At 69.7% G+C, this 55,800-nt stretch carries 54 protein-coding genes (2 of these 54 running past the window's edge); 32 read left to right on the top strand and 22 right to left on the bottom strand.

The features are described 5' to 3' along the window. Nucleotides 1-246, bottom strand: the start of a protein-coding gene (locus D7X30_RS14045; RefSeq protein WP_120563427.1) for a hypothetical protein. The gene continues 339 nt to the left of window position 1, outside the view; 246 of the gene's 585 nt are visible here — the first part of the coding sequence; it begins with the start codon at nt 244-246; its stop codon lies beyond the left edge, outside the window. A gap of 280 nt (nt 247-526) precedes the next feature. On the opposite strand from D7X30_RS14045, the gene D7X30_RS14040 reads away from it, so the two are divergent. The 23 genes from D7X30_RS14040 (at nt 527) to D7X30_RS13930 (ending at nt 18,058) form a co-directional block, all read left to right on the top strand. Beyond that, nucleotides 527-811 (top strand): hypothetical protein, encoded by a 285-nt coding sequence (locus D7X30_RS14040; protein WP_120563426.1) that lies wholly within the window; start codon nt 527-529, stop codon nt 809-811. A gap of 141 nt (nt 812-952) precedes the next feature. Then, on the top strand, nt 953-1,513 hold the full coding sequence (locus D7X30_RS14035; RefSeq protein WP_120563425.1) for a hypothetical protein: 561 nt from the start codon (nt 953-955) through the stop codon (nt 1,511-1,513). Nucleotides 1,514-1,608: 95 nt separating this feature from the next. Further along, nucleotides 1,609-2,043: a lipopolysaccharide assembly protein LapB gene (locus tag D7X30_RS14030; protein ID WP_120530743.1), complete on the top strand. Its 435-nt coding sequence runs from the start codon at nt 1,609-1,611 to the stop codon at nt 2,041-2,043. Between the two features lie 23 nt (nt 2,044-2,066). Then, a complete protein-coding gene (locus tag D7X30_RS14025; protein ID WP_120563424.1) occupies nt 2,067-2,462 on the top strand; it encodes a hypothetical protein in 396 nt (131 codons plus the stop codon). A gap of 9 nt (nt 2,463-2,471) precedes the next feature. Next, complete coding sequence (locus D7X30_RS14020; protein ID WP_120563423.1) at nt 2,472-3,311, top strand: sigma-70 family RNA polymerase sigma factor; 840 nt, start codon at nt 2,472-2,474, stop codon at nt 3,309-3,311. Between the two features lie 22 nt (nt 3,312-3,333). Continuing rightward, the gene (locus D7X30_RS14015) at nt 3,334-3,753 is read left to right on the top strand and encodes an ATP-dependent helicase HrpB (protein WP_120563422.1); all 420 of its coding nucleotides are present in this window, start codon (nt 3,334-3,336) and stop codon (nt 3,751-3,753) included. A 109-nt stretch (nt 3,754-3,862) separates the two neighbouring features. Then, nucleotides 3,863-4,684, top strand: coding sequence for a type III secretion protein (locus tag D7X30_RS14010; RefSeq protein WP_120563421.1), 822 nt, complete (start codon nt 3,863-3,865; stop codon nt 4,682-4,684). 113 nt (nt 4,685-4,797) lie between these two features. Then, nucleotides 4,798-6,888 (top strand): hypothetical protein, encoded by a 2,091-nt coding sequence (locus D7X30_RS14005; protein ID WP_120563420.1) that lies wholly within the window; start codon nt 4,798-4,800, stop codon nt 6,886-6,888. Between the two features lie 24 nt (nt 6,889-6,912). Next, on the top strand, nt 6,913-7,590 hold the full coding sequence (locus D7X30_RS14000) for a FliH/SctL family protein (protein WP_120563419.1): 678 nt from the start codon (nt 6,913-6,915) through the stop codon (nt 7,588-7,590). 44 nt (nt 7,591-7,634) lie between these two features. After that, nucleotides 7,635-8,948 carry a type III secretion system ATPase SctN gene (gene sctN, locus D7X30_RS13995; RefSeq protein ID WP_120563418.1) on the top strand — a complete coding sequence of 438 codons (1,314 nt, stop codon included), beginning with the start codon at nt 7,635-7,637 and terminating at the stop codon, nt 8,946-8,948. A gap of 53 nt (nt 8,949-9,001) precedes the next feature. Continuing rightward, nucleotides 9,002-9,490, top strand: coding sequence for a flagellar assembly protein FliH (locus D7X30_RS13990; RefSeq protein ID WP_120563417.1), 489 nt, complete (start codon nt 9,002-9,004; stop codon nt 9,488-9,490). A gap of 36 nt (nt 9,491-9,526) precedes the next feature. Next, nucleotides 9,527-10,432 (top strand): flagellar hook-length control protein FliK, encoded by a 906-nt coding sequence (locus D7X30_RS13985; RefSeq protein ID WP_120563416.1) that lies wholly within the window; start codon nt 9,527-9,529, stop codon nt 10,430-10,432. Further along, entirely contained in the window at nt 10,429-11,796 is a 1,368-nt protein-coding gene (gene sctQ / locus D7X30_RS13980; RefSeq protein WP_120563415.1) for a type III secretion system cytoplasmic ring protein SctQ, read from the top strand. Before D7X30_RS13985 ends, sctQ begins: the two co-directional genes overlap by 4 nt. 102 nt (nt 11,797-11,898) lie before the next feature. Next, the gene (locus D7X30_RS13975; RefSeq protein WP_120563414.1) at nt 11,899-12,573 is read left to right on the top strand and encodes a flagellar biosynthetic protein FliO; all 675 of its coding nucleotides are present in this window, start codon (nt 11,899-11,901) and stop codon (nt 12,571-12,573) included. Nucleotides 12,574-12,583: 10 nt separating this feature from the next. Beyond that, the gene (gene sctR / locus D7X30_RS13970) at nt 12,584-13,408 is read left to right on the top strand and encodes a type III secretion system export apparatus subunit SctR (RefSeq protein WP_120563413.1); all 825 of its coding nucleotides are present in this window, start codon (nt 12,584-12,586) and stop codon (nt 13,406-13,408) included. A 16-nt stretch (nt 13,409-13,424) separates the two neighbouring features. Further along, a complete protein-coding gene (gene fliQ / locus D7X30_RS13965; RefSeq protein ID WP_014398418.1) occupies nt 13,425-13,691 on the top strand; it encodes a flagellar biosynthesis protein FliQ in 267 nt (88 codons plus the stop codon). Continuing rightward, nucleotides 13,688-14,506, top strand: coding sequence for a flagellar biosynthetic protein FliR (locus tag D7X30_RS13960; RefSeq protein WP_120563412.1), 819 nt, complete (start codon nt 13,688-13,690; stop codon nt 14,504-14,506). Before fliQ ends, D7X30_RS13960 begins: the two co-directional genes overlap by 4 nt. An 18-nt stretch (nt 14,507-14,524) precedes the next feature. After that, nucleotides 14,525-15,607: a type III secretion system export apparatus subunit SctU gene (gene sctU / locus D7X30_RS13955; RefSeq protein WP_120563411.1), complete on the top strand. Its 1,083-nt coding sequence runs from the start codon at nt 14,525-14,527 to the stop codon at nt 15,605-15,607. A gap of 10 nt (nt 15,608-15,617) precedes the next feature. Next, a complete protein-coding gene (locus tag D7X30_RS13950; RefSeq protein WP_120563410.1) occupies nt 15,618-15,899 on the top strand; it encodes an EscU/YscU/HrcU family type III secretion system export apparatus switch protein in 282 nt (93 codons plus the stop codon). 46 nt (nt 15,900-15,945) lie between these two features. Beyond that, nucleotides 15,946-16,428 (top strand): hypothetical protein, encoded by a 483-nt coding sequence (locus tag D7X30_RS13945; RefSeq protein WP_120528179.1) that lies wholly within the window; start codon nt 15,946-15,948, stop codon nt 16,426-16,428. A gap of 3 nt (nt 16,429-16,431) precedes the next feature. Further along, nucleotides 16,432-16,908, top strand: a complete 477-nt coding sequence (locus tag D7X30_RS13940; RefSeq protein WP_120563409.1) for a SycD/LcrH family type III secretion system chaperone — start codon at nt 16,432-16,434, stop codon at nt 16,906-16,908. A gap of 130 nt (nt 16,909-17,038) precedes the next feature. Further along, nucleotides 17,039-17,599 (top strand): hypothetical protein, encoded by a 561-nt coding sequence (locus D7X30_RS13935; protein WP_120563408.1) that lies wholly within the window; start codon nt 17,039-17,041, stop codon nt 17,597-17,599. Between the two features lie 132 nt (nt 17,600-17,731). After that, on the top strand, nt 17,732-18,058 hold the full coding sequence (locus D7X30_RS13930) for a hypothetical protein (RefSeq protein ID WP_120563407.1): 327 nt from the start codon (nt 17,732-17,734) through the stop codon (nt 18,056-18,058). A 272-nt stretch (nt 18,059-18,330) separates the two neighbouring features. Here the strand turns inward: D7X30_RS13930 and D7X30_RS13925 are convergent, their stop codons facing one another. The 3 genes from D7X30_RS13925 to D7X30_RS13915 form a co-directional block, all read right to left on the bottom strand. Continuing rightward, nucleotides 18,331-18,564 (bottom strand): hypothetical protein, encoded by a 234-nt coding sequence (locus tag D7X30_RS13925; protein WP_014398410.1) that lies wholly within the window; start codon nt 18,562-18,564, stop codon nt 18,331-18,333. Nucleotides 18,565-18,833: 269 nt separating this feature from the next. Further along, nucleotides 18,834-19,067 (bottom strand): hypothetical protein, encoded by a 234-nt coding sequence (locus D7X30_RS13920; protein WP_014398410.1) that lies wholly within the window; start codon nt 19,065-19,067, stop codon nt 18,834-18,836. Nucleotides 19,068-19,336: 269 nt separating this feature from the next. Beyond that, nucleotides 19,337-19,570 carry a hypothetical protein gene (locus D7X30_RS13915; protein ID WP_014398410.1) on the bottom strand — a complete coding sequence of 78 codons (234 nt, stop codon included), beginning with the start codon at nt 19,568-19,570 and terminating at the stop codon, nt 19,337-19,339. Nucleotides 19,571-19,823: 253 nt separating this feature from the next. Between D7X30_RS13915 and D7X30_RS13910 the strand changes: the two genes are divergently transcribed. Beyond that, the gene (locus D7X30_RS13910; RefSeq protein ID WP_120563406.1) at nt 19,824-20,291 is read left to right on the top strand and encodes a tetratricopeptide repeat protein; all 468 of its coding nucleotides are present in this window, start codon (nt 19,824-19,826) and stop codon (nt 20,289-20,291) included. A gap of 86 nt (nt 20,292-20,377) precedes the next feature. Next, complete coding sequence (sctV, locus tag D7X30_RS13905; protein ID WP_120563405.1) at nt 20,378-22,504, top strand: type III secretion system export apparatus subunit SctV; 2,127 nt, start codon at nt 20,378-20,380, stop codon at nt 22,502-22,504. Nucleotides 22,505-22,616: 112 nt separating this feature from the next. On the opposite strand, the gene D7X30_RS13900 is transcribed toward sctV, so the two are convergent. Continuing rightward, complete coding sequence (locus D7X30_RS13900) at nt 22,617-23,672, bottom strand: FHA domain-containing protein (RefSeq protein WP_120563404.1); 1,056 nt, start codon at nt 23,670-23,672, stop codon at nt 22,617-22,619. Nucleotides 23,673-23,699: 27 nt separating this feature from the next. Next, nucleotides 23,700-24,758: a lipopolysaccharide assembly protein LapB gene (locus D7X30_RS13895; RefSeq protein WP_199724299.1), complete on the bottom strand. Its 1,059-nt coding sequence runs from the start codon at nt 24,756-24,758 to the stop codon at nt 23,700-23,702. A 103-nt stretch (nt 24,759-24,861) separates the two neighbouring features. Here D7X30_RS13895 and D7X30_RS13890 point away from each other — a divergent pair, with 103 nt between their 5' ends. Then, nucleotides 24,862-25,380 (top strand): hypothetical protein, encoded by a 519-nt coding sequence (locus D7X30_RS13890; RefSeq protein ID WP_120563403.1) that lies wholly within the window; start codon nt 24,862-24,864, stop codon nt 25,378-25,380. Here the strand turns inward: D7X30_RS13890 and D7X30_RS13885 are convergent. Continuing rightward, nucleotides 25,322-26,170: an RDD family protein gene (locus D7X30_RS13885; protein ID WP_120563402.1), complete on the bottom strand. Its 849-nt coding sequence runs from the start codon at nt 26,168-26,170 to the stop codon at nt 25,322-25,324. The two genes, D7X30_RS13890 and D7X30_RS13885, sit on opposite strands and share 59 nt — an antisense overlap. Nucleotides 26,171-26,381: 211 nt before the next feature. Here D7X30_RS13885 and D7X30_RS13880 point away from each other — a divergent pair, with 211 nt between their 5' ends. Further along, complete coding sequence (locus D7X30_RS13880) at nt 26,382-29,486, top strand: cyclic nucleotide-binding domain-containing protein (RefSeq protein ID WP_120563401.1); 3,105 nt, start codon at nt 26,382-26,384, stop codon at nt 29,484-29,486. Between the two features lies 1 nt (nt 29,487). On the opposite strand, the gene D7X30_RS13875 is transcribed toward D7X30_RS13880, so the two are convergent. Continuing rightward, nucleotides 29,488-31,020 carry a hypothetical protein gene (locus tag D7X30_RS13875; protein ID WP_147443185.1) on the bottom strand — a complete coding sequence of 511 codons (1,533 nt, stop codon included), beginning with the start codon at nt 31,018-31,020 and terminating at the stop codon, nt 29,488-29,490. Between the two features lie 303 nt (nt 31,021-31,323). Here D7X30_RS13875 and D7X30_RS13870 point away from each other — a divergent pair, with 303 nt between their 5' ends. From D7X30_RS13870 to D7X30_RS13860, 3 genes are all read left to right on the top strand, one after another. Next, entirely contained in the window at nt 31,324-32,640 is a 1,317-nt protein-coding gene (locus D7X30_RS13870) for a bifunctional UDP-sugar hydrolase/5'-nucleotidase (protein ID WP_370051387.1), read from the top strand. A 100-nt stretch (nt 32,641-32,740) separates the two neighbouring features. Continuing rightward, on the top strand, nt 32,741-33,754 hold the full coding sequence (locus tag D7X30_RS13865; RefSeq protein ID WP_120563398.1) for a stage II sporulation protein M: 1,014 nt from the start codon (nt 32,741-32,743) through the stop codon (nt 33,752-33,754). Next, nucleotides 33,751-34,194 (top strand): inorganic diphosphatase, encoded by a 444-nt coding sequence (locus tag D7X30_RS13860; RefSeq protein ID WP_199724285.1) that lies wholly within the window; start codon nt 33,751-33,753, stop codon nt 34,192-34,194. Before D7X30_RS13865 ends, D7X30_RS13860 begins: the two co-directional genes overlap by 4 nt. Here D7X30_RS13860 and D7X30_RS13855 read toward each other — a convergent pair. From D7X30_RS13855 to D7X30_RS13795, 13 genes are all read right to left on the bottom strand, one after another. Then, nucleotides 34,191-34,715, bottom strand: a complete 525-nt coding sequence (locus D7X30_RS13855; protein WP_120563397.1) for a GNAT family N-acetyltransferase — start codon at nt 34,713-34,715, stop codon at nt 34,191-34,193. The two genes, D7X30_RS13860 and D7X30_RS13855, sit on opposite strands and share 4 nt — an antisense overlap. Before the next feature lie 9 nt (nt 34,716-34,724). Next, on the bottom strand, nt 34,725-36,032 hold the full coding sequence (locus D7X30_RS13850) for a DUF58 domain-containing protein (RefSeq protein WP_120563396.1): 1,308 nt from the start codon (nt 36,030-36,032) through the stop codon (nt 34,725-34,727). Continuing rightward, the gene (locus D7X30_RS13845) at nt 36,029-37,030 is read right to left on the bottom strand and encodes a MoxR family ATPase (protein ID WP_120563395.1); all 1,002 of its coding nucleotides are present in this window, start codon (nt 37,028-37,030) and stop codon (nt 36,029-36,031) included. Before D7X30_RS13845 ends, D7X30_RS13850 begins: the two co-directional genes overlap by 4 nt. Beyond that, nucleotides 37,027-38,304 (bottom strand): DUF4350 domain-containing protein, encoded by a 1,278-nt coding sequence (locus D7X30_RS13840; protein WP_120563394.1) that lies wholly within the window; start codon nt 38,302-38,304, stop codon nt 37,027-37,029. Before D7X30_RS13840 ends, D7X30_RS13845 begins: the two co-directional genes overlap by 4 nt. Further along, the gene (locus D7X30_RS13835; RefSeq protein ID WP_120563393.1) at nt 38,297-40,189 is read right to left on the bottom strand and encodes a DUF4129 domain-containing protein; all 1,893 of its coding nucleotides are present in this window, start codon (nt 40,187-40,189) and stop codon (nt 38,297-38,299) included. The genes D7X30_RS13840 and D7X30_RS13835 overlap by 8 nt, the downstream gene beginning before the upstream one ends. 4 nt (nt 40,190-40,193) lie before the next feature. Further along, a complete protein-coding gene (locus tag D7X30_RS13830) occupies nt 40,194-40,460 on the bottom strand; it encodes a hypothetical protein (protein WP_014398393.1) in 267 nt (88 codons plus the stop codon). A 58-nt stretch (nt 40,461-40,518) separates the two neighbouring features. Next, nucleotides 40,519-42,117, bottom strand: coding sequence for a transcription termination factor Rho (gene rho, locus D7X30_RS13825; RefSeq protein WP_120563392.1), 1,599 nt, complete (start codon nt 42,115-42,117; stop codon nt 40,519-40,521). Between the two features lie 259 nt (nt 42,118-42,376). Beyond that, nucleotides 42,377-44,863 carry a signal peptide peptidase SppA gene (sppA, locus tag D7X30_RS13820; protein ID WP_120563391.1) on the bottom strand — a complete coding sequence of 829 codons (2,487 nt, stop codon included), beginning with the start codon at nt 44,861-44,863 and terminating at the stop codon, nt 42,377-42,379. 48 nt (nt 44,864-44,911) lie between these two features. After that, nucleotides 44,912-46,120 carry a PEGA domain-containing protein gene (locus D7X30_RS13815; RefSeq protein ID WP_120563390.1) on the bottom strand — a complete coding sequence of 403 codons (1,209 nt, stop codon included), beginning with the start codon at nt 46,118-46,120 and terminating at the stop codon, nt 44,912-44,914. A 28-nt stretch (nt 46,121-46,148) separates the two neighbouring features. Further along, a complete protein-coding gene (locus tag D7X30_RS13810; protein WP_120563389.1) occupies nt 46,149-47,612 on the bottom strand; it encodes a PEGA domain-containing protein in 1,464 nt (487 codons plus the stop codon). Between the two features lie 94 nt (nt 47,613-47,706). Then, entirely contained in the window at nt 47,707-49,638 is a 1,932-nt protein-coding gene (locus tag D7X30_RS13805) for a type IIA DNA topoisomerase subunit B (protein WP_120563388.1), read from the bottom strand. 10 nt (nt 49,639-49,648) lie between these two features. Beyond that, nucleotides 49,649-52,030, bottom strand: a complete 2,382-nt coding sequence (locus D7X30_RS13800; protein ID WP_199724282.1) for a DNA topoisomerase (ATP-hydrolyzing) subunit A — start codon at nt 52,028-52,030, stop codon at nt 49,649-49,651. A gap of 283 nt (nt 52,031-52,313) precedes the next feature. Next, a complete protein-coding gene (locus tag D7X30_RS13795) occupies nt 52,314-53,027 on the bottom strand; it encodes a hypothetical protein (RefSeq protein ID WP_120563386.1) in 714 nt (237 codons plus the stop codon). Between the two features lie 106 nt (nt 53,028-53,133). On the opposite strand from D7X30_RS13795, the gene D7X30_RS13790 reads away from it, so the two are divergent. Both D7X30_RS13790 and D7X30_RS13785 read left to right on the top strand, forming a co-directional pair. Then, the gene (locus D7X30_RS13790) at nt 53,134-53,793 is read left to right on the top strand and encodes an MBL fold metallo-hydrolase (RefSeq protein WP_120563385.1); all 660 of its coding nucleotides are present in this window, start codon (nt 53,134-53,136) and stop codon (nt 53,791-53,793) included. A gap of 129 nt (nt 53,794-53,922) precedes the next feature. After that, nucleotides 53,923-55,200 carry a hypothetical protein gene (locus D7X30_RS13785; RefSeq protein WP_120563384.1) on the top strand — a complete coding sequence of 426 codons (1,278 nt, stop codon included), beginning with the start codon at nt 53,923-53,925 and terminating at the stop codon, nt 55,198-55,200. A 13-nt stretch (nt 55,201-55,213) separates the two neighbouring features. Here D7X30_RS13785 and D7X30_RS13780 read toward each other — a convergent pair whose 3' ends face one another. Beyond that, nucleotides 55,214-55,800, bottom strand: the 3' portion of a protein-coding gene (locus tag D7X30_RS13780) for a M50 family metallopeptidase (protein WP_120563383.1). 151 nt of this gene lie beyond the right edge of the window; the window shows 587 of its 738 coding nt (coding positions 152-738); its start codon lies beyond the right edge, outside the window; the stop codon is at nt 55,214-55,216.

Here is a 55,800-nt window from a genome sequence, read left to right as displayed (position 1 = left end):
GATGTAGACCTTCTTGCTGTCGCTCTTGACGACCTTGCCCGTCAGCTCGTTCGAGCCCGTCATGCTCGACGAACCCATCGTGTGCGCCGAGGACGACCCCGAGCCGCCCGTGCTCTCGGAGGAGCCCTGCATGCTGCCGGACGACGTCGACGGCTGCTGCGAGCCCTGCGTCGCGCTTTCCTGGGCAAAGGCCACACCCGAACCCAGCAGCGCCACGGATGCGAAAACCCCAATGAGCTTCTTCATGGAATCTCTCCCGGATGATGTGTGAGTGGGACGGGGTGGCCCCTCGGGCCCCCCGCTGGGAAAAAGCTAGGGGTGGTGGGCGTGGAGGACAGGCCGGAGGGGGAAGACCGCGTGCGTGCCCGTTCGGTCCCCGGCCCGTGGGGCGTGGTCCGCGCCCGACAACCGGCGCTCCGGCCGCCGGGAGGGGTGCTTGAAGCCGATTCCGGATTCACCTAGCGTGCTGGGGAAAGAGCGGAGGCTGGCCGCATGGCCTGCTCCCCGCCAGGAGACCGTGACCTCGATGCCCCCGCCCGCCAGGCCCTCTGCGCCGCAGCCCCAGCCCCAGGAATTGCCTGTCCCGTCCTATCCCGCCGTCGAGACCTTCATCGAGAAGGCCTCCGCCAGCGACGTCCAGGCGCTCTTCGCGCCCGTCAAGCAGGGGCTCGCCGAACTCAAGGGCCCCCGCGCGGAGATCGGCAAGAAGGCCCAGGCTGCGATCGCGCGGTCCGAGGAGCTGCTCGGCATGCTCGTGGACGTCCGCGAGAAGCTCGTCGCCGAGTCGAAGCAGTCCAAGGGCCGGAAATAACGGGCTTTTCGGGAGCCCGGACGATTTCTTGTCACCAGCAGGCAACCGGCGGCTGGCTCCCCCGATAATCCATTGAAAGAGCCGAGGGATGATCCCGGGCTCCCCTTTTGAATCAACGCTGGCACCAGCGCGGAGGCTGAAATGAGCAAGATCGACAGCGGCATGATGGGTCCGAACCTGCGCATGAACACCCAGATGACCACGGCTCGGCAGACGCCGAACACGAGCTTCGGTGCGCGCGTGCAGAACGGCCTGAACAGCACCGTCGGCGCCGTGGGCGCGGGCGTGGGCGCGGTGGCGGGCTTCGTTCCCGGCGCGGGCATCGTCTCCGCCGCCGTCTCCTCCGCGCAGACCTTCTCCGGCGCCTCCGGCTCCGGCATGCAGGGCGGCCCGTACGTGGGCGTGATGAACACGGGCGCGGGCGCGGTGCCCTCCACCAACCTGCCCGGCGTGGGCGGCTCCGGCCTGCCCTCCACGGGCGGCTCCACCTCGCTGGGCACCAGCGTTGGCACCAGCTCGGGCGGCAGCGTGGGCGACCAGCTCAACACCAACGGCTCGCTCAAGTCGATGATGGACGACAACGTCAAGCTGCTGAACATGCAGTCCGCCATGCAGCACGAGTCGCAGCTCTTCACGGCGGTTTCCAACGTGATGAAGTCGCGGCACGATACGACCAAGAACTCCATCGGCAACATCCGCTAGTCTTCACGGACAGCGGAATCTGACCGGTGCAAGGAAGGCGGCCCTCGACGGCCGCCTTCAGTGCTTCCGGCGACAGGAAAGGCAGCGCGACGTCCATGGCGGAGACCCCTTCGGAGATTGCCAACAGCCTCGTGCCCCTGGCGCGCCAGCCGGCCATGGTCCTGCTGGAGTCCGGCTACCTGTGGTTGGACATGGGTCACTTCGACAAGGCCAAGGAGGTCTTCGTCGGTGCCGCCGCGCTCATGCCCAAGAGCGAGGTGCCCCAGATTGGCCTGGGCGCCGTGGAGTTCGCGCAGGGCAAGCACGACAAGGCCCTGGCGGCCTACCGGGTCGCCCAGCGGCTCGCGCCCCTGTCGTCGCTGCCCCGGGCACACGCTGGGGAGGCCCTGCTGTTCATGGGCAAGGTGCCGGAGGCCCTCAAGGAACTGAAGGCCGCCATCGACCTGGAGCCCGAAAGCGACGGAGCGAAGCTGGCCCAGGCGCTCATCCAGGCGAAGGAAGCGGGGGCCCTGCCTCCGCCGAAGAAGTAGTCGCGGAAGAAGGAGGTACGTCGATGGCTGTCGGTGGAGTCGGACGTGGGGGTGGGAAGGGCCGCGCGGGCGGCGTGAAGGGGGCGTCCGGTCCGTCGGGTGCCGCCGGCGCGTCCTTTGGCGGCAAGGTGGACCGCACGGAATCGCTCGTCGGGCCTTCGGGTCTGGTAGGCTCCAGCAACATCCAGGGCCCCCAGGCAACGGATCCGATCGCGGCGCAGGCCCTCGCCATCGCCAAGCGGCTGAAGAACGGGGGCTTCAAGAGCAAGGAAGAGGCGACGAAGGCGCTCGTTTCCGAAGTGCTCCAGGAGAAGTTGAACATGAAGTCCGCTGCCCTCACGGGCCGCATCGCCGGGGCCCTGCAGGATGATCCCCGGCTGAACCAGGTTCTCGAGCGGCTGTGGTCCAAGGCCGAGTGAGCGCGCCGCTTGCCTCTGGGTGAAGACAGGAAGGTCATCCTGGAGAAGTACGGCCCGTACGTGCGGTCGCTCGCGGCCACCGTGCGCAAGCAGTTCAATGCCCAGCTGGAGCTGGATGAACTGCTGGCCTATGGGCAAATCGGTCTGCTGGAAGCCGCTGAGCGCTTCGACCCCAAGGTCGGCGCCAACTTCCTCACCTTTGCCCACTACCGCATCAAGGGCGCCATCTTCGACGGCTTGAGGAAGATGGGGGTCTTGCGGGGCGCGGACGCCCGCACCGCCTATCAGGGCGAGCGCGCGACGGCGTATCTGGGAAATCTGGCGGACCGCGAGCAGGGCTCAAGCAACCGCGGGTCGTCATTCGACGATGATATTGGAGACATCTCGGATGCCGTGGCGGGCCTCGCGGCGGTTTTCGCGGCGGGGGCGGAAGGGGCGGAGGCGGCGGGCTACGTGGATGAATCCCTCCCGGCGGATCAGCGCCTGGAGATGGAGCAGCTGAAGAACCGGGTGCGCTCGGCCATCGAGAAGCTTCCGGAGAAAGAGCGCAAGCTCCTGCAGGGCTATTACTTCCAGGGACGTACGCTGGAAGAGGCAGGAGCGGAGATCGGGCAGTCGAAGAGCTGGGCGTCGCGGCTTCATGCGCGGGCCATTGATCGGCTCAAGGAACTCTTGAACGAGGAGGAGGAACTCCCTCCCCCCTCGACGGATGCAAGGAGGGTGTCACATGGCGGCTCCGATGAGCGGCATCTCCGCGGGACAGGTAGCGCAGCAAAAGCTGCAGGACCAGGGCGCGCAGCAGACTCAGCAGAAGACGGGCGCGTCGAAGTTCGACGGAGTTCTCGCTGACAAGGCGCAGGGCGCCGGCCAGGTGGACGCCGCCCAGAACGTCAACAAGGCCCAGGCCGCGCAGGCCACCCAGAAGGTGGACAACGTCCGCCAGGTGGAGACCGTCAACAAGGCGGAGAAGGCCAACCTGAACAAGGTGAGCGGCGCCGCCCAGCAGCCCGCCACGGCCAAGGGCGCCGAGCCCGTGGACGCGAAGGCCGAAGCCTCCAAGACGACCAAGTCGGGCGGCATGGTGTCCGACCTCGTCTCCGGCCTGGAGAAGGGTCAGGTCAGCATGGACAAGCTGATCAAGGAGGCCTCCTCCGGCAAGAACATGTCCAACGCCGAGCTGCTTGGTCTCCAGGCGTCCATGTACAAGTACTCGCAGGAGCTCGACCTCACGTCGAAGGTCGTCGAGAAGGCCACCAGCGGCCTGAAGGACGTCGTCAAGACGCAGGTCTGAAGTCCCCACCCCGCCGGGCCATGGCGGCATGCGAAGGGCGGTCCCTCCCAAAGTCGGGAGGGGGCGCCCTTCCGCGTTTTGCAAGGGCCCTGTTAAGCTACGCGCGCCCATGACTCGCCGAACGCCCGTCTTCGCCGCCCCGCTCCTCGCCCTGCTGTTCCTCACCGGCTGCTCCATCGAGCTGCAGCACGAGCTGACGGAAGCGGACGCGAATGAAATCTACGTCCTGCTCAGCAAGAACGGCATCAACTCCAAGAAGGAGAAGGCGGAGGGCGGCAACGAAGTGCGCTTCACCATCGTCGTCCCCAAGGGCGACGCCGCGCAGGCCGCGGAGCTCTTGAAGCGCAACTCGCTGCCGCGCCCGGTGGAGAAGGGCCTGTCCCACTTCGCCAAGGGCAGCATGGTGCCCACCGCCACGGAGGAGCGCGCCATGCTCCTCAAGGCCATGGCGGGTGAGGTCTCCAACGCGCTCAACCAGATCGACGGTGTGCTGGAGGCGCGCGCCATCGTGATGGTGCCGGAGAACAACGACCTGTCGCAGCCGGAGAACAGGCCGATGCCGTCGGCCTCCGTGTTCATCAAGTACCGCACGGTGGAGGGCGGCAAGCCCCCCGTCACGATGGACGCGGTGAAGCAGTTCGTCGCCAGCTCCGTAGCGGAGCTCAAGCCGGAGGCCGTCACCGTGCTGATGACGGAGGCCATGGCCCCCACGGCGGAGACCACGGAGACCAACCGCCTGCAGGACGTGCTCGGCGTGCGCATGACGGCCGCCAGCGCGAGCACCTTCAAGGTGATCCTCGGCGGCGCGTTCGCGCTCATCCTGGCGATGATGGGCCTCACCGCGTGGACCTTCATGCGCGGCGGCTCGGGCGGCGCTGCCCCCGCGGCGGCGGCGCGTCCCGCGCGTGCGCGCGGCGGTCGCGAGGGCTAGAGCTGCACGTCGCTTCCCGCGGCCCTCCTGGGGTGGTTCGCGGGATGTGTCCTCCAGGCCGGGGACACGACTTCTATCTTCAGCGGGCCACCTGGGGGCCCGCGAGGTGACCGTTGGATTCCTTCTTCACCTCGCTCAGCAAACGCCAGACGATGATGCTGCTCACCGCGGTCACCTTCGGTGGCCAGGAGAGCATGGCGGCGCTGGAGCACCTGCCGGACGAGGAGGGCGCGCTCTTGCGCCACCGCGCGCAGGAGATCCTCCAGATTCCGCGCGAGAAGCGCCTGCCCGCGGTGGTGCAGGAACTCAAGCGCCTGATGAAGGACCGGCGCGGCCAGCTGTGGACCGCGGATCCGGAGCGGCTGGCGGCGCTGCTCCAGCGCGAGCGCGGCGCCCTGGTGGAAGTCACGCTGCGCGCGCTGCCTGGCAACATGGCCGAGGCCGTGCGCGGCCACCTGCCTCCCTCGCGCGTGAAGCTCACCCGCGAGGTGCGGCCGCAGGTCCTGGACATCATCCGCTGGAAGCTGGAGGAGGCGCTGTCGCGCGAGGTCGCGGGTCAGTCCGCGGGCTTCAAGTTCGCGGACGTGCTCAACCTCCAGACGCGTGAGCTGCTCACGGTGAGTGACCGCCTGGGCGCGCGCGTGTTGGGTCCGGCACTGGCGGGGCTTCCCGAGGAAGAACTGAACGGCCTCCTGGAGTCGCTGCCTCCGGACCTGCTCCAACTCGCGAGCAAGTCCGTGGCGGCCAATGCGCCGCGCAAGCTCCCGGAAGAGGACGCGCGCGCGCAGATCAACCTGCACGATGGCTTCACCCGGTTGGCGGGCGCCATCCGCAGCGCGGGCGTGCAGCGGCTGGCGCGCGCGTGCGTGGCGCAGTCCCCGGAGTTCGCCGCGCGCATGCTGGAGAAGCACCGCGGTGAGTTCGGCCACCTGGTGGCGAAGTGGGTGCGCGAAGAGCGCTCGCGGCCGACGGCTCGTGGCGATGGCGGACGCACCGACATCGTCATGGACCTGGAGCGGCTGGCCGTGCGCGGCCTCATCGAGCGCCCCGTGCGGCTGACCGCGCCGCCGCCGCGCCCCTCCGCCGTGCTGCCTCCACCGCCGGGGGCCCGGAAGCCCGCGCCGGCGGCCCCGGGAGCCCGTCCCGAAGCCCCGGGAGCGCGCCCCGCGGCTCCGGGAGCCCGTCCGGGGGCGCCCGCGCCGCGCGAGGGCCTGCGCACCACCGCGCCGGATCCGTCGCGTCCACCCGCGCTCCGGGCTCCCAAGGCCCTGCGGGGAGGTCCCCCCGACGCGGAGTCCGCGGATGCGGGTGCCAAGCGCGACTTCATGGCCGAGCGCGCGGCCCGTCGCGCGGGTGCGGCGTCCAGCCGTGACGCGGGCCCGGGCGCGGCCCCCGCCGGACGTCCGCGTCCGGCTCCAGGGGAGGAGCGGGGCTCGTCGGTGGGGCCCGCGCCCCGCGCTTCCATGGCCTCGCGGGAAGGGGACGCGAACGGCTCCCAGATGCGCCGCATGCCAGTGGAGCGCGAGCGTGGGCCCGCGCCCCGTGCCTCCATGGGGGCTCCGCCGGAAGGTGAGGCGGGCGGTTCGCAGATCCGCCGGATGCCGGTGGAGCGCGAGCGTGCGCCCGCGCCCCGCGCGTCCATGGTGGCCCCGGAAGGCGATGCGAACGGCTCCCAGATGCGCCGGATGCCGGTGGACCGGGGCTCGTCGGTGGGGCCCGCGCCCCGCGCGTCCACCGGGGCCGTTCCCAGCCGCCGTGATCCGGAGGGACCCCGGCCCGCGCGTCCCGGCCGGCCGGATCCAGACGGCGCCCGCATTGGCCCGCCGCCCTCGCGGCTGGGTGCACGCGGTGCGTCACGCCCGCCGGAACCGGATGCGCCGGAAGGCCGCTCCGTCCGGGCCGAGCGCCCCGCGCGGCCTCCCGCAGACGCGGAGGAGCGCGCTCCCCGTCGCCCGGAACCCTCGAGGGAAGCCGCTGACGGGGCCCGCGTGCTGCGCTCGCGCACGGGCAGCCGTCCCGCGGTGCGTCCCGAACCGGGGGGCGAGCCGGAGCGTCCCCCGCGCGTGCTCTCCAGCCAGGCATCCGCGCCCCGGTCCTCGGAGGGAACGCAGGTGGGCCGCCGGCGCCCCCCTCCCACCGACCGGCCGGGCCCGGATGACGCGGGGGGCCCGGGAGGGCGTGGACCGCGCGGCGGAACGCGCTAGCATCCGGTCTCCAAGGAGCGGCCCATGGCGATCGGCAAGGTAATCAAGGGGGACGGGTTGGCGGAGTCGGTGGTCGTCGCCACCTCCGAGCGGCCGGCGCTGCGTCCGCCGCGCGCGGGCGTGATGAACGCCGAGGTCTTCGAGGCGCGCCAGGGCGCCCAGGGCATCATCGAGGAGGCCCAGCGCGAGCGTGAGCGCATCCTCGCCGAGGCCCAGCGCGAGAAGGAGGAGCTCTTCGCCAAGGCGAAGGACCTGGGCCGTCAGGAGGGCATCGCCCAGGCGACGGAGCTGCTCCTGCGCGCGAAGATACAGGCCGGGGAGATGCTCAACTCCCAGGAGCAGGACATCATCGCGCTGGCGCTGAAGATGGCGGAGAAGATCCTCGGCCGCGACCTGGAGCGCGAGCCTGAGCTGCTGGTGGACATGTGCGCCGCGGCCATCGACAACCTGCGCAACGCGCGCGCCATGGTGCTGCGCGTGCACCCGAAGACGGCCACGGTGCTGCGCGCCAAGCGCCCGGCGCTGATGGAGCTCATCGGCCGCACGGTGGACCTGGCCATCAAGGAGGACCCGGAGGTCGCTCCCGTGGGCTGCATCGTCCAGACGGAGTTCGGCACCGTGGACGCGCAGCTGCCCACGCAGCTGGAGATGCTCCAGAACCTCCTGCAGCCGGACACCGCGCGCAAGAGCGGCCCTCCCTGAGCCTGCTGGCCCCAGCCGCGCCCTAGAGCCTCCAGGAATCCGCCATGGCCATCGACCTTTCGCGCTACTACGACCTCATCAAGGAAGCGTCCCTCGTCCGGGTGCGCGGCCGCGTCACGGAGCTGACGGGCCTCGTCATCAAGGCGAGCGTGCCCAACGTGCGCATCGGCGAGCTGGTGCTCGTCAAGAACCGCCAGCGCGGCCTGATGAAGTCGGAGGTCGTGGGCTTCGTGGGCGATGAGGTGATGCTCATGCCCCTGGGCGAGCTGTACGGCATCGGTCCGGACAGCGAGTGCATCCCCACCGGCCGTCCGCTCACCATCAAGTGTGGCGACGGGCTCCTGGGCCGCGTGCTCAACGGCATCGGCGAGCCCATGGACGGCAGGCCCCTGGATGGGGAGAACCTGATCGACTGGCCCGTGGACCGCGACTGCCCGGACCCCTTCACCCGCCAGCGCATCGAGCGGCCGCTGCCCCTGGGCGTGCGCTGCATCGACGGGCTTCTCACCGTGGGCGAGGGCCAGCGCGTGGGCCTCTTCGCCGGCTCCGGCGTCGGCAAGTCCACGCTGATGGGTCAGATTGCCCGCAACACGCAAGCAGACCTCAGCGTCGTGGCGCTCATCGGCGAGCGTGGTCGCGAGGTTCGCGAGTTCATCGAGGACGCCATGGGCGAGGAGGGCATGAAGCGCGCCGTGCTGGTGTGCGCCACGTCCGACCAGCCCGCCCTCGTGCGTCTGCGCGCCGCCTACGTCGCCACTGCCGTCGCGGAGTATTTCCGTGAGCGCGGCGGCAATGTGCTGTTCATGCTCGACACGGTGACGCGTCTGGCGCGCTCCCAGCGCGACATCGGCCTCGCCATCGGCGAGCCCCCGGCGCGTCAGGGCTACCCGCCCAGCGTCTTCTCCATGCTGCCGCGCATCCTCGAGCGCACGGGCAACTCGGCGAAGGGCAAGTGCACCGCCATCTACACCTGCCTCGTGGCCGGCGGTGACATGGAAGACCCCATCGCCGACGAGGTCCGCGGTATTCTCGACGGCCACTTCATCCTCAACCGTGAACTGGGCGCGCGAAACCAGTGGCCGGCCATGGACGTGCTCCAGAGCCTCAGCCGTGTGATGAGCGGCATCGTCAGCAAGGAGCACAAGAAGGCCGCCGGCAAGCTGCGCGAGACGCTCTCCACCTACGAGAAGCAGCGCGACCTCATCCTGCTGGGCGCCTACCAGGCTGGCGCGGACCCCAGGACGGACTACGCCATCGAGAAGTACGACTCCATCATCGACTTCCTCAAGCAGGACACCCACTCCAACTCTCCGTACGAGGAGACCGTGGAGCAGCTCATCGCCCTCTTCGAGGACTGATGCCTCCGGGGGAGGCGCGTGGACGGGCCGTTTCCGGGTAGGATGGCCCGACCATGCCCCCGTACCGGTTGCAGGTGTTGCTGGACATGCGTGAGAAGGCGAAGGAGGAGGCCGAACAGGCCTTCTCGGACGCCGTCAAGGCGCTGGCGAAGGAAGAGCAGGAGCAGAAGCGCCTGGAGGCGGAACTCGAGCGCCGCCGCAAGGAGCGCAAGGCCAAGGTCCAGGAGTACTTCCAGCAGATCATGGCCAAGGGCGCCGGCATCAACGGCATGAACATGATGGGCCGCTTCGAGGAGCGTCTGAAGGACGACGAAGCCCAGGTCGCCCTCCAGATCGAGCACCAGAAGGAGGTCGTCAGGACGGCCGCCCGCTTGGTGGAGCAGCGCCGCATGCTGATGGCCGAGGCCGCCAAGGAGCTCAAGGCCATCGAGAAGAACAAGGAGAAGTTCGTCAAGCAGGTGAAAAAGGAACGCGAGGATCGGGAGGAGTTGGGCCAGGAGGAGATCGGCAGCGCCTTGTTCCTGGCCCGCCAGCGCAAGTAACCTCCCGCCGCCTTCCGCTGAGTCTGGAGAGACGCCATGAGCCGAGTTGATGATGATCGCGATGCCGCGCGCTTGGCGGAGCGGATGATCCAGGAGCGCAAGCTCGCGGAGGCGAAGACCCAGAAGCGCCTGCAGGGCGAGTCCGTCTTCTCCAAGCTGGTCCAGCAGGGCCAGGCTGAACAGGCCCAGCCCAAGCAGGCGCAGGAGCTGAAGCAGCCCCTGGGCAAGCAGGTCCTGGCGCGCCTGGCGCAGGGGCAGGGCAAGACCTTCGACGAGAAGCTGGCCCAGAAGGAGACCGCCTTCGCGAAGCCCGGCGAGTCCACCCAGGGCGCCCAGCAGTCCCAGCGCAACGCCGAGTCGCAGAGCCTGTCCAAGGGAGGAGAGGCCCGCAAGTCGGAGGTCGTGGAGGAGAAGCGCTCCACGGACGTCCGCGAAGGCGACATGAACAAGGCCGAAGGTCAGGCCAGCCGGCTGAGCCAGGAGAAGGGCGAGCTGAAGATCGACGTCAACGCTGGCGGCGGCAAGGGCGCGGGCGGTGGGGGCAGCAAGGAGAAGGACGACAAGGGCGCGCAGATGGCCGGCCCGGGCTTCCGCTTCAACCCCGCGCTGATGGCGCCGGTTCCGGTGGCCAAGCCCAAGGACACCGCGGGCTCCGAGCGGCTGCGCGCCATGGCGAACGAGATCGCCCAGAAGATCGTCGAGCGCGTGCGCGTGGGCACCAACGCCGCGGGCAACGCGGAGTTCCAGATCGAACTGCGCGGCGACGTGCTCAACGGCCTGTCCATCAAGGTCAGCGCGAAGAACGGGAAGATTTCGGCCGTCTTCAGCGGCAACGACCGCGGCACCTTGAAGATGCTGGAAGAGCAGAGCGACGGCCTGCGCAGCGCCCTGGGTGGCCGGGGACTGGCGCTTGAAAATCTGAGGTTCGAGGCGAAGACATGAGCCTGGAGCCGGACGACGAGCCCGGAGTCTTCGAGCGCACCATGTTGGTCGACACCCGGAAGCTGGGACCTCCCTCGAAGCCCGCGCAAGCGCCGGCCCCGGCTCCCGCGCCGGCGGTGTCGCCGTGGCGGCCGTTCGCGTTCACGAACCTGGAGAAGGTGTCGCGCACGCAGGGCCAGCTGGCGGAGCGGCTGCGCTGGCTGACGCCCAACGCGGGCACGCTGGAGACGGTCTGCGCGCGCCTCAAGGCCCTCTTCGACGTGGACGTGCGCCTGTCGGTGGAGTCCGCCCAGGCGCGCCCCATGACGGAGCTGCGCCGCTTCCTGGGCGACCCGTCCTTCCTTGCGGTGCTGGCCCCCGGCGCGCTCAAGGGCCGGGCCATCCTCGAAATCGAGCTGTCGCTGGCGCACTCGGCGGTGGACCTGCTCCTGGGCGGCGCCGGTGAGACGGTGGGCCTGCGCCCCCTGACGGACATCGAGGAGGGCGTGATGGGCTACGTCGTCCTGGAGGCCCTGAAGGAGCTGGTGCCCGGGCTGCAGCCGGGCGTTCCCCGGCCCCGGCTGGACGGCGTGGCGCGCGGCGTGGATGAGGTCTCCGCCCGCCTGGGCGAGGACGGCCCGATGCTGGCGGTGCACCTGAACGCGGTGCTGGGCTCGCACCGCGGCATCGTGCGCCTGGTGGTTCCGTCGGCGGTGCTGGAGGCGGCCGAACCCGCGGTGGAGAGCGCCCAGCGGCGCGAGCACCGGCGTCAGGACATGAAGGCGAACGGCCGGCGCCTGTCCGCGCTGCGCGACTGGCTGCGCGCGGAGATTGGCGTGGCGGAGCTGTCCGCCCAGGACCTGGCGTCGCTGCGCGTCAAGGACGTGCTGCTCCTGGACATGCTGTCAGCGCGGCCGGACAGGGGCGAGCCCGGCACGGCGCAGCTGCGGCTGGGCCTGGGGCGCACCGGCCACCTCCTGGCGGACGTGTCCGTGGAGCACGGCCGCTACCGGGCGCGCATCACGGACATCATCCCCGGTGAGCCGGGCAACCCGCAGGGTGGGGAGTCCGGGGGCGGGTCGGAAGAGAACGAGGACTTCACCAACCCGGAGCTGGGCGTTCCTCCGGAACTCGAAGGGGCGGCATTGGACGACAAGGACGGAAGCGATCTGCTCAGCGACCTGCCCCTGCAGGTGGCGGTGGAGCTGGCGCGTGTGCCCATCACGGCCGAACAGGTGGTGGGCCTGCGCACAGGCCAGGTCATCGACCTGCGCCGTGGGGCGGGTGAGCCCGTGGACCTGTCGGTGAACGGCAAGGTGGTGGCCCGGGGCGAGCTCGTGGAGCTGGAGGGTCAGCTCGGGGTGCGCATCATCCACCTGAGCTGAAGCGTTTGCGCCCGTGCGTCACAAGGCAGGCGGGCAGGGGGGCGTGCTCGTGCCCGGGCCCGTGGCGGTCCTGACTCGGGTGCACTAGGCTCGCGCCCATCCATGGCGGTCTTCGGTCTCTCTTCCTCGCGCCTGTTGCTCGGCGCCGCGCTGCTCTTCGCGTCGCCCGCCGTCCTGGCGCAGGCGCCCGCGGCCTCCACTCCTGATGCCTCCGTGGCCGCACCGGCCCCCGAGGCCTCGGCGACCGCGAAGGACGCGGCCGCCGTACAGGCTCCGGTACAGGCTCCGGCATCGTCCCCGGCCGTCGCGGATGACAGCGCGGACCGCGCGAAGCGCCACGCGGACGAACTGGACCGCGAGCTGGGCGTCCCCGAGTCCGAAGGCGGAGAAGAGCAGGAGAGCCTGGGCTGGGTGGTGGTGCGCACGGTGGCGCTCCTGGGCGCGGTGCTCGCGGCCATCTACCTCACGCTCAACGTGGGCCTGCGCCGGCTGATGGGCCTGCAGGGCGTGCCCGTGGGCAAGGCGTCGGTCGTGTCGGTGATGGAGCGCATCCCGTTGGATCAACGGCGCACGCTCTTCGTCCTGAAGGCCGCGGACGAGTACCTGCTGGTGGGTGGCGGCGAGGGTGGCGTGCAACTGGTTTCGAAGCTGGACCGCGACGCCGTGGAGCGCATCCGCGCCGCGCGTCCGCCGTCGTCGCCGGTGTCCCTGAGTCCTTTCCTCCAGAAGCTCCTCTCCCGCCGGACCGGTGGCACCACGCCGCCGCCGGGCGTCTGAAGGCCGTCACGTGAACCGTTCGTCTCCCGCTCGCCCGCTGCTGTTCCGCGCTCCGCCCTGGCTCTTCGCGGCCCTCGTGTCGCTGCACCCCTTCGTCGCGTCCGCGGCGAAGAAGGGCGGCGACTCGGTGCCGGATGCAATGGTCAAGGAGGCGGTGAGCTCCGAAACCTTCACCTCCCGTCCGCTGATCCTCATCCTCGCGCTCGCGGCCATGTCCCTGGTCCCGTTCGCGCTGATGATGGTGACCAGCTTCGTGAAGATTTCGGTGGTGCTCTCCATCGTCCGCTCGGCGCTGGGCACCCAGCAGATTCCCCCCACCCAGGTCATCACCGGCCTGGCCATCATCCTCACCGTCTACATCATGGCCCCCGTGGGCCAGGAGATGTACCGGGCGGGCGGCATCGACATCTGGTCCCGGGGAACGTCGGTGTTCTCCTCGGAGACGGTGGGCACGATGCTGGGGGCCGCGGACAAGTCCAAGGAACCCCTGCGCGAGTTCCTGATGAAGAAGGTCACCAACAAGGACCGCACGCTCTTCTACAGCCTGGCGAAGAAGATGCGGAAGGAGGAGGACCGCAAGGACATTGGCCCGAACGACTTCATGGTCATCGTCCCGGCCTTCGTCGTGTCCGAATTGAAGGAGGCCTTCCAGATTGGCTTCCTGCTGTTCGTGCCCTTCATCGTCATCGACATGGTGGTCGCCAACATCCTCCTGGCGCTGGGCATGCACATGCTGTCGCCCACGACCATCTCCATGCCCTTCAAGCTCTTGTTGTTCGTGCTCGTGGACGGCTGGTACCTCATCGCCAAGGGCCTGGTCATCGGCTACCTGTAAGGAGCCCCGTACTTCCATGAATCAGCTCACGTTCATCACCCAGGAGGCGCTGTTCCTGGTGCTCGTGGTCTCCGCGCCGCCGGTGCTCATGAGCCTCCTGGTGGGCTTCCTCATCTCGCTGTTCCAGGCCACCACGCAGATTCAAGAGCAGACGCTCACGTTCGCGCCCAAGGTCGTCCTCGTCTTCGGCGTGCTGGCCATGACGGGCCCGTGGATTGGCGGTCAGCTGCTGCGCTTCACCTTCCACGTCTTCGACCGGTTTCCGGCGCTCATCGGCAGATGAACATCGGCGAAGTCATGGCCGAGCTGGGTGCTCGGGTCAACCTGTCGGTCACCATCTTCACGATGGCACTCATCATGTGCCGCGTGATGCCCATCCTCATCTTCAGCCCGTTCCTGGGCGGCGAGGTCGTTCCCTCGGAGATGAAGCTGGGACTGGGCCTGCTGGTGTCCCTGGTGATCTTCCCGTCCGTCGCGGACCGGATGGACAGGATTCCCCTGAGCGCGCTCCCGTACATCGGGCTCCTGCTCAAGGAGATCTTCATTGGCATGGCGCTGTCGTACATCGTCAACATGGTGTTCGACGCGGCCCGCGTGGCCGGCACGCTGATGGACACCATGTCGGGCAGCAACAACGCCCAGCTCTACGTGCCGCAGCTGGGCACGCAGGTGTCGCTCTTCTCCAGCCTCAAGGTGCAGCTGTGCGTGGTGCTGTTCCTGTCGCTGGACGGGCACCACATCATCATCAAGGCGCTCGCGGACAGCCTCGCCATCGTGCCGCTGGAGGGCTTCCCGCGCTTCAGCCGCGGCGTGTGGCCCTTCTTCGACCTGATGATCCGCTCCTTCGCGGACCTCTTGAAGATCAGCCTGGCGCTGGCCGGTCCCGGCATGGTGGCCGCCTTCGTCACCGACCTGGCCCTGGGCTCCATCAACCGTGTGGCGCCGCAGATCCAGGTGTTCTTCATCTCCATGTCGCTCAAGCCGCTGGTGGGCGTGTTGATCATGTTCATCGCCATCCATGTCGTGATTGGCCGCATGCAGCAGGAGCTGGCCAACATGCTCCGCATGGTCCAGCACGCCATCCAGCTGCTGGCCTGAGCCCCCCGGGATTCCTCCATGTCGGACGAGAGTGGCGACAAAACAGAAGAACCGTCGCAGAAGAAGCTCGACGACTCGCGCAAGAAGGGTCAGACCTGGAAGAGCAAGGACCTGACGGGCGTGGCCGTGCTCATCGCCGGCCTGGGCATCGTCAAGGGCACCTGGGACACCGTGGAGCGGGAGATCGCCACGCTGTTCCGCTTCAGCTTCGACGCCATCGCCCACTCGGATGACCTGGCCCTGGCGACGACGCAGTTGCTGATGATGGGCCTGCGCACGATGCTGCTCCTGACGGTGCCGGTGGTGGCCGGCGCGGCGGTGCTGGGCGGGCTGATGGACTTCCTCCAGGTGGGGTCGCTCTTCACCATCGACCCGCTCATCCCGAAGTTCGACAAGCTCAACCCCATCGCGGGGTTGAAGAACATGTTCACGAAGAAGGCCTTCGTGGAGCTCTTGAAGAACCTCATCAAGATCACCGTCGCCGCCTTCGTCGTCTATGGCGTGGTGCGCGACTCCATGCCCCTGGTCATCGAAACGGTGCGGCAGGACACGCACGGCATCATGGCCATCCTGGGAGAGATCATCTCCCGGGTGGCCGTGCGCATCGTGATGCTCTTCGTCGTCTTCGGCGTGTTCGACGTGTGGTGGCAGCGCAAGTCGTACATGAAGGACATGATGATGACGAAGGAGGAGGTGAAGAAGGAGTACAAGCAGAGCGAAGGCGACCCGCACCACAAGGCCAAGCGCAAGGAGCTCCACCACGAGATCATGGAGGGAGCCCAGATGGAGGCGGTGAAGGACGCGAGCGTCATCGTCACCAACCCGGATCACGTCGCGGTGGCGCTGCAGTACGACCAGAACAAGGACGGAGCGCCACGGGTGCTGGTGAAGGGCATGGACGCCAAGGCGGAGCGCATCAAGGCGCTGGCTCGCGAGGCGGACATCCCCCTGTTGCGCAACGTCCCGCTGGCGCACGCGCTCCTGCGCGTGGAGGTGGGCGAGGAAGTCCCGGAGGAGCTCTACGACGCGGTCGCCGAGGTGCTGAACTTCGTCTACGGGCTCAAGCAACAGCAGAACGCGGCGCCGTCAGCGCGCGCCTGAGGAGGAGGCCATGGCCAGCGACGAAGAGGCGGACATCGCCATCGCCATCAAGTACGACACCAAGGCGGACGGCGCGCCTCGCGTGGTGGCGAAGGGGATGCGCCTCAAGGCGGAGAAGATCCGGGAGATCGCCAAGCAGTACGGCATCCCGGTGATGCGCAACGTGTCCCTGGCTCACGCCCTGTACCGGGTGGACGTGGGGCAGGAGGTCCCGGAGGAGCTCTACGACGCGGTCGCCGAGGTGCTGAACTTCGTCTACGCGCTGCAGCGGGAGCAGACGGGCGGGCGCTGAAGGGGGCTGGACGCGGGGCCCCCACCTGTATTGAAGTCGGGCCACCATGGCCAGAATCAACAATCAGCCCCCCAGCACCGCGCTTTGGCCCTGGGGAGGTCCCCGTAGCGTCCGCGAGCGGCTGGTGGACCCGTCCCAACTGGACCGGGCGAAGAAGCTGCGCAAAGCGGGCAACATCAAGAACCCGTCGCTGCCCTCCGCGGCGCTCCTGGACTTCATCGGTCCGGCGCACTCGTCGGAAGAGCTCCGGCTGCCCCTGCCGCCCCACCCGGGCGGTCACGACGCGGACCTGGAGGGCTTCAGTGACCGGCCGCACCTGGCCAGCGTCGCCGGCCGGGGGGATGACGGGCAGCGCCGCATGCTGGAGCGTGGCCTGTCCAAGGTGAACGCGCCGCCGGAGCGCCTGGAGCGCCTCAAGGCCCTGTTGCAGCGCGAGTCCGCGATGCTGGGGCTGGTGGATCAGGTGAGCGCGGAGTCGCAGGAGATCATCCGCCGCATGTGGGAAGAGCAGAAGGACGAGGGCTACTGACCCATGGCGGCGCTGGACCCGGAAGATCCGCAGGACGAGGCGAAGCTCACCGCGCTCCTGCAGCGTTGGGCGGAGGGCAAGGCCACGCTCCGCGAGGTGCGCGGCTATTCCAACGACGAGCTGTACGCCATCGCCAAGACGGCCTACTTCTTCTTCTACCAGGGCCGGCTGGCGGAGGCGCGCACGCTCTTCCAGGGCCTCTACGCCATCAACCCCACGGACGTGTACTTCGCCAAGGCGCTCGGGGTGGTGGAGATGGCCGCGGGCAACGGGCAGGGCGCGCTGGCCGCCTTCGACGTGGCCGCCAAGCTGGCCCCCCAGGACCCTTCCGTCTACGTGGGCCGCGCGGAGGTGAAGCTGGCCCTGGGCCAGAAGCCCCAGGCGTTGGAGGATCTGCGCCGCGCCGCGGCGATGCCCCCCGCCGAGGACCCGGTGGTGCGCAAGGCCGCCGCGATGGTCAGCGCCCTCACCCGTCGCTGATCCACGGCCCGCCCCGGTCACCAGCTGGGTTTCACATGATTTCCGTGGTTCATTAGGACTTTCGGGAGGGGACGGGCTATCTGCTAGGCTAGTCCCCGACCCCTGCCTTCCACATCCGGAGGATCATTCCATGTCGAACAAGAAGTCGACGGCTCCCGCTGAGATGCCGCCTGAGGCTCCCGCCGAACTCCACGCGAAGCGCGACAGCCTGCTGCCCGAACTGGAGAAGGCCGCCAAGGATACGAAGGGCACCGAGCAGCAGGTGCTGCGCAACCTCATCAAGCTGATGACCAACACCAAGTCTGGTGCGGCCATCGACTGGCAGACCTTCCAGGACGTGAAGGACTCCTTCACGCGCTACAGCAAGGACACCACCACGGGCAAGCCGCCGGACTGCCTCGAGGGCGCCCTGGAGTGGCTGTCGGCCTACCTGAACGCGCGTGGCTTCGGTGGCACGGAGTCGGCGGCCCCGGCTACGGCGGGCAAGCCGCCGGCGGCGCAGGCGGGTGCGCGTCCCTCCACGGGCGCCAAGGACGGCTTCGAGTCCGGCAACTCCAACCGGGCCGCGGCCCTGGGCGACGTGCCCCCGCCCCCGGGCGCGGTCACTCCGGACGTGAAGGGCGAGCAGCAGCAGCTGGATTCCTTCAAGGCCTGGATGAAGAACCCCAGCCTGGGCAAGCTCAAGGGCTGATCCTGCCCCGCGCGCTCCCGGCCCCGGGGGCGCGCACGGAGGATCGCGGGGAGACGCAACCTTGCGGCTCCACCCGCGATAATGGTTTCAGAGGCAGTTTTCGCGGGTTTCCAAATCTCGGAGGACCTCCCCATGACCAAGATCAACGGCAGCGCTCCCAGCTCCGCTTCGCGTACCAGCCAGTCCAACTCCTCGAACACGGCCTGGCAGGGCCAGATGAACGAGAAGATGAAGGGCACCGGCCTGGACAAGTCCCGCAACGAGGCCCTGCAGAAGAAGGTCTCGTCCCACATGGAGGAGTTCGCGAAGAACCACTCCCCCGCGGAGACCGAGGCGGAGTTCAAGAAGACCTGGAACAAGGAGCTCGGCACGCAGATCTCCGACAAGATCAGCACCGACAACTTCCTCCGGCGTCTGACGAACCGCCGCAAGGAGCTGATGTCGGACCTCTGGGAGTAGTCCTTCCCCCGCTGTCGAAGGTGTCATGACCCCGGCCGTCCGAGCCCGCGCAAGCGGAAGACTCGGGCGGCCGAAGTCTTTGCGGGGCACGCCATGCGCCCGCCGCCATGCGCCCGCCGCCACGCGTCCTGGGGACAGCCCCGGGGCCTTCCCAGCGGCATTCCCAGGGGCCTCCAGTGGGAGCTCGCAGCCCGCAAAAGCAACCGGCTCCGCACCAGGCCCAGAGGGCCGGAGCGAAGCCGGAGGGTACAGCCAGGTGCGTCAACCAGCGACTAGCGCAGGTTGCCGATGGTGGCCATCGCGATTTCGTTCTTCTTCTTCATCATGTTGGAGATGAAGGAGACCGTCTCCTGGAGCTTCTGGAGGAGCAGCTGCGCCTCGGCGCGCTTGTACTCGGGGCTGCCCTTGTCCAGGCCGGACAGCGACTGCTGCTCGAGGGCGCTCAGGCCGCCCGAGGTGCTCAGGGCGCTGTTCAGGGAGTTGTTGGCGGCGGCGGTGATCGTCATGGCGATATCCTCCAGAAAGTCTGCAGTGGTTGGGCTGCGGTGCGGCTTACAAAAGGATTATCCGGGGCGGGGCCAGGGAGTTTCCTCCTGCCTATTTTCTCCTGATTTTTCCCCGGTGATCCAGAGGGGGCCAGGATCAGGAATGACGGCCGGCCGGAGTCGCCCCAGGCAGGGCGGGGGTGCGCAGCCCGCAAAAGCAACCGGCTCCGCACCAGGCCCAGGGGGCCGGAGCGAAGCCGGAGGGTACAGCCAGGTGCGTCAACCAGCGACTAGCGCAGGTTGCCGATGGTGGCCATCGCGATTTCGTTCTTCTTCTTCATCATGTTGGAGATGAAGGAGACCGTCTCCTGGAGCTTCTGGAGGAGCAGCTGCGCCTCGGCGCGCTTGTACTCGGGGCTGCCCTTGTCCAGGCCGGACAGCGACTGCTGCTCGAGGGCGCTCAGGCCACCCGAGGTGCTCAGGGCGCTGTTCAGGGAGTTGTTGGCGGCGGCGGTGATCGTCATGGCGATATCCTCCAGAAAGTCTGCAGTGGTTGGGCTGCGGTGCGGCTTACAAAAGGATTATCCGGGGCAGGGCCAGGGAGTTTCCTCCTGCCTATTTTCTCCTGATTTTTCCCCGGTGCTCCAGAGGGGGCCAGGATCAGGAATGACGGCCGGCCGGAGTCGCCCCAGGCAGGGCGGGGGTGCGCAGCCCGCAAAAGCAACCGGCTCCGCACCAGGCCCAGAGGGCCGGAGCGAAGCCGGAAGGTACAGCCAGGTGCGTCAACCAGCGACTAGCGCAGGTTGCCGATGGTGGCCATCGCGATTTCGTTCTTCTTCTTCATCATGTTGGAGATGAAGGAGACCGTCTCCTGGAGCTTCTGGAGGAGCAGCTGCGCCTCGGCGCGCTTGTACTCGGGGCTGCCCTTGTCCAGGCCGGACAGCGACTGCTGCTCGAGGGCGCTCAGGCCACCCGAGGTGCTCAGGGCGCTGTTCAGGGAGTTGTTGGCGGCGGCGGTAATCGTCATGGCGATATCCTCCAGAAAGTCTGCAGTGGTTGGGCTGCGGTGCGGCTTACAAAAGGATTATCCGGGGTAGGGCCCAGGAGTTTCCTGCTCCCATTTTCCTCCGTTTATTTTTTACGGGGAGGCTCCGGAGCGCGCACCCTCTTTGGTGGTTGTGCCGATAACAGTCTAAACTGCCGGCGCCCGGAGCCCGCCCGAGCCTCACGAGGCGGGTCCTCGCGCCTGTCCTCCTGCCTTCTGTAAGGGTGCTGCGCAGATGACGACTGATTCCAAGGCCTCCGTGTCGACCGACAACGCGAAGCCCCTGTCCGGACCGGAGATGCTCGAGCGGGCCACGGAGGGTTTCAACCTCTTCCAGGACGGGAACTTCAACGAGTCGCTGGCCATCTTCGAGAAGCTCTCGGCCATGGACTCGAGTGAGGCCTACTTCCAGACCGCGCTGGGCGCCTGCCATCTGGCGCTGGAGGACCTGGACACCGCCGTGACGTGCTTCAACCGCGCCATCGAGCTGGACCCCACGGACATCACCCCCTTCGTCAACCGGGGCGAGGCGTTCCTGCGCCAGGGCCGGACGACGGAAGCGGCCCGCGACTTCCAGCATGCCGTGTCGCTGGATCCCGAGGACAAGGACCCCTTGAGCCGTCGTGCGCGCATGTTGGCCGCCGCGGCCCTGGAGAGCTCGGACGAGGCTTCGGAATCCGAAGCCCCCGAGGACCGCTCGTAGGCTGTCTGCAGGCTCCCTCGCCGGACAGGTGAGGGAAGGCCCCCCCTTGGGCTCGGGGGCGCGCACGGATTAGGATGGCCCCGCCGATGGCCAACGCCGATCCGAACAGCTTCCTGAACAAGTACTCCGACATCGTCCTGGCGGTGGTCGTCGTGGCCATCGTCGCGATGATGATCGTCCCGCTGCCGACGATCATCCTGGACGTGTTGCTGACGCTGAACATCAGCATCTCGGTGGTACTGCTCCTCATCTCCCTCTACGTGCCCAGCGCGCTGTACCTGTCGTCGTTCCCGACGATCCTGCTGATCACGACGATGTTCCGCCTGTCGCTGACCATCTCCACCACGCGACTCATCCTGCTCACCGGCGACCCGGGTGAAGTGGTGGTGGCGTTCGGTAACTTCGTGGTGCAGGGCAACTTCGTCGTCGGCGCCATCCTCTTCCTCATCCTGGTGGTGGTGAACTTCATCGTCATCTCCAAGGGCTCGGAGCGCGTCGCGGAAGTGGCCGCGCGCTTCACCCTGGACGCCATGCCCGGCAAGCAGATGTCCATCGACGCGGACCTGCGCGCGGGCGTGATTGATCAGGATCAGATGAAGAAGAAGCGCCGCGACCTGGAGCGTGAGAGCCAGCTCTTCGGCGCCATGGACGGCGCGATGAAGTTCGTGAAGGGCGACGCCATCGCGTCCATCATCATCACGGTCATCAACATCGTGGGTGGCCTCATCATCGGTGTCACGCAGAAGGGCATGGCCGCCGGTGACGCCGCGCAGAAGTACACGCTGCTCACCATCGGTGACGGTCTGGTCGGCATGATCCCCGCCATCCTCATCTCCACCTGCGCCGGTATCCTGGTGACACGCGTGGGCGGCGAGGAGGAGGGCGCGCACCTGGGCAAGGACGTGGGCACGCAGCTCACCGCCTTCCCGAAGGCCATCGCCATCGCGGCGGCCATGCTCGTGGGCCTGGGCCTCATCCCCGGCCTCCCCAAGATTCCCTTCTTCCTGCTGGGCGCGGGCGCGGGCTTCGGCGCCTGGTCGATGATGCGCAAGCGCGACGAGGCGCTGGCCGCCGAGGAAGCCGGCCCCGCGATGGAGTCCAGCTTCGGCACGCCCGTGTCCGCCGAGCCTCCGCCCAAGGAGCAGCTCAACCCGGACTCGGAGCTGTTCATCCCCGTCGTCACGCCCATCGTGCTGGAGGTGTCCGACGCGCTGGTGCCCTTCGTGGACTCGCGGCAGGACGGCGGCAAGTTCCTCTTCGAGCTCATCCCGTTCATGCGCGACGGCCTCTTCGTGGAGCTGGGCGTGCGCTTCCCCGGCGTGCGCGCGCGCGGCAACGGCGGCCTGCCTCCCGGGGCCTACCAGATTCAAATCAACGAAGTGCCCGTCGTCACCGGCCAGGCCACCCTGGGCCACATCCTGGTGAACGACACGGTGGAGCGCCTCAAGCTGATGAACATCCCCGGCTTCGAGGCCATCAACCCCGCGACGCGCCAGCCGGCCGCGTGGGTGCCCGAGCAGTTCCGGGAGATGCTCGAGTCCGCGGGCCTCACCACCTGGGACGTGCCCGGCTACATCATCCTGCACACCGCCGCCGTGCTCCGGAAGAACGCGCGCGAGTTCGTGGGCGTGCAGGAGACGCAGACGATGCTGGAGCAGTTGGAGAAGGCGTTCCCGGCCATCGTCAAGGAAGTGGTCCCGAAGATCGTCAACGTGCTGAAGCTGACGGACATCCTCGGGCGCCTGGTGGAGGAGGAGCTCTCCATCCGCGACCTGCGCGGCATCCTCCAGGCCCTGTCCGAGTACGGCCAGGTGGAGGCGGACAACGTCATGCTCACCGAGCATGTCCGCGCCTCGCTGCGCCGCTACATCTCCCACAAGTACGCGCGCGGCACCGGCACGCTGGTGGTGTACCTGCTCGACCCGAACATCGAGGAGGCCATCCGCAGCTCCATCAAGCGCACCTCCGCGGGCGCGCACCTGGCGCTGGAGCCGGAGATCGCCCAGGAGATTGTCGGCGCGGTGCGCTCGGAATGTGGCCACCTGCCGCCCAGCGCCCAGCGCCCCGTCATCCTCACGGCGATGGACATCCGCCGCTACGTGCGCAAGCTGCTGGAGTACGAGTTCAACCCCTCGTTCTCCATCCTCAGCTACCAGGAGCTGTCCCCGGACCTGAACATCCAGCCGGTGGCGCGCATCTCCTCCGGCCGGTAGCGGCGAGGGCGCGTGTGAAGGACCCGGGGCCTCCGCTTCTTTGAGCGGGGGCCCTTGTCGTTTTTCGCGGGGAGGAAGGGAAGGGCGGCGCCGTGGCGCGCAAGGGCGCGGCTCAGGCGCCCGCGAGCACGGCGATCATCAGCACCAGGAAGCTCAGCCCCACCACGCCCATCACGATGAGCGGGACGAGCTTCTTCTTGTCCGCCAGCGCGGACACGGCCGCCGGCTCCGGCTCCGGCGGGGGCATCTCCTCGCCACCGTCGGGCTGCGGCTCCTCGGAGGAGGACGCGGAGCCATCCTCGGAGGCGGGCTGCTCCTCCGGCGGCGCCGGTTCGGGCTCGGGCTGCGGCTCGGGTTCGGGCTCCGGCGGGGGCGGCTCCTCGCGCTTGGGCGGGGAGGGGCGCGGCGGCGAGGGGGCCGGAACGACGGCGGAGCTCTCCGAGGAGAGGCTCACCGCGGGCTCGTCGGGGGGCTCGGCGGGGTCCACGTAGACGAAGCGGGTGGAGCCAATCTCCAGCTCGTCGCCGTCCTTGAGCGCCTTGCGGTTCACCCGCTTCTTGTTGACCTTGATGCCGTTGCGGCTGCCCAGGTCCTCCACGTGCGTGCCGGACCAGTCGCGGCGCACCTTGGCGTGCTTTCGGGAGACGAGGTCGTCCTTGAGGATGACGTCGGCTTCCTTCTCGTCGCGGCCGAAGACGTGCTCCTGGGCCTCGGAGATTTCGATGCGCTGGCCCTCGCGCGGGCCGTTCATGTAGCGCAGGAAGCGCTCCTCGCCGCCGGCGAGCCCGCGCATCGCGTCCTTCAAGGCGCCGCGCGCGAGGAAGGACGTCTTGTCGCTGACGTCCGGAGCGATTTCGACGACCTTGTCGAAGCGGACGTCGTACTGCGCGATGGCGATGACGTCGCCGTTGCGCAGCAGTTCCTTCTCTCCCTTGGGGAGCGCCTTGCCGTTGATCTTCGTGCCGTAGGCGCTGCCCAGGTCCTCCAGGAAGTAGAGGGTGCCCTCCTGGATGATGCGCGCGTGGTTGCGCGACACCGCCTGCTGCGGGAGCACCACCTGGCAGGTCTTGTCCCGCCCCAGGGTGATGACGGAGTCGTCGAGGACGACCTCTTTGCCCGAGGCGCCTCCGGCCTCGCTGCGCTGTGTGACGGTCAGACGGACGCTCATCGCGTGTGTCGCTACCCGAAGGGACGGCTAGAACGAGTCGTTGGCGAGGAATCTCTCACACGTCGTGTACTCGGTGGGGAATTCCTCGGAGGTTCCAAACTTCATGAAGTTCTTGCACGCCGTCTGAGCGTGGTTCTGCTTGTGGGCCTCGTTGAAGATCTGGAAGAGGCCGAAGTGGCAGGGCGCGAACTTGGCGTCCAGCTTCACGCACTTGCGGTAGGCGTTCTCCTCCTCCGTGAGCAGGCCCTTCTCGCGGTACTGGCGCGCGAGCAGGTACATGGCCGGGGCGCTGTTCTCCGCCGTCTGGGTGTCCTTCAGCTCCTTGAGGGCGGAGTCGGTGAGGGCCACCTTGCGCTGGGCGACGGCGAGGCTGTTGAGGCAGCTGGAGTTCTTCTCATCCAGGCGGGCACAGTTGCCGAAGGCCTCGCGGGCCTCCGCGAAGCGGCTCTGCTCCATCAGCACCGTGCCCAGGTCGTGCCACACCTCCGCGGAGTCCGGGGTGAGCTGGGCGGACTGGGAGATGTGCTCGAAGGCGGACTCCAGGTCCTTGTCCTCGTAGGCCATGATGCCGAGGTTGTGGTGGGCGTTGGCCACGTTGGGGTTGACCGCGAGCAGCGTGTCGAACTCCTTCTTGGCCTCCTTCTTCTTGCCCATCTTCATGAAGGTGAGGCCCAGGTCGTAGCGCGACTCCAGGTTGTCCGGGTTCACCTGCAGGGCGCGCTTGAAGTTGTCGTGGGCCTTACCGTAGGCGCCTTCCTCCAGGTAGAGGACGCCCAGGTTCTGGTAGGCCTGCAGGTGCTCCTGGTTGAAGCGCAGGGCCTTGATGAAGAACTCCTTCGCCTTGCCCTTGTTGCCCGAGTACATGGCGATGAGGCCCTTGTTGGCCCACAGGTCCGCGTACTGGGGGGAGAACTCCAGGCCCAGGTTGCAGTAGGTCTCCGCCTTCTGCAGGTCCCCGTTGGCCATCTCCTGCGCGCACAGCTCGTTGTTGATGAGCGCCCGTTCGTGGGGGGGCGGCGTGCTGAGGCAGGCGGTGGTGGTGAGGGAAGCGGCGGCGGTCAGCGTGAGGAAGAGGCGAAGACGCATGGCCGGCCGAGTGTAGGAGAGCGCCACCCCGTGAGGCAACGCCGGCCTGCCGCTGAATCAGCGCTGTTTTCCAGGGGTTAGGGCGGCTGTAGAGTGCGCCGCCATGCGTACCTACCTTTGTGCTTTCGGCTTGCTCGCTGCCCTGCTGGGCGCGGCTCCTGCTCACGCGCAGTTCTCCAACCGGAGTCTGGGACTGTCGCTGGGCTACATGGACTTCAAGGAGACCGCGGGCCTCGCGGGCACGCCGTTCATCGGCCTGGAGGGCAGCCTCTACATCGAGAACGGCTTCGAGGTCGTCTCGCTGTCGAAGCTGATGTTCCCCAAGGACACCTACTCCAGGCCGGAGAAGCGCGTGGTGGGGCTGGCGCCGTCGCTGGGCATCCGCTACCTGCTGCTGGAGGAGGCCATCCGCCCGTACATCGGCACGGACGTGAGCTACCTCATCGTCTTCAAGGACAGCGTCAGCAACTTCGTGGGCATCGGGCCCAACGCGGGCGTGGACTTCTTCCTCAGCGACTCGGTGAGCCTGGGCGTGCGCGCGCAGTACAACTTCTACATCGCGCTCAACGAGGATACGCAGACGTCGCTGACGGGCTCCGTGGGCCTGGCGACGTACTTCTAGGTCCGGACGCGGGACGTCCCGGGCGTGCTCCCGGGGCGGGCAGCAGGGCGGCGGCGACGAGCAGCGTCCACTTCTCGTCCGAGAGGTGGGCGGGCTTCTCCATGGCGAGCGAGTCCTGGAGCCGGGCGCCCAGCGCGGAGAACAGCGTGAGCCGGGCCTCCAGCCGCAGCTCCTCGCGGCGCAAGGCGGCGGACAGCACCAGCTCCCGCTCCTCGGTGGACAGCCGCTTCACGCGCGAGACGAACAGCGGATCCGCGAGCAGGCCCTCCTCGCCGCGCGTCTCCAGGGCGGAGGGCACCTTGAGGCGCCGCTCGCGCACGACGATGGTGCCGGCCAGCAGGTCCCCCAGCCGCTGGTGCGAGCGCGACACGAGCGCGACCGAGCCGCCCACGAGATAGAGCAGCGGCAGCCGGTCCACCACGCGCGCCAGGTTGCGCAGGGCCGCGTGGTAGAAGCCGATGCGCACGCCGCTCTCCTGGATGACCCGGAGGGACATCACGCGCTTGCCCACCGTCTGGCCGGCCCACGCGGTCTCCAGCGTGATGCCGTAGCCCCAGTCCACCAGGAAGTAGACGACGATGCCCAGCGCGCTGGCGAACCCCGGGAACGCGGCCATGGCCACCTGGAACACCAGCAGCACCACCGTCGTGGCGAAGCCGACGATGAGCGCGTCCACCAGCCACGCGAGGAAGCGCGAGTACACCCCCGCCAGCGTGAAGCGGAACTCCACGTACTCCGGGGTCAGCACCGTGTGGGTGCCGTCGAGCAGGGTGTCGGGGGTGGGCGTCACGGCGCCGGAGTGTACGCCACACGGCCCGCGTTCCGTGGGGCTCCCGGGAGTGTCCTTCCGTGGGGCCTCAAGGACTCCCAGTCCGGAGTCCGGCCCCGACGCCAGGCAGGCGGGCGGCCGGCTCCGACGGGAGGGTGGATGCTGCCAGGACCTGAAGAGTGGTATTCGTGAATAGCGGGCTCCACGTTATCCTGTCCGCATTCCCGCGCCCGTGGCCCCTCCTGAAACCTCATCCTGGAACCGCCGCGTCCTGCCGGCGGGTGCGTTCCAGTTCGCGCTCATCGCTGGGGTGACGCAGCTCAAGACGTCCGCGAACGCGCTGGTGTTGTCGCGCTTCGAGTCCCAGGCGCTGCCGTACCTCTACCTCCTGGGTGCGTTGATGACGGCGTCGCTGACGCTGTTGCCGCGCGCCCGGCCGGACGCGCCCACCGAGTCCCCGGGCATCCTCACCGGGGTGGGCGGGGTGCTGGCCTTGGGGCTGGCGGCGGCGCTGTCCGCGGGGCAGCGCATGCCGGCGCTGGCGCTGTACCTGTTCGCGGACTGCTTCAGCACGTTCGTGTCGTTCCGCTTCTGGGGCCGCATGGCGTCCGCGTTCGATGCGCGCGAGGCGCGCCGGGCCTTCACCGTGCTCAATGGCTTTGGCATGGGCGGCGGCATCGCGGGCGGTCTGCTGGTGCAGGCGCTGGCGGTGCGGCTGGGCACTCCCGCCGTGGTCGTGAGCGGCGCGGTGAGCCTGCTGGCCGCGGGCGCCATCTTCCACCACCTGCACAAGGCGGAGCCGGCGCCGCCCCCGCGCACGCGCTCGCTGCAGGCGTGGTTCCCGGCGTGGCGCTACCTGGGGGAGAGCCCGTACGCGCAGGTGCTGGCTGCGCTGGGCATCGCGTTCGCGGTGCTGTCGTCCTTCGTGGACTACCTCTTCCGCCTGCGCGTGGAGGGCACGCTGAGCGAGGACGGGCTGGCGGCGCTGTTCGGCTCGCTGCAGCTTTGGATTGGCCTGTTCTGCGTGGCGTTCCAGCTGCTCGTGGCGGAGCGGCTGCTCAAGCGCATGGGCCTGCTCATGTACCTGGCGCTGGTGCCGCTGGTGCTCGCGCCGCTGGCGGGCGCCACGCTGGCCACCGGGCAGCTGTGGCCGGTGCACCTGTTGCGGCTGGTGGAGACGGCGGTGAGCTACTCCATCCTGCCGGTGGGCATCCAGCTGCTCTACGCGGCGGTGCCGGACGAGCAGCGCGAGGGGCTGCGGAGCGCGGTGGACGGCCTTCTGCGCAAGGGCGGCGTGGTGCTGGCGGGCCTGCTGCTCATCGGCGCGGGCCGGGGCGCCAACGGCATCACCATGGCGGTGGCGGTGGTGATGCTGTGCGCCGCGCTGGGCCTGTTGCTCGTGCGCCTGAAGCCCGCGTACCTCACGGCGCTGGGCGAGCAGGTGGGCGCGCACGAAGAGGAAGAGGTGGAGCTGGGCGGCGAGGCGCAGAAGCTGCTGGTGGATGCGCTGGGCGCGCCCACGCCGGAGCGGGTGCTGCGCGCGGTGGACATGCTGGAGCAGGCGGAGGCCGCGCCCCTGCGGCAACACCTGGCCGCGCTCCTCTCCCATCCCCACGAGCGCGTGCAGGAGCGCGGCGTGACGCTGGCCCTGTCCATGGAGGCTCGGGAGCTGGCGCCCATGTTGGAGCGGCTGGTGGAGGAGGGCCCCCGGCGCCCCCGAGACCAGGCCGTGTGGGCCCTGGCGCGGCTGTCCCCGGAGCGCGCGGAGCGGCTCTTGCCGCCGCTGCTCACCAGCTCCGACGTGGGCCTGCGCTGCGCGGCGATTGGCGCGCTGATGCGCACGCAGGGCAACTCCGCGGCGCTGGAGTCCCTGCGCGAGTTGCTGGCGAAGGGCGACCACGCGCCCGTGGCCGAGCGGCGCGAGGTGGCGCGGCTGTTGGGCCGGCTGAAGGACCCTCGCTTCGCGGGGCCGCTGTCGCTCTACCTGGAGGACATGGACATCTCCGTGCGGCGCGTGGCGCTGACGGCGGTGGGCGAGGGCGGCTACGTGGAGCTGGCGCCGCGCCTCTTGCCGTTCCTCGGCTGGCGCGAGGAGCGTCCGGCCGCGCGCGAGTCGCTGGTGCAGCTGGGCGACGCGGTGACGCCGCTGCTGGAGCTGCAGCTCAACAACAAGGCCGCGCCGCTGGCCATGCGGATGCAACTGCCCCGTGTGCTGCGCGGCATCGGTTCGTCCGCGGCGCTCAACGCGCTCCTGTTCTCCAACGTGCGTGACGACGCGGCGCTGCACTTCCGCATTGGCGCGCAGCTGTCGCGCCTGCGCGAGGAGCAGCCGGATCACCCGGTGGACGTGGACCGCATCCACGAGGCGCTGGGCCGCCGCCGCGACACGTACCGCCAGCTGGTGGGGGCCTTCCGCGACGTGCAGGCGGCGCTGGGGCCCCAGTCGCTGCTCACCCGCGCGGTGGGCGACCGGTTGGATCAGGCGCTGGAGTTGTCGTTCTTCCTCCTGGGACTCCTGCATCCGCCGCAGGCCATGCGCCGCATCCACCAGCACCTGGTGGGCAACGATTCGCGCCGCCGCGCCTATGCGTTGGAGCTGCTGGAGAACCTGGTGGCGCAGGAGGAGCGCGAGCTGGTGATGGAGCAGGTGGAGGCCCACCACCGCGAGCTGCCGCCCGGAGCGCCGGGCCGTCTGTGGCGGCGGCTGGCGGGGCTCGTGCAGAGTGAGGACCTGGTGCTGCGCGCGTGCGCCCGCCACGTAGCGCGGGTGAACGGCCTGGACGTGCTCCCGCAGGAGGGTGACATGAGCGATACCATCGTCCAACGGATGTTCGCCCTGGAGGGCGTGAGCGTCTTCTCGCAGAGCGACGTGGACGACATCGCCGCCATCGCGGAGGTGGCGCGCGAGGCGTCCTACAAGGCGGGCCAGCGGCTCTACAGCCAGGGCGACCCGGGCGACGCGCTCTACGTCATCGTCGAGGGCGCGGTGGACGCGTTCCGCAACGGCGAGCACGTGCTGCGCTTCCAGGCGAAGGAGGCCATCGGCGAGGTGAGCCTGCTGGACGGCGCGCCCCGGCCCACGGACATGGTGGCAGCGGTGGACTCGCGCGTGCTCGTCATCGACCGGCGCGACTTCCTGGACCTGCTCGCGGACCGGCCGGAGCTGCTCACCGGCTTCTTCCGCTCCGTGAGCCAGCAGCTCCAGAGCGTCATCGACCTGCCCGCGCGCCGTGAAGAGGGTCAGCGGCTGGAGCTGGGCGCTCCCCAGCAGCCCCACGCGCCGCTGGAGGGCATTGGCGGCCTGCCGCCCGAAGGCAACGCGCCCTCGGACGTGTGAGTCAGTCCCCCGCGCCGTGCGCGGGCGTGGCTTCGCCGCTCTTGAGCGCGGGCGGCTGCGCGGGGTCCAGGCCGATGAGGTGCGCCGAGGCCACCGAGATGAACGGCCGCGTGAAGCAACGGAACGGCGGGAGGCTGCCCACGAACCGCGTGAGCGCGAGCCCAGCGAACACCCACGGCTGACGCTCCACGACGGCGATGGGCGCGGCGACGCCCTCCGCGCGGCGGGCCAGGCGCGCCACGTAGTTGCGCAGGGGCCAGCCGTGCAGGGCGGGCAGCGCGCTCCAGACGCGCACGAACCAGGGCGGACGCGTGACGGGGGCCATCCACGCGCGGTCGCTCTTGGCGGCGGTGAAGACGAGGAGCCACCAGAAGCCCCAGGCGCCGCTGAGGAGGGTGAACGAGCGCGGGAACCAGCACAGGGGGATGCAGAGCAGGATGATGGCGGGCATCCCCATCACGAACAGCAGGAAGGCCCTCCAGCGGCGCTGGAGCTTGGCGCGCAGCCAGGGCACGTTGAGGCGCACGTGCGGGGTGATGTCGGGGTCCTCGGGCGGCACTCCGGTGGCGAGGCTGGCCTCGCGGGAGATGACCGTGTGGTAGTCGCGCGACAGGGCGACGACGATCCACTGCACCGCGCTCAGCGAGCCGAAGAAGAGCGCCCAGAACTCCCAGCTGCCCAGGAAGAAGACGCCGTTGCGCACCTGCGGCGCGTCGACGTTGAACCCCTTCTTCTGGCGTTCCTTCTGGATGCGCGGACCCTTCGCGTTCGCCTTCGGGACATCCCGGAGGGCCTCCTCCACCTCCGCCCGGACGATGGCGGAGATCTGGTCGCCCAGGGAGTCCTCCGCGTCTTCGGTGTCGCTCGCGGTCTCGCCGGTGTTCGGCTCGGAGCCGGCTTGCGGCTCGGCCGCGCGGGGCTCCTGTCCGGCCCCTTTGTGTTCCTCCTTCGCGTCCTCGGCGGCAGCGGCGGCCTCATCGGCCGCATCCTCGGCGGCAGTGGCGGCTTCGCTCGGAGGGAGGTCGCCGGCCTTGCCCGCGTTGACGGCCTCTTCGATGAGCGCGGTGAGCGCCTTCTTCATCGCGGCTGGATCGCCCTTCGCGGCCTCCAGCTCCTTCGCCCGCTGATCGATACGGGCCTGCGCTTGCTCACGCGTGGCCCGGGCCTCGGGCGTCTCGTGCTTCCGCTCCTGCCTCTTCTCCTCCTTGTCGCCGTCGAACTCGTGGAACGCCCACCCCGCGGCGATGGCCAGCAGGAACGCCGTCTGGAGCGCGGTCACCTTCACGTAGGTGGCGCGGACCGCGGGGCTCGCGAGCGTGACGCGGGCGATGTGGAAGGGCAGGGCCACCCCATAGAAGAACTGGCGGATGCGGCCCTTGGGCAGCTGGCCCTTCGTGGACTGGAAGTGCTCGGCGCCGCCCCGGACCTCGCCCCAGAACTCCGAGGCGAAGTTCCGACCCTGGGAGTCCCCTCGTCCACTGGGAGTCCCGCCGTCCTTCTCCTCCTGTAAAGGCTTGAAATCCTTGCCTTTCATGCCCGTCATTGCCTCACGCTACCACGGCGGGGATGTGCTAAAGGCCCGACCGTGAACCCGAACCTTCTCTCGCTGCGTCCCTTCCGTCGTCCTTCCCGCCAGCTCACGCTGTCGTCCGGCGCGCTGGTCCTCGCCTTGGGAGCCCTCGCGGGTTGTGAGAAGACTCCCCCGCCGGCTCCGGCCACGCCCCCGGCGGCCGAGCCCGCGAAGCCCGCCGTGCCCAACGAGGTGACGGTGCTCGTCACCGGCAGCGCGCGTGGCCAGCTTCTGCCCGTCGAGGGCAAGGGCGGCGCCGCGGAGCTGATGGGCCGCTGGGTGAATGATGAAAAGCACTGTGCCGGTCCGCTGAAGGATGGCCAGGCGACCTGTGCGGATGCCGGCACGCTCGCCCTGACGACGGGCGACCTGTGGACGGGCCCGGCCATCTCCTCCTTCTTCCTGGGTGCTCCGACGGCCGAAGTGATGGGGCACATGGGCTATGCGGCCTCCGCGCTGGGCAACCACGAGCTGTCGTACGCCAAGGATTCCTTTCTGAAGAACCGCACGGCCGGGGGCTTCCCCTTCCTGGCCGCGAACCTGAAGGTGACGGACGCGACGCTGGCCAAGGACCTGTCCATGCCCGCGTTCCAGGTCTACGAGCGGCGGGGCCTGAAGATTGCGGTGGTGGGCCTCACCTCGCAGAAGACGGTGCGCACGGCGATGTCCGGCCGCGCGGAGGGCCTGGAGGTCACCCCCAACGAGGACGCGCTGAACACGGCCGTTCCGGAGGCGCGCAAGGCGGGCGCGGACGTGGTGGTGATTGTCGCGGACCAGTGCCCCACGGACCTGCAGCCGGTGCTGGCGAAGCACGCGGACTGGAAGGTGTCGCTGGTGGCCGGTGGCCGCTGCGGCACGGACGCCCCGGGCGTGAAGACGGAAGGTGACACCACCTACGCGTCGCTGGGCCGCGGCTTTGATTCGTACCTGCGCGCGCAGCTGAAGTTCGACCCGTCGAAGGCGGCGGGCCAGAAGCTGACCGGCGTGGACACGAAGGTCGTCGCGGTCGCGGGCGGCACGCCGGACGCGGAGACGGCGAAGCGCATCGCGGAGTGGCAGACGAAGGTGGACCAGGCGCTGGGCCGGAAGATCGGCTTCACCAAGACGGGCATCCCGCAGGACTCGCCGCTGATGGCGAAGTGGGTGGCGGGCGCGGTGCGCACGCAGCTCAACACCGACGGGGCCATCCTCAACAAGGGCGGCATCCGCAATGGCCTGGCCAAGGGTGAGGTGACGCTGGGCAGCGTGTACTCGGCGATGCCGTTCGAGAACTCGCTGCTCACCGTGAAGCTCAAGGGCGAGGACCTGGCCAAGCAGCTGGCGAACCCGGACGCGCTCATGGCCGGCTTCACCCCGGCGGGCAAGGGCAAGTTCAAGGACGCCCAGGGCAAGGCGCTGGATCCGAAGAAGGAGTACACGGTCGCCACGGTGGAGTACCTGTACTTCGGCGGTGACGGCTTCGACTTCGAGAAGCTGGACACGGACCCGGCGGAGACGGGCATGGCGTGGCAGACGCCGGTCGTCGAGTGGACGGAGGCCCAGGCCTCCACCGAGGCGAAGCCGCTGGAGAAGCTGGTCAAGTAGCGCTTCCGTGGTCCTGAAGCACCGGGGCGCCGGAGTCCTCCCTCGAAACGGGGAGGGCGGCCGGCGCCTCGCCGTTTCCGGGCTCGGTTAGAGTGGGCCCATGGAGATGGCGGAGTTCATCGAGACGCGGCGCCCGCGCTGGCAGCAACTGGAGTCGCTGCTGGACAAGTCCGAGGGCGAGGGACTGCGCAAGCTGAGCCTGGACGAGGCCCGCTCGTTGGGGAAGCTGTACCGCGCCGTCTCCAGCGACCTGTTGTGGGTGCGCGCGCGCAGCGGCTCCGCGGACGTGAGCGCGTACCTCAACGACCTGGTGGGCCGCGCGTACGCGCTGACGTACCCGGGAAGCCGGCCTCGGTTCGCGGACGTGTGGGCCTTCGTGGCGCGCGGCTTCCCTGCGCTCCTGCACCACGAGTGGCGCATGTACGTGGCGTCGGTGCTGCTGTTCCTGGCGGGCGCGGGCTTCGGCTACGTGGGCATGGTGGTGGATCCGGATGCCGCGCACTACCTGGTGCCCGAGCAGCACGTGAGCATGGACCCCGTGAAGCGCGCCGCCGACGAGGCCGCGGGCAAGGGGATGAGCGTGGAGGAGCAGGCCCAGTTCACGACGTTCCTCTTCACGCACAACATCCAGGTGGCGTTCCTGGCGTTCGCGCTGGGTGTCACGCTGGGGCTGGGCACGGCGGTGATGCTGTTCACCAACGGCCTGTTCCTGGGGGCGCTCGCGCAGGTTTACGCGGCGAAGGGGATGGCCGGGTGGTTCTGGGCGTGGATCCTTCCGCACGGCATCCCGGAGATTTCGGCCATCTGCATCGCGGGCGCGGCGGGGCTCGTCATCGCGCGGGGCATGGTGGCGCCGGGTGGGTTGTCTCGTGGGCAGGCGCTGCGCAAGGAGGCGGTGACGGCGGTGAAGATGCTGTTCGGCACGCTGGTGCTGTTCGTGCTCGCGGGCTTCATCGAAGGCACCGTGTCGCAAATCCACCCGCCGAAGCTGTCGGTGGCCTTCAAGGTCGGCTTCGCGCTCACGGTGGGGGCGGGCGTCTACGCGTACCTGCTGTCGGACTGGATGCGCGGCCGGCGCGGGGATGCGCGTGCGACGGCGGAGCTGGCGGGATGATTGGGCCGGACCTGGCCGTGCCTCCGTTGCCTCGCGAGCCGGAGGTGCTGATTGAGTGCCCGCGCTTCTCGATGGTGAAGCGGCGCGCGGACGGCTCCGTGGACTTCGTGTCGCCGCTGCCGTGTCCGTACAACTACGGCTCCATTCCGGGCCTGCTGTCGGATGACGGGGACCCGCTGGACGCGGTGGTGCTGGGGCCTCGGCTGTCGCAGGGGCAGCGCGTGCGCGTGCCGGTGGTGGCCGTGCTGGGCTTCATCGACGCGGGGAAGGGCGACCCGAAGGTGGTGTGCGGGACGCATCCGATGACGGCGTCGGAGCGCGCGGGCCTGGAGCGCTTCTTCCGCGTCTACGCGCTGTTCAAGCGGGGCCTGCACCGCGTGCGCGGCGACGTGCCGGACACGCGCTTCGTGGGCTGGCTGCGCGAGGGGCCCGAGGCCTAGTCGAGGACCTTCGTCATCTTCAGGACCCGGTTCCAACGGAGGCCCTGCTCGATGGGGCCCACCCATTGCTCCGGTTGGAAGCCCACGCGCGTCCAGAAGCGGCGACCGACCTCGTTGTGCTCCACCACCGCCACCCGAAGCAGCCGGCCTCCGTTCGCGCGCACGTAGTCCGCGTAGGCGCTCAGCACGGCCTCGCCCCGGCCGTGGCCTCGGGCCTCTGGCGCGAGGAGGAGCAGGCCGATGTACCACTCTCCCGGCGCAGGAAAGTCACGCAGGGCTTCGAGCATCCCCGCGAGGCTGCCCTGCGCGTCGCGAAGCGCGAAGAGGCGGCCCTGTCCTGGGCCGAGCGTGGGGGGCCTTTCGCGAGGGATGTTCCGGGCCTGATCCGGGAGGGCGGGACGGCCGTAGGCAATCTGGTGGTAGTCCTCGCAGCGGTCGAGGAGCGGCTGCACGAGGTGCGTGTCGTTGTCGTCGACGGGGACCGCCGTGAAGTCCGCCGTCTGGAATGCCGCCCGGATCATGTGGCCCCTCTAGAGGACGCCGCGCGCCTTGATGTCGAGATACCGATTCACGGCCGCGAGGCTCAGTTCGTCGGGCGCGACGTCCAGCATCTGCACGCCGCCCTTGCTCACGCGCGCCTTGAGCACCTCGCGGTCCGTGAGCAGCTCCGACGCCACCGCGTGCTGGAACGCTTCCTCCGGCCCTGACGGCGGCGTGCGCAGCAGCTTCTGCAACGCCGTGTCCTTCACGGACAGGCACAGGGGGACGTGGCGGCGCGCCAGGCGGTGCAGCGGGGCCACCAGCGTTCCGGCCTGCTCCTCGTCGAGGAAGTCCGTGAAGACGCACAGCAGGCTGCGCCGGTTGAGGCGCACGTTCAGCTCCTTGAAGAGCGCCAGGTAGTCCACATACGTGAGGCTGGGCGTCGCGGAGTAGAGCGTGTCCACCAGCTTGCGGTACTGGCCCCGGCCCGCGGCGGGCGGCAGGTAGGCCTTCACTCCGTCCGCGAAGAGCGCCAGGCCCACGCGGTCCCCGTTGCGGATGGCCACGAACGCGAGGAACAGCGCCGCGTTCACCGCGTGATCCAACTTGGTGAGGCCGTCCACCTGGGCCGCCATGGAGCGCCCCGCGTCCACGCAGATGATCAGCGCCTGCGAACGCTCCGACTCCAACACCCGCGTCACCGGCTTGCCCCGGCGCGCGGTGGCCTTCCAGTCCACGTCGCGCACGCTGTCGCCCTGGGTGTAGTCGCGCAGGCGCGCGAACTCGCTGCCCTGGCCGTCGCGCCGCAGCTGCCTGAGCCCCAGATTCACCAGGTCCAGCGCCGCGCCGGACAACAGCAGCCTGCGGGCCCCTCGCAGGTCCGGGTACACCGACACGGAGCGCTCGGCCGGGAAGGTGCGCTCGTGCGAGACGAGCCCCAGCGGCCCCCTCACGCGCACGTGCACGGCGCCGAAGCTGAACTTGCCGCGCTTCGTGGGCGTGGCCCGGTACACCCACTGCGTCTGGCTGTCCGGCGTGAGGCGCAGCGTGGCCTCCGAGGGCTCCGGGGTGAACGACGGCGGCGCGTCGTCCTTCACGCGCACCTCCACCGTGCCTCCGCCCCGGTGCACCAGGCGCAGCTCGACGCGATTGGCCACGCCCACGTTGAGGCGCTCCGGCAGCAGGCGCTCCACCTCCAGCCGCACGCGGCGGGCCTGGAGGAAGTCGAACGCGGCCAGCGCCACGGCCAGCGCGTCCAACGCCAGCACCGCGCCGCCCAGGCCCGGGAAGAAGCCCGCCAGCGCCATGGGCAGCGCGAGCAGGGCAAGCAGCCCCCACAGGCGCTCGGAGGGAATCACCGGGGGACCTCGACGCCCTGGACCACCTCGCGCAGCACGTCCGCGGACGAGGCCCCGTCCAGCTCCGCGTCCGGCGACAGGAGCAGGCGGTGGCGCAGCACCGGGCCCACCAGGAAGCGCACGTCGTCCGGCGTGACGAAGTCGCGGCCCCTGAGTGCCGCCAGCGCCTTCGACGCGAGCAGCAGGTGCACGCCCGCGCGCGGCCCCGCGCCCAGACGGATGTTGGGCGAGCTGCGCGTCGCCGCCACCACCTTGCGGATGTAACCGAGGACCGGCGGCTCCACGTTCACCGTGTTGAGCGCCGCGCGGGCCTGGAGCAGGTCGTCCTTCGTCACCGCCGCGTTCACGCCCGCGCGCGCCAGGTCGCCCGAATCGAAACCCCGGTGCACGGATTCGAGGATGGCGTCCTCCTCCTCCGGCGCGGGGTAGCCCACGTCGATCTTCAGGAGGAAGCGGTCCAGCTGCGCCTCGGGGAGCGGGTACGTGCCTTCCGACTCCACCGGGTTCTGCGTGGCGAACACCGTGAACATGGGTGACAGCTGGAGGTTCTTGCCCTCCAGCGACACGGCGCGCTCCTGCATGGCCTCCAGGAGCGCGGACTGCGTCTTCGCCGGGGCGCGGTTGATTTCGTCCGCCAGCAGCAGGTCCGTGAAGATGGGGCCTCGCGCGAGCACGAAGGCCTGGGACTTCAGGTCGAACACGCTGGTGCCCAGGATGTCCGCGGGCATCAGGTCCGGCGTGAACTGGATGCGCTTGAATTCCGCGCCCACGCTGCGCGACAGCGCCTTGGCCATCAGCGTCTTGGCCACGCCGGGCACGCCCTCCAGGAGGATGTGCCCGCCGGCCACGAGCCCGCAGAGCATCAGCTCCAGCGGTTCGTCCTGCCCGACCACGGCCTTGCGCACCTCCGCGAGGACGCCCTCGCGGATGGCGTTCGCGGACCGCACGGCGTTGCCGGTGTCCGGGAAGGGAGGAGGGGAGAAGGGCGGGGCGTTCATGGGGTTCCGGGGCGGGGCCGGCCGGTGCCGGCGGGGTGGATGCGCTCGCGCACGTGCGCGGCGGAAGTGGCGAGGGCCTGGAGGTCAGCGTCCCTCTGGACGGCTTCGGACTGGCGGGCCACGTCGAGCAGCCCGTCCGCCAGGTCCTGGCGTCCGCGCGTGCGCAGCCCTTCCGCGACGGCGGCGGCGGTGGAGTGCGAAGGCAGGCCCGCGAGCGGCGCCAGCTGCTGCGTGAGGCCGCGCGAGATGAGTCCCGCGGCGAAGCCATGGTGCTGGCCCTCGCGGTACAGGCGGCTCATGGCGAAGAGGGCGTCCGTGGCGCCCACGCGCATGGACTCGGGCGGAGGGAGCGGACGGCCGAAGCGCTTCAGCGCGCCCGCCCACAGCACGACGCCCAGGAGCAGCTGCGCGACGGCGAAGTGCAGGCCGTAGCGGCGCGCGAAGTCCACGAGCGAGCGCTCGTTGGTGAAGCCGTGGTGGAACTCGTCGAAGGCGAAGGGGCCGGGGCCCAGGGCCTCCAGCGCGCTCAGCCAGAACTGCGCGTTGTCCGCTCTCGCGAGCGCCGGGTTCATCGCGAGCTCGGGGGCGCCCACCACGAGCACCCGGCCCGCACCCGCGTGAATCACCGCCGCCACCGGGAAGCCCAGGCGTTCATCCTCGAGCACCGTGACGGCGCCCTCCGGCAGCCGGAGGTAGGCCTGGACCTTCGCCTCCACGCGCTCCACGCCCAGCGTGTATGGCGTGGGCAGCGATGGCACCAGCGTGCGCATGGGCAGCGTCACGTCCGCCTTGTCCAGCTTCACGCCCAATTCATCCAGGAGCGCGTTCTCCCGCGACCCCCAGGGCACGTACACGAGCGAGGCACCGGCGCGGACATGGGAGAGCACGCGCTCCACCTCGTCGTCGTCCAGCTGCTGCGCCCGGATGGCGTTGAAGCCCTGGTGCGGAGCCTCCTCGTCGTCCACGCCCGCATCCGGATCCGAGGCGAGCCGCGTCTGATCCGGATCCTCCTCGTGCGAGTCCTGGACCTCCACCGCGAGCAGCACCAGCGCCTCATGGCCGGTGAGCAGGCGCAGGTCCGCCATGTTGCGCGTCACCGGCAGGCCGCTCTCCTGCGCGAGCAGGTACAGGGCGCGCGCGCCGTCCGGTTCCGCGCGGAAGGTGGACAGCGGATCCGCGAAGCCGCCGCGCTGGGCGCCGCGCACCAGGAACGTCCCGAGCACACCCGCGAGCAGCAGGCCTCCCAGCACGAGCAGCGGGAAACGGTCACGCACCGGCGGCCTCCTGCGCGGTCGGCGCGGCGAGCAGCGGGGCGGTGATGGCGCGGAACTCGGTGTAGCCGTCGGCGCCCACGGGCACGTTGCCGTACCACGCGAAGTCGAAGCGGCGCGTCAGCTCGCGGAACGGGGCCTTCACCTCCGGGCGGCCCCGGAACGCGCGCAGGTAGTCCCAGTTGGACAGCGTCTCGTCGTAGTGGATGGCGCCGTCGCGGTGCAGGCGCGACAGGAGCGCGAGGTACAGGTTGCGCACCGCCTCGCGGTACTCCCCCCTGGCGGCCAGCGCGTCGGCCAGGTGCGCCCAGCCCTCGGGCGGACGCGACAGCGCGTGGTCCGGGCTGCCCGCGAGCGCCGCGGCGTCCATGGTGCGCACCTCCAGCGCCGGGCCCGAGCCGTCGCGCTTGCGCCGCAGCACGCTCACGACCACCACCCCCAGCACCGCCAGCGTCAGCGCGACCAGCATCACGACGAGCGCGTTCGCCGCCGCGCCGCCGCTCACGGGCACGGCCGTCTCCCGTGACTGGGGCTGTGGGTTGTTGCGCTTGAAGAAGTCCCTGAGCCACTCGCCCAGCTTGTCGATGAAGCGGCGCCACCAGCTCGACTCCGGAGGAGGGACCTCTTCCTCCTTGGGTTCGGCCGGGGCCTTCTCCGGGCGCTCCTGGAACTCCGGCCGCGCGAGGATGGCCCGAGCCCGGTCCGTGGCCGCACGGGCGTCCACGCGCGCCTGGGCCTCGGCCGTGGCCGTCACCTGCGCGAGCCCGTTCTCCAGCGCAATCGCCGCCGTCTCGCAGTCCTCGTCGTCGTAGGCCAGCTGCTCCAGGTGGCGCACGAAGCGCTCGAGCTTGACCGTCTCCCGTGCGTTCAGCGCGTCGAAGTCACGGAGCGAGGTGCCCTCCACCTGTTCGGGCAGCTCGCACTCCGTCGCGACCTTCTCCAGCCGGGCGCGCAGCGCTTTGCGGTCCACGGGCGCGGAGGCCTCCGGCGCGGCTTCCACCGGCGCGGGGGCCGCTAGGAGCAGCCCCGTGGCCAGCAGCAACGCCGCGGCCACGCCCTTGGATGCGAGCCCCCCGCGCTGCGTGCTCCGCTCCGGGAGCTGCTGCACGGCGGCCAGCAGGTCCAGGCCTTCCTGCCGCACGCGTCCGTCCACCAGCAGCAGCGTGGCGGTCGCGGCGCGCAGGGGCTCGAAGAGGGCGAACGTCGTCGCGGCGAGGAACACGAGCCACGGCGGATTGTCCAACGACGCGAACCGCTCCGCGAACGTCAGGTCGATGCCCACGAGCCGCCGCCCGAGGTACAGCAGGAAGTTGAGCCCCACGTGCAGGTTGAGGAACACCAGCACCTGTACGCTCATCAGCCAGCGCACCGCGGTGGCCGTCCCGCGCGACGGGCCCAGCAGCCGCGAGCCCACCGCGTACAGCTTCAACGGGCTGCCCCGGCCCTGCATCGTCGCCGCGTAGCCCACGCCCTGCGCGGAGAGGAGGAACAGCGCGATACCCAGCGAGAACGTCAACGTCAGCACGTTGAAGAACGCCAGGTACGCTACGGCAATGAACAGGCTGGGCAGCCGCGCCAACGCCGCGCGCAGGGACTGGCGCACGGATGGCTCCGCCTTCGCGCCCAGCAGCACCTCCTGCACGTAGTGGCACGCCGCGCCCTGGCCCACGCCCCGCAGGAACCACGCGAGCGTCACGTACAGCGCGGGCAGGGTGGGGGAGCGCCCATGATCCACGGCGTCCAACAGGTGCAGCAGCGCGGCCACCACCGCCGCGCCACCCGGCAGCGTGAGCGCCCACACGCCCGCGTCACGCGCGCACAGGCGCAGCGCCGCGTCCATCAAGGCCACCGGACCCCGGGGGCGCAGTTCCAATGCGGAGACGGCCATCGCGTTAGCCCACCGCGTGCGCCGCCAACAGCACGCCGCCCCACACGAGCACGACGCCTACGAGCGCCAGCACCACGTGCGCCACGCTCCACTCGCGCCGGGGGGGCGGCCCCTCCAGCGCCTTGCGGCGCGTGTCGAGGCAGCTGGCGCAGCGGTTGATGCCCTCGAACTGCGTGGTGCACTCGCGGCAGATGACGCGCCGGCACTCCACGCAGACGCCCAGGCCCGCGCGGTCCGGGTGGTAGTGGCAGCGGCCCGAGCCCTGAATCATGCGCTCACCTTACGCAATCCAGGGCTCGCCACACCACCCCCGCGCGGGCGGGCACGGCCTACATCTCGTCGAAGAACTCGTCGTTGTAGGTGTACCGGCCGAGCCGTTTGACGAGCGCCTCCATGGCCTCCACCGGCTTCACGGCGAAGAGCATCTGCCGCAGCTTCTTCACCTTCTCGTACTCGCGCAGGGTGAAGAGCTTCTCCTCCTTGCGAGTGCCGGACTGGGGGATGTTGATGGCCGGGAAGACGCGCTTCTCCGCGAGCAGGCGGTCCAGGGTGACCTCGGAGTTACCCGTGCCCTTGAACTCCTCGAAAATCACCTCGTCCATGCGGCTGCCGGTGTCGATGAGCGCCGTGCCGATGATGGTGAGCGAGCCCGCTTCCTCCGTGGCGCGCGCGGCGCCGAAGATGCGCTTGGGGCGCTCCAGGGCGCGGCTGTCCACGCCGCCCGTCATGGTGCGGCCGGAGCTGTCCACTTCCTTGTTGTAGGCGCGCGCCAGGCGGGTGATGGAGTCCAGGAGGATGACCACGTCCTTGCCGGATTCCACCAGCCGGCGGGCGCGCTCCAGCGCGAGCTCCGCGACCTTGAGGTGGTCGCCCGTGGGCCGGTCGGAGCTGGAGGCGATGACCTCCGCCTTGATGCTCCGGCGCATGTCCGTCACTTCTTCCGGGCGCTCGTCGATGAGCACCACCATGACGTGGCACTCCGGGTGGTTCTGGATGACGGCCTGGGCGATGCGCTGGAGCATGATCGTCTTGCCCGTCTTGGGCGGGGCGACGATGAGCGCGCGCTGACCCTTGCCGATGGGCGCGATGAGGTCCAGCACCCGCGTGACCATCTCCTTGTGGCCGTTCTCCAGCTTCAGCCGCTCGGTGGGGTCCACGGAGGTGAGGTCCGCGAAGTGCGGCAGCCGGGGCGCGCCCTCCAGCGGGCGGCCGTCCACCGTGTCCACCTTCTGGATGACGCCCTTGTGGCCGCGCATCTGCGCGAACGCGGTGAGGTACTGGCCCTGCCGCAGGCGCAGCTTCTGCACCAGGTTCTTCGGCAGCTCCGGGTCGTCCGGCGACGCCAGCAGGTTGCGCTTCACCTGACGCAGGAACGCGTTGGGGCCCTTGGCCTCCGTGTCCAGCACGCCCTCCACGGGCGCCAGGTTCTGCTGCGGCGCGCCCTGGGCGTGTCCGCCGCCGCGCTGCTGTTGCTGATGACGCGGGTGCTCGTGCCGCTGCGGCTGCGGCTGCCCGCCGTCCTGCGGGCGGTTCTCCTGGCCCTGCGGCTGGCCGCCACCCTGGGGCTGCTGCTGTTGCTGCTGCGCCTGGCGCTGGCGGTACTGCTCCAGCTCCTGCGGCGTCAGGAAGACCTGCACCTGCTGGCCGTCCGGACCCGCCTGCATGCGGTAGGCCTGGCCTTCCGGGGTGAGGTGCACCTGCGCGCCACGGCGGCGGCGGCGGCGACGGCGGCGGCGGCCGCCCTGGCCAGCGGCTCCGGGGGCGCCGTTCTGGCCGGCGCCTCCCGCGGAGGCATCACCGTCGTCGGGGCCCTCGTCGCCCTCGTCGTCACCGCCGTCGTCGTCCGCCTCGGGGGGCGGGGGAGGACGGGCGGCCGCGGGAGGGGGCGGCGGGTTGCGGGTCTCGGGGTTGTCGGAATTCTCGCTCATGGGGCTCCACGCGTGACGGCCCTTTGAGGGCGGCGGCCGTGAGAGGGCCCGCCGGGGACGTCAGGAAGCAGGTTTTGGGACAGGAAGCCGGACGCGGGGCCTGCGAGAAGGCCGAAACCGCCGGTTCCTGAAACCCCCCGACGGCCCTAGCGCCGGCCGGGAGGCACTAACCACCCTAACAGAGCGCCCGGATGGGGCGCCCGCATTTTCGCCGCCCGAGTGCGTGGCCTGTCCACCGGGAGACCTCCCTGGGGGCCTTTCAGCGGATGCGCACGCGGAAGGGCATCATGGCCTTCAGGCCAGGGCGCAGGAGCTCGGGCGAACCCAGCCCCACCTCCCGGGCGAGCACGGCCAGTGCCTCTGGCGGGCGCTCCGGCAGCGCGGGCAGCAGCACCCCCGCCAGCGCGTGCACGCCGGGCTCTCCGCCCAGCCCGGAGAGGAAGCCGCGCGCGTCCCCCATGACGTCCAGGTCCACCTCCTCCGAAGGGGCCACCTTCGCGCGCTTGCGCGCCGACGCGATGGCCTCCGGCATGCCGCCCAGCCCGTCCACCAGCCCCCGGGCGAGCGCGTCCTTCCCGCTCCACACCCGGCCCCGCGCCACGGTGTCCACCTTCGCCTTGTCCATCTTCCGGACGCGGGCGACCTCCGTGATGAACGTGTCGTAGGAGTCGTCCACCCAGGTCTGCACCGCGGCCTGCTGCTCGGGTGTCCACGGCTTCCACCACTCCAGCAGGTCCGCCATGTCGCCGCGCTTGAGCGTCTCCTGGTTGACCCCCAGCTTGGTGCCCAGGCCCTCCAGCGCGGGCTTCGGGTAGAAGACGCCGATGCTGCCCGTCAGCGTCGTGGGCTCCGCCAGCACCTCGTCCGCGGCCATCGCCGCGTAGTAGCCGCCGGAGGCCGCCGCGTCGCCCATGGAGGCGATGACGGGCTTGTGCTTCTTCGCCTCCAGCACCGCGCGGTACATCAGGTCCGACGCCAGCACGTCACCGCCGCCGGAGTCCACGCGCAGGATGATGGCCACCACGGACGGGTCCTCCTGCGCCTCCTCCAGCGCGCGCACCACCGTCTCCGCGCCCGCCAGCCGCGCGAAGCCCAGCGGGTCCTCGCGGCTGCGGCCCCCGGTGATGTCGCCCAGCACCGGCACCACCGCGATGCGGCGGCGCAGGCCCCAGCGGTCCTCGCGCTCCTCGCGCGGCGAGTACGTCGGGTGGAAGCGCATGCCCGGGAACCACTCCGCCACGCGCGCGTCCAGCTCCGTCGCGGACACCACGCCGTCCAGCAGGCCCGCCGCCTGCGCCCGCTTGGAGGACAGGATGCCCTGGGCCCACGCGGCGCGCAGCCGCTCCGGGGGCAGCTTGCGCCCCGCCTCCACGGCCTTCACGTAGTGCGTCACCTGGGAGTCCAGGTACGCGTCCAGCGTCTCGCGCTCCGCGGGGCTCATGTCGGAGCGGGTGAACTGCTCCATCGCCGTCTTGTACTCACCCACGCGCGCCACGTCCCACGTCACGCCCAGCTTCTCCATGGTGCCGCCCAGCGACGTCACCGTGGCGGACAGGCCGTTGATGGGCAGCGACGCCTCCGTCAGCGCGTAGACGCTGTCCGCCGCGGACGCCACCAGGTAGCCGCGGTCATCCCCGGACAGCATCACCACCACGACCTTCTTGCCCGCCTCGCGCAGCTTGAGCAGCGACTGGCGCAATTCCTCCGCCGTGCCCCAGCCCACGCCGGGCAGACCCTCCATCTTCACCACCACGCCCTTGAGCCGCTCGTCGCGCGTGGCCAGGTCCAGGAACTTCATCAGGCGCAGGTACGGGTCCACCTCGCTCACGCCCAGGATGGCCAGCGCGGGGCTCACGCCGCCGGCCAGCATGTCGTCCAAGTCGAGCAGCGCCACCACGCCGCCGCCGCCGTGCAGGGAGCGGTAGCGCTCCGACGACAGGCGCACCTGCAGCACGTGGTCCAGGCCGCTGCCCGCGCCGCCCGCCGCGTACGTCAGGCCCGCGTGGCCCAGGTCCACCGTAGCCGCGAGCTGGAGCGCCAGGGGAATGCCGCTGACGAAGCCGTGGGACAGGCCGCCGCTCAGCCGCAGGCCGCGCACCACCTCCGCCTGGAGCGTGTACGTGGCCAGTCCCTCCCGGAAGCCTCCCTCCGCGAAGAGCCAGTCCACGCCCAGCGTGTAGCGCTCACCCAGCGGGCGCAGGCCCAGGCCGAAGTTGTAGCGGCGCTGCAGCTTGAGGCCGTCCTGCTCCGGCGCGTTCAGGTCCCTGGCCACCGCGGCCAGCGACAGGAAGCGGAAGGGGCGCGCGGTGAGGCCCACGTCCCAGCTCGTCAATCCGCTGATGCGGTGGTCATCCGAGCTGCTGAAGTCGTGCAGCGCGGCGCCCAGCTGCAGCGTGCGAGGCCCCAGCGACAGGCCGAAGGACGTCTTGCGGTAGTCCGGCGCGTTCTCGCCGCGGATCCACTCCAGGGAGAAGCCCGCGCCCAGGCCCAGCAGGCGCGTGCCCAGGAACACGGCGTCGCCCACGGAGTCGGACTGGAGGTTCCGCTCGTGGAGGTAGAAGAGCTGCCCCGCGTCCTGGAACCCCAGGCCGGCGGGGTTGAGGGAGAGGGCGGGCGCTTCGTCGATGAGCGCCGCGTTGGTGGGCGGCAGGGTGATGCCCAGGGGTGGGACGGGGGCGCGGTCGACGGCGCCCGTCTGGGCAAGCGCGAGGCTGGGGAGGAGGGCGAGCAGCGGCAGGTGGCGCATACGGCCCGGGACTCTAGGTGCGAGCCGTCCCGGGACAAGCGCCGCGTGTCACCAGTCCTCGGTACCCGACACGTCGTCCAGCGGATCATCCCCGGAGTGCTTCTTGACGGACTGTCGGGAGTTGCCTCCGCGGTCCTCCGAACCCCAGTCCTCCGCGCCGCTGCGGTTGTCCAGCGGGTCGCGCTTCTTCTGGACCTGCTCGCCCTCGCTGTTGATGAGCTGGTTGACGATGCGCTCCATCTCCGACTTGAGCTGTCCGTACTCGTCGCCCTGGAGCACCAGCTTGCGCGAACCCAGGCGCTTGCCGCTCTTCAGGTCGAAGAGGCCCACTGAGAGCTCCGTGCCCCGCTCCGGGATGACTCGCACGGTGCCCACCATCGCCCGGTCCAGGCTCAGCGACTTGCCCAGCGAGACGATGGCGTTGGCCGGCTTGTCGCTGGGGCGCGACACGTCCGGAATCACCTTGTCCAGCTGCGCGTCATAGGCCTTGTAGGTGGCCGTGGGCACCAGCGAGGCGACGACGTCCACGTCGTCCGGCGTCACCTCCGCGATCTGCCCGAACTGGCGGAAGCCCGGCCGCTCCATGCGCACCAGGTGCTTGCCCACCGGCAGCGTGGGCAGCGTCAGCGGCGTGTAGCCCACCGGCTCCCCGTCCACGTAGACGCGGGCGCCCGCGGGCCGGGACTTGAAGGTAGCGCTGCCGCGCAGCTGCGAGGGGCGGCTGGTGGCCACCTGCACGCGCAGGCTGATGAACTCCCGGCTGAAGCGCTTGGGGTTCAGCTCGAACGTGGGGTTGAGCGCCATCAGGTCGATGAGCAGCAGCTTCGCCTCCTCCGCGTCGCCCCGCAGCTGGAGGATGGCGCCGTGCAGCGCCAGCGCGTCGCACAGCGGGAAGCAGGACGTCATCGCCGCGACCGAGCCGTCCAGCTCCTTGAGGGTGGCGCGCACCTTGCGCTCCGCGTCCTCGTACTCGCGCGCCTCGAAGGCCTTGACGCTCTCCTCGTAGCCTTTCTTCGCGCGCTGGAAGGACGCCTGCGCGGACGGGTCGTCCGGCAGACCGAAGAGGTCGCGCGGCTTTCGCACGGAGTAGCTGGCGAAGTTGCCGAGCGCGTCGTTCATGTAGCTCTCCATCTGCACCCCCGAGGACTCGGACGACGGGTCCATGGGGATGAGCAGCGCGGAGATGCGGCCCGGTTGGGACGAGGCGGACAGCGCCAGGGCGGGCAGCAGCACGAGCGCGAGCGGAAGGGCTTTCATGAGGAGTCCTGTGCGCTTGACGCCCGGGCTAGAAGGAAATTCCACCGGGCAGACCGTTCACCGGGTTGAAGCCGGGGCCGCGGTCCGTGGTGGCCACGTACACCACGCCCGCCGTCACGGCCGCCACGCCCGCCGCCGCCGCCCAGAACCAGGGCTTGCGCAGCACGGAGTCGCTGGACACGAGCGGCTCCTTCGAGTCCTCGCGGCCCTGGGGCAACGCGGCGCCGGTGAGGAAGGTGTGCACCTGGTCCGCGGCGTAGTCCGCGCTGCCCTTGCCGTCGCGCTTGCCGAAGTCCACCTCCACGCCGCGCAGGCGGTTCTTGGTGCGCACGTCCCATGCCTGCACCTCGCCGTGCAGCCGGCCCTTCTTGTCCTGGAACGTGGCCGCCAGCACCACGTAGCGCGCGTTGAGCCGCTCGGCGATGGCGCCCACCTCCGGCGGCGTGCCGTCCGCGTCGAAGGCGGCCTCCGTGCCGGCCTTCGTCGCCGCGTCACGCAGCGCGGACAGGCCCGGCGCGGAGCCGAGCTTCGTCTTCACCTCCGTGGGGGCGGACGGCTTCACCTCCACGTACGTCGCGAACGGGGCGTAGCCCGGCAGCACCACCTGCACGGGGTAGCGGCCCGGGGCCAGCTTCGCGCCGGCCAGCGGCGTCGTGCCCACGTCGCGGCCGCGCACCAGCACACGTGCGCCCTGCGGCTGGGTGTTCACCACCAGCGTGCCCTGAGGCTGCGCGTTCAGCTCGCTCTGCGCCTCGGAGAACACCCGCTGCACGTCCTGGCCGAAGAGGCTCGCGTCCGGGGTCAGCGACGGCTCCGCGAGCAGCGCGTTCGTGAAGGCCGCCTTCGCGCCCGCCACGTCGCCGTTGAGCAACTGGGACGCGCCCTGGAAGAGGTACGTCTCACCCAGCTTCTCCGGGCGCAGGTCGCCGGGGCGCTGCACGTAGGCCTCCGCGGCCGCCTTGAACTTCACCGCCGCGGAGTCCGGGTCCAGGTTGTCGTACGCCGCGCGGCCCTCGTCGAAGAGGGCGTCAGCGCGGGGGTTGCCCTGGGGCTCCGGGGGCGGGAAGGCGGTGGCCAGGTCCACGAACTGGACGTCGCCCGCGCTGCCCAGCCGCCGGGTGAACGTGTCCTCCAGCTTCGCCGCGGAGTCCGCGGCGGCCGGCTGGCGGGCCACGCCGAAGATGGCCACCGCGTTGGCCGGCGCCGCGCGCACCGCCGGGGCCGGAGCATCCACCACCTTCTTCGGAGCGGCGGGCGTGGCCGGGGCGAGGGGCGCCGGGGCGGCCGCCTTGGGCGCCACCGGCGCGTCCGACACGGGGGCCACTTCATCCGGAGGGGTGAAGGTGTCCTCGGGGACGGTCGCGGGGACCTTCTTGGTGGCGGCGGGGCGCTTCTTCTTCGCGGCGGACTTCCGCTTGGTGGCGGCGTCGGCGGCGGGAGCGCTCAGCACGCAGGCGAGCGCGACAGTCAGGGCAAGGCGGGTGGTGTTCACGATTCGGCGGATGCTAGCCGACCAGCGGGGCGGAAGACCAATGCCTCCCCGGGACGGGCGAACCCGTCCCGGGTGTGCGGGGACTTCCACTTTCTCAGACGTCCAACTCCTGGACCTCACCCGCCATTTCGGTGATGAACTTGTAACGCGCCGAGACGTCCTTCCCCATCAGGTCGTTGATGATGCGGTCGGTCTCCAGCGCGTTGTCGATGGTCACGCGCAGGCTGATGCGGTTCTTCGCGTCGAGCGTCGTCTGCTTCAGCTCGTCGGCCGTCATCTCGCCCAGACCCTTGAAGCGCATGATGTTGGGCTTGGCGTTGCCCTTGGCCTTCTCGCGGATGATGCGGTCGCGGTCCGGCTCGTCCAGGGCCCAGTACGTCTCCTTGCCGATGTCCACCCGGTACAGCGGCGGCTGGGCGATGTGCACCGCGCCCGCCTCAATCAGGGGCCGCAGGTGCCGGTAGAAGAACGTGAGCAGCAGCGTGGCGATGTGGTGGCCGTCGCTGTCCGCGTCCATCAGCAGGAAGACGCGGCCGTACCGCAGCTTCGTGATGTCGAAGTCGGACCCGATGCCGCAGCCCAGCGCGCTGACGATGTCCTGGAGTTCCTTGTTGGTGGCCACCTTGTCGGTGGACGCCTGCTCCGCGTTGAGCACCTTGCCGCGCAGGGGGAGGATGGCCTGGGTGCGCCGGTCGCGGCCCTGCTTGGCGGAGCCACCTGCGGAGTCACCTTCCACGATGAACAGCTCGCTGGACGCCGGGTCCGTGGACGAGCAGTCCGCCAGCTTGCCCGGGAGGTTCAACCGGTGGCTCACCGCGGACTTGCGGCTGATGGCGGCGGAGGCCGCGCGGGACGCTTCACGCGCGCGGGCGGCCAGGATGATGCGCGCCAGCAGCGCTTCCGCGATGGACTTGTTGTCGTTGAACCACTTCTCCAGCACCGGGCGGACGGCGCTGTCCACCTGCGCCGTCGTCTCCGGGTTGTTGAGGCGGCCCTTCGTCTGTCCCTGGAACTGGGGCTCCACCACGTACACGGAGAGGATGGCGGTGATGCCCTCGCGGATGTCCTCCGCGGTGAGCGTCACGCCCTTGGGCGTCAGGCCGTGCGTCTCGATGTAGTTGCGCATCGCCTTGACGATGGCGGCCCTCAAGCCCGCTTCGTGCGTGCCGCCCAGGTTCGTGGGGATGCCGTTGACGTACGAGCGGATGTGCTCGTCCGTGGCCTCCGTCCACGCCAGCGCCACCTCCAGGCGGACCTCGTTGTCGCGCGAGAAGTAGAACGGCGTGCCGCCCGCGGGGACGATGGGCTTCTGGCGCTCCGACACGACCTTGGTGAGGTACTCGGCGATGCCGCCGTCGTGCTTGAACGTCTCCGACACGGCGGGTGTGGCCGTCTCGTCCTTCCAGACGACCGTCATCCCCTTGTGCAGGTAGCTCTTCGCCTCCAGGCGCTCGCGCACCAGGGCCGCGTCGAACTTCTGCTTCTCGCCGAAGATCTCCGCGTCCGGCTCGAAGGTGATGGACGTGCCGGTGCCGCGCGCGGGGCCCTCCACCTTGAGGGCGCTGGTGGCCCTGCCGCGCGCGTACGACTGCACGTGGCGCTTGCCGTCCTTCTTGATTTCGATGAGCAGCTTGCTGGTGAGCGCGTTCACCACGGAGCTGCCCACGCCGTGCAGACCGCCCGAGTGGATGTAGTTGCCCTGCTCGAACTTGCCGCCCGCGTGCAGCGTCGTGAGGATGACCTCCACGGCGGGCTTCTTGTGCTTGGGCATCATGTCCACGGGGATGCCGCGCCCGTTGTCCACGACGGTGATGGACTTCGCGCCCTTGTGGAGGGTCACCTCGATGAGGGACGCGAAGCCGTTGATGACCTCGTCCACCGAGTTGTCGACGATCTCCCAGAGGAGGTGGTGGTAGCCCGTGCTGTCGGTGCCACCGATGTACATGGCCGGGCGCTTGCGCACCGGCTCCAGGCCTTCCAGGACCTGGATGTCCGCGCCTGTGTAGCTTTCCTTCTTGGTCGCCATGGCCTTCCCGCTACTCCTTCTTCTCCGGCAGCGGCACGAAGGTGACGGGCTTCGCCACCTCCTTCACCGTGTCGCGCTTGGACATCTCGTGGCCCTTGCCGCCGCGGCCCGTCACGGAGAACTTCGCCGGTGACAGGTGCAGCTTGCGGCCCTTCTGCGTCTCGAACTCCAGCACGGCGTCCTTCTGACTGGCCGGCGCCGCGAGGAAGTCCACCACCTTGTCGCCCGCGTCCACCTTGATGACCTGGACGCCCTTGCCGGGGCCCGCCAGCTCATTCACCTCCGCCACCTTGCAGACAAGGGCGTTGGTCTTCTCCGTGAGGACGGCGAGCAGGTCCTTGTCGCCCACCGGCTGCGTGCCGATGATCTCATCGCCCTCGCCCGTCTTCGCGTAGCGGCGGCCTGCGCGGGTGGACACTTCCAGGTGCGGCGCCAAGAGGAAGCGCAGGCCCAGGCCCTGGCGCGTCACCGCCACCAGCTTCTCCGGCTGGTGCAGGCGCGCATCCTGGGACAGGGCGCCGACCACGCGCTCGCCGTCGTCGAACTTGAACAGCTTCTGCACCGGGTCGCCGTAGCCGGTGGAGGCCGGAATGTCGTTGAAGCGGGTGACGTAGGCGGTGCCGAAGTTGCTGAACAGCACCAGGTTCGCCTTCAGGCTGCCGGCGAGCACCGCCATCACCGCGTCACCCTCACGCAGGCGGGTGGTGGACGGGTCCTTCACCTCGCGCACGCGCTTGATCCACCCGTCGCGGGTAATCACGACGTGGGCGTCCTCGTCCGCGATGAACGCCTCCGCGGAGAACTCCATCTCCTCGGAGCCCGCGCCGCCAATGCGCGTGCGGCGCTTGTCGGTGTACGCGGCCTTGAGGCCGGTCAGCTCGTCGTGGATGACGGACCAGCGCTTCTTCACGTCCTTGAGGATGCCCTCGATGCGCTTGATCTCCGCGCGCTTCTCCTTGAGCTCCTTCTGGACGATGAGGATCTCCAGGCGGGCCAGCTTGTAGAGGCGCATCTCCAGGATGGCGTCCACCTGGAGCTCGTCCAGCTTGAAGCGCACCATCAGCTTCTGGGCGGCGTCCTGCTTGCCTTCCGACTGGCGGATGATCCGGATGATCTCATCCAGCGCGTCGTAGGCCTTCTCGAAGCCCTCGAGGATGTGGACGCGCCGCTTGAGCTCCGCCAGCTCGTGCTCGAACCGCTTCGTCACGATCTCCAGGCGGAAGTCGAGGAAGTAGCGGAGGATGGACTTGAGGTCCAAGCGCTTGGGCGTGCCGACGTCCGGGTTGTCCGACGGCACGAGGCACGTCAGGTTCACGCCGAAGTTCGTCTGCAGGGGCGTGTGCTTGTAGAGGTACGCCATCACCAGCTCGGGGTTGGCGTCCTTCTTGAGCTCCATCACGATGCGCACGTCCTTGGTGGACTCGTCGCGCACGTCGGTGATCAGCGGCAGCTTGCGCTCGCGCACCAGCTCGCCAATCTTCGCGACGAGCGTGGACTTGTTCACCGTGTAGGGGATGGAGGTCACGACGATCATCTGACCGCCGCGCTTGTGCTCCTCCATCTTGTACTCGCCGCGGATCCGGACGGAGCCCTGGCCCGTCTCGTAGATTTCGCGCAGCTCCTTCTTGTCGTTGAGGATCTGCCCGCCGGTGGGGAAGTCCGGCCCCTTGATCCACTTGAGCAGGTCCTTGGTCTGCAGCTCCGGGTCGTTGATGAGCGCCAGGAGCGCGTCCACCAGCTCGCCCAGGTGGTGGGGCGGGATGTTGGTGGCCATGCCCACCGCGATGCCGGTGGTGCCGTTCATCAACAGCTGCGGCACGCGCGCCGGGATGACGACGGGCTCGTCGCGGGTGCCGTCGTAGTTGGGGCGGAAGCGGACCGTCTTGCTGTCCAGCTCACCCAGGAGCTCCGTGGCCAGCTTCTCCAGGCGGCACTCGGTGTAGCGGTAGGCGGCGGCGGAGTCGCCGTCCAGCGAGCCGAAGTTGCCGTGGCCGTCCACCAGCGGGTAGCGCAGGGAGAAGTCCTGCGCCATGCGCACGAGCGCGTCGTAGATGGCCGTGTCGCCGTGCGGGTGGTAGCGGCCCATGATGGCGCCGACCACTTGCGCGCACTTCTGGTACTTCGTGTCGAACGACAGGTTCAGGTCGTTCCACATGCCGTAGAGGATGCGTCGCTGCACTGGCTTGAGGCCGTCTCGCACGTCGGGCAGGGCGCGCGAGGTGATGACCGACAGGGCGTAGTTGAGGTAGCGGCGGCGCGCTTCCTCGGCCAGGCCCGCGGGCAGGCTGTCCCCGCCACCGGCGCCGGACCCGCCGCCGCCGCCTCCCTTGCCTCCGCCCCCTGCCGGGCCTCCCTGCTTCTTGCGCGACTTCGTTTCGGCTTCTGCGAGCATGGTCATGGAATCCAGATGGGTTTCACACGGGCCCGCCGGCCGGGCGTGACGCGGCGCGCGTCAGGCCGTGCGCGCTGCGACTACCAGTCGGGTCGGACCCTCGACGTCAGATGGGCGGGACTACCATGGGCCTCTGACATTGAGAACGAATTCGGGTGGTTGCGTCGGCTCCAGCCCGGAACTTCTGCACGTCCGTACAGTCCTCTGCCTGCTTGAAACCCACCGCCAACCCCCCGGAATTCCGAGGGGAGTGGGGCCGGGCCTGGCTGGCGGGCTGCTTGGACTAGCCGTTGTCGCCGTTGGGGTTGGCGCGGGGCTTCTTGCCCTCCGCGTCAGGGGCGCGGCCCCAGCCGCTGCCGCGCTTGAAGATCTGCACTCCCCGGCCGGAACCGCCACCGGCCATCCCGTTGATGGTGGCGGTGAGGGCCTTGCTGCCCGGCGGGTGGTAGATGACGCGCACCTTGCGGGCGGAGGGCAGGAGCGCGCTGGTGGCGTCCACCAGCAGGTAGACCGTGGTGCCGTCCGTCTGGATGCGCTCCGGGTCCTGCCGGTGGTTGAGGTCCGCGAGCAGCTCGCCCGCGTCCGCGCTGGTGGCGTCCGAGCCCAGCTGGCGGATCTTCACGCGCAGGGTCATCTCCGGGGGCGCGTCCTGGCGCTTGTACTCCCGCACGCCCTGGATGACGACCGCCAGGTCGGCGCCGTTCTCCGGGGCCTTGTTGGCGGGCAGGTGGAGGCCGGACTGGACGCTGGAGTCGGTGTCCAGGAAGAGCGTGATGTTGGCGCAGCGCTGCTTGCACTCCTCGCCGAAGGGGTCCTTGTTGAACTTCAGGCGCATGGCGAAGTCGCTGCCCTGGGGCCCGATGGTGGCATCCACGATGACGGGGCGCTCGTCGTCCGGCGACGGCTTGTAGCGGAAGGTGGAGGCGGTCCGCCCCGCGGCGGAGGAGGTCGCGCTGGCCAGCAGCGAACAGGCGAGCAGGGTGGGCAGGCGCTTCACGGACGGAGACCTCCTGACGGCGTGGGGCATCAAAAAGTGGCATTCAAAGGGAACTGGCCCCGGGGCGGCAAGCCTGGGGCGTAGAGTGGCCGTCTGGAGGACAACCATGCCCACGCCGTACGTACGCCAGCTCAAGCTCGGGCCGATGGACAACTTCGTCTACCTCGTGGGTCCCCAGGACGGCCCGGAGGTGGTGGTGGTGGATCCGGCGTGGGACGTGCCGGCCATCGAGGCGGCGGTGGCGCAGGACGGCAAGCGCGTGGTGGGCGTGTTCGTGTCGCACTGCCACGGCGACCACATCAACGGCCTCGAGGAGCTGCTGTCGCGCCATGATGTGCCGGTGTACGCGCAGGCGGAGGAGGTCGCCTTCTCCAGCGAGCTGCGCAAGCGGGGTGGGGACGCGCTCAAGCCCCTGAAGGCTGGCGACGCGGTGCCGGTGGGCGCGCGCACGTTCCATGCGCTGCACACGCCCGGGCACACGCCAGGGTCGCACTGCCTGCTGGCGGAGGACGCGCTCGTGTCCGGGGACACGGTCTTCATCAACGGGTGCGGCCGGTGCGACTTCCCGGGCGGCAACCCGGAGGACATGTACCGCTCGCTGTCGCAGGTGCTGGCGAAGGTGCCGGACACCGCGCGGCTGTACCCCGGGCACGACTACGCGGACGTGCCGGTGGCCCAGATGGAGGCCATCCGCCAGAAGAACCCGTACTTCGGCTTCCCGGACATGGCGTCCTTCGTGGCCTTCCGGATGCGACCGCGGCGGTGACTCCCCACGTCCGGGCGTTTCTGACACCCTCGGATATTTCGCGTGCGGGCGTACTCGCGACAGTCTTGAAGTAAACTCAAGCGAGGGAAGCTCGGAAGAGGGCTTCCGCCTGGCTTGAGGAGACGCGCGATGCCCGTGGAGATCAACTCGGTCGCAGTGAAGGACTCGGACGCGAAGACGTGGGCGGACGGCGCCTATACGTACGCGCGGACGACGGACCGCACCCGGCTGGATCACCTGACGAAGGTGGGGCTGCGCAACACGCTCCGGTCGTGGATCGCCTCGAAGCCGTGGTCGTTCCCGAAGGGCACGAAGCTGGGCTCCTTCGAGACCACGTTCGGCATGACGAACACCGCGCCCAAGGCCTACTGGAAGGCCTTCGACAGCAAGGGCGAGTTCTACCAGCACCTGATGCACGAGGCTGACGCCCGCTGCCAGCGCAAGCGCGAGCTGGAACAGGAGCTCGCCGAGGACGTCCTGGAGCATGCCCGCACCGGACAGGCGCTCAACGAGCTGCGCAGGGCGCTGGGCAAGCACCTCTGGGACCACGACAGCTGGGCGGGGACGATCAGCCATGTGCTGACCGCCAACCCGATCGTCAACCTGCTGCCCAACATGACGGGCAGCTACAACGAGGCCAACTCGTACCCGGCCTACGCGCGCCGTCCGTGGGAGAAGCTGGGCGGCAACTTCAATCCCCTCAACCTGGTGATGAACCTGACGGCGCAGCCCCTGTACGACTACTCCATGCGCAGCAAGGACCGGGTGAGCCTGAGCTACGACAAGCGGGACTTCACCGTCGCGGAGAACGTCGCCATCCTCCACGACCTCAAGGAGCTGTTCAGCCCCATCAAGAACAGCCGGGCCTTCATCACCATGCACAAGGAGCTGGTGCCGAATCCGTACCAGGGCGCGACGAGCCCCGCCCGGCCCAGGCGTTGGACGACGGACGGCGCAGCTCGCGCAAACGTGCTCAAGAAGGACCTCACGCGCTACGTCGGCAATCCGCACGAGGAGCGCAGGCCGGTGAGCTGGGACCAGGGGCGCAAGGGCGCGGGCACGCGCAATGAGGACTCGCCGGACACGGAGACGGCGCGAGAGCACCACATGCCCATCGAGACCGGGCGCTCGCACACGGCGGCCCGTCTGTTCGAGATGGTCGCCCTGCTGCGGCCCGCGAACGGCGCGAGCGCCGACGCCATCCGGACCTTCGAGGGCTGGATGAAGGCCATGGCCTTCGGCATCTTTGGCTACTGGAACGCGGACCAGTCCGTGGGTGGCTACCCCAAGAGCCTCACGCCGGTGCACACCTACCACGAGGTGATGGACCCGGCGGAGGACTACCTGATGGACATCTACGAGCACCCCTTCACGTACGACGACGTGATCGCCTACCTGCGGACCTGAGCGTCCGCTCCGTTCACACCCGCCGCGCGCGGGCCATGGGCGGCATCTTCACGCCGCCGCTCGGCTTCGCGTGCATGGCCCACCAGGCGGACACGCCCAGCAGGGCCAGGGACAGGAGCGTCCACAGCGCCGCCCAGATGATGGACGGCACCCACGTCTCGCTGGCGAGGATGGCCGCGTCGCTCTGCGCGCGCACCGCGCTGTTCCACAGGTCGTCCCTCAAGTCGAAGACGACGTAGAGCGCGGTGAAGGCCGCGAGGAACAGGTTGAGCGCGTCCACCAGCCCCGTGGGCAAGAAGCGCGCGCCCAGCCCCATGGCCAGCGCCATGCCCAGGCAGAAGGCCAGGGTGAACGGGTCGCCTGCGTAGAAGAAGCCCATCACCGCCAGCCACACGGACGCCGCGCCCATCACCGCGCGGCCCAGCCGGAAGCGGAAGGTGGCCAGCATCAGCCCCGCGCCCGCCACCGCGCTGCCCAGGTAGCCCGCGGACGACACGATGATGCGGTTGAAGACGCCGGGCGGCAGGCGGGAGAAGCAGCTGCCCCCTTCGTTGAGCTGGAGGTGCACCCGGTCCACCGAGCCCCCCACGAGCAGCGCGG

This window comes from Corallococcus sp. AB011P (genome assembly GCF_003611605.1).
GTDB lineage: Bacteria > Myxococcota > Myxococcia > Myxococcales > Myxococcaceae > Corallococcus > Corallococcus coralloides.
Note: the sequence above shows the minus strand (reverse complement) of the source record. Positions and strands in the feature narration are given on the sequence as shown.

Bases quoted from the DNA above. Each gene is read 5' to 3' on its own strand.
- D7X30_RS13960 (WP_120563412.1), top strand. From the start codon at position 13,688: ATGAACATCGGCGAAGTCATGGCCGAGCTGGGTGCTCGGGTCAACCTG.
- D7X30_RS13940 (WP_120563409.1), top strand. From the start codon at position 16,432: ATGGCGGCGCTGGACCCGGAAGATCCGCAGGACGAGGCGAAGCTCACC.
- D7X30_RS13930 (WP_120563407.1), top strand. From the start codon at position 17,732: ATGACCAAGATCAACGGCAGCGCTCCCAGCTCCGCTTCGCGTACCAGC.
- D7X30_RS13990 (WP_120563417.1), top strand. From the start codon at position 9,002: ATGCCCCCGTACCGGTTGCAGGTGTTGCTGGACATGCGTGAGAAGGCG.
- sppA (WP_120563391.1), bottom strand. From the start codon at position 44,863: ATGCGCCACCTGCCGCTGCTCGCCCTCCTCCCCAGCCTCGCGCTTGCC.
- D7X30_RS13915 (WP_014398410.1), bottom strand. From the start codon at position 19,570: ATGACGATTACCGCCGCCGCCAACAACTCCCTGAACAGCGCCCTGAGC.
- D7X30_RS14000 (WP_120563419.1), top strand. From the start codon at position 6,913: ATGGCGATCGGCAAGGTAATCAAGGGGGACGGGTTGGCGGAGTCGGTG.
- D7X30_RS13935 (WP_120563408.1), top strand. From the start codon at position 17,039: ATGTCGAACAAGAAGTCGACGGCTCCCGCTGAGATGCCGCCTGAGGCT.
- D7X30_RS13860 (WP_199724285.1), top strand. From the start codon at position 33,751: ATGATTGGGCCGGACCTGGCCGTGCCTCCGTTGCCTCGCGAGCCGGAG.
- D7X30_RS13790 (WP_120563385.1), top strand. From the start codon at position 53,134: ATGCCCACGCCGTACGTACGCCAGCTCAAGCTCGGGCCGATGGACAAC.
- sctU (WP_120563411.1), top strand. From the start codon at position 14,525: ATGTCGGACGAGAGTGGCGACAAAACAGAAGAACCGTCGCAGAAGAAG.
- D7X30_RS14035 (WP_120563425.1), top strand. From the start codon at position 953: ATGAGCAAGATCGACAGCGGCATGATGGGTCCGAACCTGCGCATGAAC.
- D7X30_RS13830 (WP_014398393.1), bottom strand. From the start codon at position 40,460: ATGATTCAGGGCTCGGGCCGCTGCCACTACCACCCGGACCGCGCGGGC.
- D7X30_RS14030 (WP_120530743.1), top strand. From the start codon at position 1,609: ATGGCGGAGACCCCTTCGGAGATTGCCAACAGCCTCGTGCCCCTGGCG.
- D7X30_RS13985 (WP_120563416.1), top strand. From the start codon at position 9,527: ATGAGCCGAGTTGATGATGATCGCGATGCCGCGCGCTTGGCGGAGCGG.
- D7X30_RS13925 (WP_014398410.1), bottom strand. From the start codon at position 18,564: ATGACGATCACCGCCGCCGCCAACAACTCCCTGAACAGCGCCCTGAGC.
- D7X30_RS14010 (WP_120563421.1), top strand. From the start codon at position 3,863: ATGACTCGCCGAACGCCCGTCTTCGCCGCCCCGCTCCTCGCCCTGCTG.
- D7X30_RS13895 (WP_199724299.1), bottom strand. From the start codon at position 24,758: ATGCGTCTTCGCCTCTTCCTCACGCTGACCGCCGCCGCTTCCCTCACC.
- D7X30_RS13920 (WP_014398410.1), bottom strand. From the start codon at position 19,067: ATGACGATCACCGCCGCCGCCAACAACTCCCTGAACAGCGCCCTGAGC.
- D7X30_RS14040 (WP_120563426.1), top strand. From the start codon at position 527: ATGCCCCCGCCCGCCAGGCCCTCTGCGCCGCAGCCCCAGCCCCAGGAA.
- D7X30_RS13910 (WP_120563406.1), top strand. From the start codon at position 19,824: ATGACGACTGATTCCAAGGCCTCCGTGTCGACCGACAACGCGAAGCCC.
- D7X30_RS13945 (WP_120528179.1), top strand. From the start codon at position 15,946: ATGGCCAGAATCAACAATCAGCCCCCCAGCACCGCGCTTTGGCCCTGG.
- D7X30_RS13845 (WP_120563395.1), bottom strand. From the start codon at position 37,030: ATGAACGCCCCGCCCTTCTCCCCTCCTCCCTTCCCGGACACCGGCAAC.
- fliQ (WP_014398418.1), top strand. From the start codon at position 13,425: ATGAATCAGCTCACGTTCATCACCCAGGAGGCGCTGTTCCTGGTGCTC.
- rho (WP_120563392.1), bottom strand. From the start codon at position 42,117: ATGAGCGAGAATTCCGACAACCCCGAGACCCGCAACCCGCCGCCCCCT.
- D7X30_RS13865 (WP_120563398.1), top strand. From the start codon at position 32,741: ATGGAGATGGCGGAGTTCATCGAGACGCGGCGCCCGCGCTGGCAGCAA.
- D7X30_RS13855 (WP_120563397.1), bottom strand. From the start codon at position 34,715: ATGATCCGGGCGGCATTCCAGACGGCGGACTTCACGGCGGTCCCCGTC.
- sctV (WP_120563405.1), top strand. From the start codon at position 20,378: ATGGCCAACGCCGATCCGAACAGCTTCCTGAACAAGTACTCCGACATC.
- D7X30_RS13900 (WP_120563404.1), bottom strand. From the start codon at position 23,672: ATGAGCGTCCGTCTGACCGTCACACAGCGCAGCGAGGCCGGAGGCGCC.
- D7X30_RS13870 (WP_370051387.1), top strand. From the start codon at position 31,324: ATGGGCCGCTGGGTGAATGATGAAAAGCACTGTGCCGGTCCGCTGAAG.
- D7X30_RS13975 (WP_120563414.1), top strand. From the start codon at position 11,899: ATGGCGGTCTTCGGTCTCTCTTCCTCGCGCCTGTTGCTCGGCGCCGCG.
- D7X30_RS13815 (WP_120563390.1), bottom strand. From the start codon at position 46,120: ATGAAAGCCCTTCCGCTCGCGCTCGTGCTGCTGCCCGCCCTGGCGCTG.
- sctN (WP_120563418.1), top strand. From the start codon at position 7,635: ATGGCCATCGACCTTTCGCGCTACTACGACCTCATCAAGGAAGCGTCC.
- D7X30_RS13835 (WP_120563393.1), bottom strand. From the start codon at position 40,189: ATGGCCGTCTCCGCATTGGAACTGCGCCCCCGGGGTCCGGTGGCCTTG.
- D7X30_RS13785 (WP_120563384.1), top strand. From the start codon at position 53,923: ATGCCCGTGGAGATCAACTCGGTCGCAGTGAAGGACTCGGACGCGAAG.
- sctQ (WP_120563415.1), top strand. From the start codon at position 10,429: ATGAGCCTGGAGCCGGACGACGAGCCCGGAGTCTTCGAGCGCACCATG.
- D7X30_RS13805 (WP_120563388.1), bottom strand. From the start codon at position 49,638: ATGGCGACCAAGAAGGAAAGCTACACAGGCGCGGACATCCAGGTCCTG.
- D7X30_RS13800 (WP_199724282.1), bottom strand. From the start codon at position 52,030: ATGCTCGCAGAAGCCGAAACGAAGTCGCGCAAGAAGCAGGGAGGCCCG.
- D7X30_RS13890 (WP_120563403.1), top strand. From the start codon at position 24,862: ATGCGTACCTACCTTTGTGCTTTCGGCTTGCTCGCTGCCCTGCTGGGC.
- D7X30_RS14025 (WP_120563424.1), top strand. From the start codon at position 2,067: ATGGCTGTCGGTGGAGTCGGACGTGGGGGTGGGAAGGGCCGCGCGGGC.
- D7X30_RS13875 (WP_147443185.1), bottom strand. From the start codon at position 31,020: ATGAAAGGCAAGGATTTCAAGCCTTTACAGGAGGAGAAGGACGGCGGG.
- D7X30_RS13950 (WP_120563410.1), top strand. From the start codon at position 15,618: ATGGCCAGCGACGAAGAGGCGGACATCGCCATCGCCATCAAGTACGAC.